Source organism: Variovorax sp., from assembly GCF_965279555.1.
Lineage (GTDB): Bacteria > Pseudomonadota > Gammaproteobacteria > Burkholderiales > Burkholderiaceae_C > Variovorax.
On record NZ_OZ257247.1, the window covers coordinates 4,145,742 to 4,202,529 of the forward strand.

Annotated in this window: 49 protein-coding genes (1 of these 49 running past the window's edge); 31 read left to right on the forward strand and 18 right to left on the reverse strand. The window is 67.5% G+C overall.

The genetic code is table 11. From position 1 onward, the window contains the following. Positions 1-75, forward strand: the 3' end of a protein-coding gene (locus ACQY8B_RS19530) for a dihydroneopterin aldolase (RefSeq protein WP_422088220.1). 324 nt of this gene lie to the left of the window's left edge; only the last 75 of its 399 coding nucleotides appear in the window; the start codon falls outside the window, past its left edge; its stop codon occupies positions 73-75. A 15-nt stretch (positions 76-90) separates the two neighbouring features. Here ACQY8B_RS19530 and ACQY8B_RS19535 read toward each other — a convergent pair whose 3' ends face one another. Further along, positions 91-1,314 (reverse strand): MFS transporter, encoded by a 1,224-nt coding sequence (locus ACQY8B_RS19535; protein ID WP_422088221.1) that lies wholly within the window; start codon positions 1,312-1,314, stop codon positions 91-93. Positions 1,315-1,413: 99 nt separating this feature from the next. Between ACQY8B_RS19535 and ACQY8B_RS19540 the strand changes: the two genes are divergently transcribed. The 4 genes from ACQY8B_RS19540 (at position 1,414) to ACQY8B_RS19555 (ending at position 4,672) form a co-directional block, all read left to right on the forward strand. Next, on the forward strand, positions 1,414-2,346 hold the full coding sequence (locus ACQY8B_RS19540) for a LysR family transcriptional regulator (protein WP_422088222.1): 933 nt from the start codon (positions 1,414-1,416) through the stop codon (positions 2,344-2,346). A gap of 61 nt (positions 2,347-2,407) precedes the next feature. Then, positions 2,408-3,340, forward strand: coding sequence for a tRNA 2-thiocytidine(32) synthetase TtcA (gene ttcA / locus ACQY8B_RS19545; RefSeq protein WP_422088223.1), 933 nt, complete (start codon positions 2,408-2,410; stop codon positions 3,338-3,340). A 46-nt stretch (positions 3,341-3,386) separates the two neighbouring features. Continuing rightward, a complete protein-coding gene (locus ACQY8B_RS19550) occupies positions 3,387-4,007 on the forward strand; it encodes a DUF4136 domain-containing protein (protein ID WP_422088224.1) in 621 nt (206 codons plus the stop codon). 20 nt (positions 4,008-4,027) lie between these two features. Beyond that, positions 4,028-4,672: a histidine phosphatase family protein gene (locus ACQY8B_RS19555; protein WP_422088225.1), complete on the forward strand. Its 645-nt coding sequence runs from the start codon at positions 4,028-4,030 to the stop codon at positions 4,670-4,672. 12 nt (positions 4,673-4,684) lie between these two features. On the opposite strand, the gene ACQY8B_RS19560 is transcribed toward ACQY8B_RS19555, so the two are convergent. Both ACQY8B_RS19560 and ACQY8B_RS19565 read right to left on the reverse strand, forming a co-directional pair. Further along, complete coding sequence (locus ACQY8B_RS19560) at positions 4,685-7,849, reverse strand: efflux RND transporter permease subunit (RefSeq protein ID WP_422088226.1); 3,165 nt, start codon at positions 7,847-7,849, stop codon at positions 4,685-4,687. Next, on the reverse strand, positions 7,846-9,024 hold the full coding sequence (locus ACQY8B_RS19565) for an efflux RND transporter periplasmic adaptor subunit (protein ID WP_422088227.1): 1,179 nt from the start codon (positions 9,022-9,024) through the stop codon (positions 7,846-7,848). Before ACQY8B_RS19565 ends, ACQY8B_RS19560 begins: the two co-directional genes overlap by 4 nt. Before the next feature lie 252 nt (positions 9,025-9,276). Between ACQY8B_RS19565 and ACQY8B_RS19570 the strand changes: the two genes are divergently transcribed. The 10 genes from ACQY8B_RS19570 (at position 9,277) to ACQY8B_RS19615 (ending at position 21,916) form a co-directional block, all read left to right on the forward strand. Further along, positions 9,277-9,735 (forward strand): hypothetical protein, encoded by a 459-nt coding sequence (locus ACQY8B_RS19570; protein WP_422088228.1) that lies wholly within the window; start codon positions 9,277-9,279, stop codon positions 9,733-9,735. A gap of 85 nt (positions 9,736-9,820) precedes the next feature. Beyond that, positions 9,821-11,179 carry a tRNA (N6-isopentenyl adenosine(37)-C2)-methylthiotransferase MiaB gene (gene miaB / locus ACQY8B_RS19575; protein ID WP_422088229.1) on the forward strand — a complete coding sequence of 453 codons (1,359 nt, stop codon included), beginning with the start codon at positions 9,821-9,823 and terminating at the stop codon, positions 11,177-11,179. Continuing rightward, the gene (locus tag ACQY8B_RS19580; RefSeq protein WP_422088230.1) at positions 11,179-12,606 is read left to right on the forward strand and encodes a sensor histidine kinase; all 1,428 of its coding nucleotides are present in this window, start codon (positions 11,179-11,181) and stop codon (positions 12,604-12,606) included. Before miaB ends, ACQY8B_RS19580 begins: the two co-directional genes overlap by 1 nt. Before the next feature lie 56 nt (positions 12,607-12,662). After that, positions 12,663-13,316, forward strand: coding sequence for a hypothetical protein (locus ACQY8B_RS19585; protein WP_422088231.1), 654 nt, complete (start codon positions 12,663-12,665; stop codon positions 13,314-13,316). Then, entirely contained in the window at positions 13,313-14,701 is a 1,389-nt protein-coding gene (locus ACQY8B_RS19590; protein ID WP_422088232.1) for a sigma 54-interacting transcriptional regulator, read from the forward strand. Before ACQY8B_RS19585 ends, ACQY8B_RS19590 begins: the two co-directional genes overlap by 4 nt. Positions 14,702-14,894: 193 nt before the next feature. Next, on the forward strand, positions 14,895-15,098 hold the full coding sequence (locus ACQY8B_RS19595) for a hypothetical protein (protein WP_081271440.1): 204 nt from the start codon (positions 14,895-14,897) through the stop codon (positions 15,096-15,098). 5 nt (positions 15,099-15,103) lie between these two features. Continuing rightward, positions 15,104-17,110 carry a glucans biosynthesis glucosyltransferase MdoH gene (gene mdoH / locus ACQY8B_RS19600; RefSeq protein ID WP_422088233.1) on the forward strand — a complete coding sequence of 669 codons (2,007 nt, stop codon included), beginning with the start codon at positions 15,104-15,106 and terminating at the stop codon, positions 17,108-17,110. 100 nt (positions 17,111-17,210) lie between these two features. Then, on the forward strand, positions 17,211-19,604 hold the full coding sequence (locus tag ACQY8B_RS19605) for a glucose/quinate/shikimate family membrane-bound PQQ-dependent dehydrogenase (RefSeq protein ID WP_422088234.1): 2,394 nt from the start codon (positions 17,211-17,213) through the stop codon (positions 19,602-19,604). A 279-nt stretch (positions 19,605-19,883) separates the two neighbouring features. Further along, entirely contained in the window at positions 19,884-20,780 is an 897-nt protein-coding gene (locus ACQY8B_RS19610) for an RNA ligase family protein (protein WP_422088235.1), read from the forward strand. After that, positions 20,777-21,916 carry an AAA family ATPase gene (locus ACQY8B_RS19615; RefSeq protein WP_422088236.1) on the forward strand — a complete coding sequence of 380 codons (1,140 nt, stop codon included), beginning with the start codon at positions 20,777-20,779 and terminating at the stop codon, positions 21,914-21,916. Before ACQY8B_RS19610 ends, ACQY8B_RS19615 begins: the two co-directional genes overlap by 4 nt. A gap of 81 nt (positions 21,917-21,997) precedes the next feature. On the opposite strand, the gene ffh is transcribed toward ACQY8B_RS19615, so the two are convergent. Beyond that, the gene (gene ffh, locus ACQY8B_RS19620) at positions 21,998-23,386 is read right to left on the reverse strand and encodes a signal recognition particle protein (protein ID WP_422088237.1); all 1,389 of its coding nucleotides are present in this window, start codon (positions 23,384-23,386) and stop codon (positions 21,998-22,000) included. 182 nt (positions 23,387-23,568) lie between these two features. On the opposite strand from ffh, the gene ACQY8B_RS19625 reads away from it, so the two are divergent. The 8 genes from ACQY8B_RS19625 to ACQY8B_RS19660 all read left to right on the forward strand — a co-directional run bounded on the left by ACQY8B_RS19625 (position 23,569) and on the right by ACQY8B_RS19660 (position 33,906). Continuing rightward, positions 23,569-24,384 (forward strand): cytochrome C assembly family protein, encoded by an 816-nt coding sequence (locus ACQY8B_RS19625; protein WP_422088238.1) that lies wholly within the window; start codon positions 23,569-23,571, stop codon positions 24,382-24,384. Then, positions 24,381-24,644: a PP0621 family protein gene (locus tag ACQY8B_RS19630; RefSeq protein WP_422088239.1), complete on the forward strand. Its 264-nt coding sequence runs from the start codon at positions 24,381-24,383 to the stop codon at positions 24,642-24,644. Before ACQY8B_RS19625 ends, ACQY8B_RS19630 begins: the two co-directional genes overlap by 4 nt. A gap of 21 nt (positions 24,645-24,665) precedes the next feature. Continuing rightward, positions 24,666-26,363: a two-component system sensor histidine kinase NtrB gene (locus ACQY8B_RS19635; RefSeq protein WP_422088240.1), complete on the forward strand. Its 1,698-nt coding sequence runs from the start codon at positions 24,666-24,668 to the stop codon at positions 26,361-26,363. A 4-nt stretch (positions 26,364-26,367) separates the two neighbouring features. Continuing rightward, positions 26,368-27,915 carry a sigma-54-dependent transcriptional regulator gene (locus ACQY8B_RS19640; RefSeq protein ID WP_422088241.1) on the forward strand — a complete coding sequence of 516 codons (1,548 nt, stop codon included), beginning with the start codon at positions 26,368-26,370 and terminating at the stop codon, positions 27,913-27,915. Then, the gene (gene ampD / locus ACQY8B_RS19645; RefSeq protein ID WP_422088242.1) at positions 27,902-28,516 is read left to right on the forward strand and encodes a 1,6-anhydro-N-acetylmuramyl-L-alanine amidase AmpD; all 615 of its coding nucleotides are present in this window, start codon (positions 27,902-27,904) and stop codon (positions 28,514-28,516) included. The genes ACQY8B_RS19640 and ampD overlap by 14 nt, the downstream gene beginning before the upstream one ends. Before the next feature lie 350 nt (positions 28,517-28,866). Beyond that, on the forward strand, positions 28,867-31,782 hold the full coding sequence (locus ACQY8B_RS19650; protein WP_422088243.1) for a ribonucleoside-diphosphate reductase subunit alpha: 2,916 nt from the start codon (positions 28,867-28,869) through the stop codon (positions 31,780-31,782). A gap of 203 nt (positions 31,783-31,985) precedes the next feature. Beyond that, the gene (locus ACQY8B_RS19655; protein WP_081270250.1) at positions 31,986-33,164 is read left to right on the forward strand and encodes a ribonucleotide-diphosphate reductase subunit beta; all 1,179 of its coding nucleotides are present in this window, start codon (positions 31,986-31,988) and stop codon (positions 33,162-33,164) included. 196 nt (positions 33,165-33,360) lie between these two features. Further along, complete coding sequence (locus ACQY8B_RS19660) at positions 33,361-33,906, forward strand: histone H1-like DNA-binding protein (protein WP_081270249.1); 546 nt, start codon at positions 33,361-33,363, stop codon at positions 33,904-33,906. A 91-nt stretch (positions 33,907-33,997) separates the two neighbouring features. Here the strand turns inward: ACQY8B_RS19660 and ACQY8B_RS19665 are convergent, their stop codons facing one another. The 7 genes from ACQY8B_RS19665 to ACQY8B_RS19695 all read right to left on the reverse strand — a co-directional run bounded on the left by ACQY8B_RS19665 (position 33,998) and on the right by ACQY8B_RS19695 (position 40,376). Continuing rightward, a complete protein-coding gene (locus ACQY8B_RS19665) occupies positions 33,998-34,900 on the reverse strand; it encodes a carbohydrate kinase family protein (RefSeq protein WP_422088244.1) in 903 nt (300 codons plus the stop codon). A gap of 57 nt (positions 34,901-34,957) precedes the next feature. Next, positions 34,958-36,349: a zinc-ribbon and DUF3426 domain-containing protein gene (locus ACQY8B_RS19670; protein ID WP_422088245.1), complete on the reverse strand. Its 1,392-nt coding sequence runs from the start codon at positions 36,347-36,349 to the stop codon at positions 34,958-34,960. A 55-nt stretch (positions 36,350-36,404) separates the two neighbouring features. Next, complete coding sequence (gene prmA / locus ACQY8B_RS19675; protein WP_422088246.1) at positions 36,405-37,292, reverse strand: 50S ribosomal protein L11 methyltransferase; 888 nt, start codon at positions 37,290-37,292, stop codon at positions 36,405-36,407. Between the two features lie 15 nt (positions 37,293-37,307). Next, entirely contained in the window at positions 37,308-38,657 is a 1,350-nt protein-coding gene (gene accC, locus ACQY8B_RS19680; protein WP_108135768.1) for an acetyl-CoA carboxylase biotin carboxylase subunit, read from the reverse strand. A 2-nt stretch (positions 38,658-38,659) separates the two neighbouring features. Beyond that, the gene (gene accB / locus ACQY8B_RS19685) at positions 38,660-39,130 is read right to left on the reverse strand and encodes an acetyl-CoA carboxylase biotin carboxyl carrier protein (protein ID WP_422088247.1); all 471 of its coding nucleotides are present in this window, start codon (positions 39,128-39,130) and stop codon (positions 38,660-38,662) included. A 100-nt stretch (positions 39,131-39,230) separates the two neighbouring features. Further along, a complete protein-coding gene (locus tag ACQY8B_RS19690) occupies positions 39,231-39,779 on the reverse strand; it encodes a TlpA family protein disulfide reductase (RefSeq protein ID WP_422088248.1) in 549 nt (182 codons plus the stop codon). Continuing rightward, a complete protein-coding gene (locus ACQY8B_RS19695) occupies positions 39,780-40,376 on the reverse strand; it encodes a hypothetical protein (RefSeq protein WP_081270205.1) in 597 nt (198 codons plus the stop codon). 111 nt (positions 40,377-40,487) lie between these two features. Between ACQY8B_RS19695 and mpl the strand changes: the two genes are divergently transcribed. Further along, entirely contained in the window at positions 40,488-41,891 is a 1,404-nt protein-coding gene (gene mpl / locus ACQY8B_RS19700) for a UDP-N-acetylmuramate:L-alanyl-gamma-D-glutamyl-meso-diaminopimelate ligase (protein ID WP_422088249.1), read from the forward strand. A gap of 4 nt (positions 41,892-41,895) precedes the next feature. Next, complete coding sequence (locus ACQY8B_RS19705) at positions 41,896-42,414, forward strand: cupin domain-containing protein (protein WP_422088250.1); 519 nt, start codon at positions 41,896-41,898, stop codon at positions 42,412-42,414. Between the two features lie 13 nt (positions 42,415-42,427). Here ACQY8B_RS19705 and ACQY8B_RS19710 read toward each other — a convergent pair whose 3' ends face one another. The 6 genes from ACQY8B_RS19710 to ACQY8B_RS19735 all read right to left on the reverse strand — a co-directional run bounded on the left by ACQY8B_RS19710 (position 42,428) and on the right by ACQY8B_RS19735 (position 49,760). Next, positions 42,428-43,546, reverse strand: coding sequence for a 3-deoxy-7-phosphoheptulonate synthase (locus ACQY8B_RS19710; RefSeq protein ID WP_422088251.1), 1,119 nt, complete (start codon positions 43,544-43,546; stop codon positions 42,428-42,430). Between the two features lie 229 nt (positions 43,547-43,775). Further along, positions 43,776-44,303 (reverse strand): hypothetical protein, encoded by a 528-nt coding sequence (locus tag ACQY8B_RS19715; RefSeq protein ID WP_422088252.1) that lies wholly within the window; start codon positions 44,301-44,303, stop codon positions 43,776-43,778. Between the two features lie 82 nt (positions 44,304-44,385). Then, positions 44,386-45,846 (reverse strand): metalloprotease TldD, encoded by a 1,461-nt coding sequence (gene tldD, locus ACQY8B_RS19720; protein ID WP_422088253.1) that lies wholly within the window; start codon positions 45,844-45,846, stop codon positions 44,386-44,388. A 117-nt stretch (positions 45,847-45,963) separates the two neighbouring features. Beyond that, positions 45,964-47,118 carry a rod shape-determining protein RodA gene (gene rodA / locus ACQY8B_RS19725; RefSeq protein WP_422088254.1) on the reverse strand — a complete coding sequence of 385 codons (1,155 nt, stop codon included), beginning with the start codon at positions 47,116-47,118 and terminating at the stop codon, positions 45,964-45,966. 32 nt (positions 47,119-47,150) lie between these two features. After that, entirely contained in the window at positions 47,151-48,995 is a 1,845-nt protein-coding gene (locus tag ACQY8B_RS19730) for a histidine kinase (protein ID WP_422088255.1), read from the reverse strand. Between the two features lie 6 nt (positions 48,996-49,001). Further along, the gene (locus tag ACQY8B_RS19735; RefSeq protein WP_422088256.1) at positions 49,002-49,760 is read right to left on the reverse strand and encodes a response regulator; all 759 of its coding nucleotides are present in this window, start codon (positions 49,758-49,760) and stop codon (positions 49,002-49,004) included. Positions 49,761-50,122: 362 nt separating this feature from the next. Between ACQY8B_RS19735 and ACQY8B_RS19740 the strand changes: the two genes are divergently transcribed. The 5 genes from ACQY8B_RS19740 to mtgA all read left to right on the forward strand — a co-directional run bounded on the left by ACQY8B_RS19740 (position 50,123) and on the right by mtgA (position 55,442). Further along, positions 50,123-50,716: a YqiA/YcfP family alpha/beta fold hydrolase gene (locus ACQY8B_RS19740; RefSeq protein ID WP_422088257.1), complete on the forward strand. Its 594-nt coding sequence runs from the start codon at positions 50,123-50,125 to the stop codon at positions 50,714-50,716. 140 nt (positions 50,717-50,856) lie between these two features. Further along, positions 50,857-52,911, forward strand: a complete 2,055-nt coding sequence (locus tag ACQY8B_RS19745) for a ribonuclease catalytic domain-containing protein (RefSeq protein ID WP_422088258.1) — start codon at positions 50,857-50,859, stop codon at positions 52,909-52,911. Between the two features lie 44 nt (positions 52,912-52,955). Continuing rightward, positions 52,956-53,810 (forward strand): energy transducer TonB, encoded by an 855-nt coding sequence (locus tag ACQY8B_RS19750; RefSeq protein WP_422088259.1) that lies wholly within the window; start codon positions 52,956-52,958, stop codon positions 53,808-53,810. 28 nt (positions 53,811-53,838) lie between these two features. Beyond that, positions 53,839-54,702 (forward strand): shikimate dehydrogenase, encoded by an 864-nt coding sequence (gene aroE, locus ACQY8B_RS19755; RefSeq protein ID WP_422088260.1) that lies wholly within the window; start codon positions 53,839-53,841, stop codon positions 54,700-54,702. Beyond that, positions 54,699-55,442, forward strand: a complete 744-nt coding sequence (gene mtgA / locus ACQY8B_RS19760) for a monofunctional biosynthetic peptidoglycan transglycosylase (protein ID WP_422088261.1) — start codon at positions 54,699-54,701, stop codon at positions 55,440-55,442. The genes aroE and mtgA overlap by 4 nt, the downstream gene beginning before the upstream one ends. Here the strand turns inward: mtgA and ACQY8B_RS19765 are convergent. Beyond that, on the reverse strand, positions 55,408-55,833 hold the full coding sequence (locus tag ACQY8B_RS19765) for a DUF2809 domain-containing protein (RefSeq protein WP_422088262.1): 426 nt from the start codon (positions 55,831-55,833) through the stop codon (positions 55,408-55,410). The two genes, mtgA and ACQY8B_RS19765, sit on opposite strands and share 35 nt — an antisense overlap. 9 nt (positions 55,834-55,842) lie before the next feature. Between ACQY8B_RS19765 and ACQY8B_RS19770 the strand changes: the two genes are divergently transcribed. Next, the gene (locus ACQY8B_RS19770) at positions 55,843-56,715 is read left to right on the forward strand and encodes a lysophospholipid acyltransferase family protein (protein WP_422088263.1); all 873 of its coding nucleotides are present in this window, start codon (positions 55,843-55,845) and stop codon (positions 56,713-56,715) included. The last annotated feature ends 73 nt before the right edge of the window (positions 56,716-56,788 follow it).

Here is a 56,788-nt window from a genome sequence, read left to right on the forward strand (position 1 = left end):
CGCGTGAAGATCGCCAAGCTCGAAATCTTCGACGATTGCGAGGTGGCGATCCGCATGGAAGCCGGCCAGTGGTAGCAGGAAGAAGCAGCCTCAGGCAGCCGGGCACGCCACCGCTGGCTTGACCGGAGCCGAGGGCCACATGCGCACGGCCAGCGCGCCGAGCGCCGACAGCGCAGCCATCAGCACAACACCCGGCCAGCCCCACTGGGCCAGCACCAGGGCGCCGAGCGCGGAACCCGCCGCCATGCCGATGAATACGCCGGTGAAGAACACCGCATTGAGCCGGCTGCGCGCACCGGGGTCGATGCCGTAGACGATGGTCTGGTGCGCGATCAGCGCAGCCTGCAGGCCGAAGTCGAACCCGATGGCGCTGGCCACGATGAGCCACAGCCGCGCGGCGGGCGCCATCAGCGGCGCGAACAGCATCGCCGCGAAAGAGACCACCACCAGCGCCGCGCCCATGCGAATCACCAGCTCGGGCCCGCGACGATCGGCAAGGCGTCCGGCGATGGGCGCGGCCAGCGCACCCGCCGCACCGGCCAGGCCGAAGGCGCCGGCCGCCGCGCTGCCCAGGTGGAAAGGCGCGCCGTGCAGCATGACCGCCAGGGTCGACCAGAAGGCGCTGAAGCCGATCGACAGCAGGGCCTGCGCGAAGGTGGCGCGGCGCAGCGCGCCGTGGCGCTTCCAGAGCTTTGCCAGCGAACCCAGCAGCGCGCCGTAGCCCAGTTGCGTGGTGGGGCGCAGGTGCGGCAGGCCGCGCGCGGCGGCCACGCCGATGAGTGCGATGCTGGCCGCCGCCACGAAGAACATCGCGCGCCAGCCGAAGTGCTCGGCCACGAAGCCGCTGAGCACCCGCGACAGCAGGATACCGAGCAGCAGCCCGGTCATCACCGTGCCGACGACCCTGCCGCGATGCGCCTCGGGCGCCAAGGTGGCGGCGGCGGGCACCACGTCCTGCGCCAGCGTGGCCGACAGGCCGATGGCCAGGCTCGCCGCCAGCAGCGGCCCGACCGAAGGCGAAAGCGCCGCGCCGAGCAGGGCCAGCACCAGCACCGTGGCCTTGGCCAGGATGATGCGGCGCCGGTCGAAGCGGTCGCCCAGCGGGGCCAGCAGCAGGATGCCCAGCGCATAGCCCAGTTGCGTGAGCGTGGGCACGAAGCCCACCGAGCGCGTCGAAGCGCCGATGTCGGGCCCGAGCACGCCCAGCATGGGCTGGCTGTAGTAAAGCGCCGCCACCGCCAGGCCCGCGCTGGCAGCAAGCAGCAGGATCATCGCGTTGGACGGTCCCTCATGCGTTCTTTGAATGGAAGACATGGTGTTAACCCTTGGATTTGAAAAGCAAGGTTGGAGTGTGCGCGGCGACGCCCCCTGAAGGTAGTACCTTGCCTCGAACAATTGATATACGCTTGGCGCATGACAAAGCCGCCTCCCAGCGCCGCATCGGCCGACCGCATCGAGCTGATGCAGACCTTCGTGCGCATCGTCGAGGCCGGTTCGCTGTCCGCCGCGGCCGCGCAGCTGGGCACCACCCAGCCCACGGTGAGCCGCCGCCTGCAGGCGCTCGAGCGCTCGCTGGGCGTGAGGCTGCTGCAGCGCTCCACCCACGCCATGAAGCTGACCGAAGACGGCGAGCGCTGCTTCGACCGCGCCCGGGAGCTCATCGTGAGCTGGAACGCCTTCGAGGCCGAGGTGCGCGGTGCCGGCGACCAGCCCGAGGGACGGCTGCGCGTGGTGGCGCCGCATGTGTTCGGGCAGCAGTTGCTGGTCGGGCCGCTGGCCGCCTACCTGCACCGCTATCCGCAGACGACCGTCGAATGGCTGCTGCACGACGGCCCGCAGGACCGCACGCCCGACTTCATCGCCGAGGGCGTGGACTGCGCCATCCGGGTCGGCGAGGTGACGGACCCGTCGGTTGTGGCGATCCGGCTGTCCGAAGTGCCGCGCATCGCGATCGGCGCGCCCGCTCTCCTGGGCAACGGCCCGCCGCCGGTGCACGCCCGCGACCTGGAGGCCCTGCCCTGGCTGGCCGCGCTCAATTTCTACCGCACCGAGGTCGTGCTGACCCACGAGACCACCGGCGAGGTGTACCGGGTGCAGATCCGCCCGCGCATGATCACCGACAGCCTCAACGCCCTGCGCAGCGCGGCCGTGCTGGGCGTGGGTGTGGGCGTGCTGTCGACCTGGATGCTGGCCGAGGAGCTTGCGGCCGGCCGGCTGGTGCACCTGGCGCCGCAATGGCAGGCCGCGCATGCGCCGGTGTACATGGTGTACCCGTACGCGCGCTTCTACCCGGCGAAGCTGAGGCTCTTCGTGGAGGCGATGCGCACCGCCTTTCCCGCCGCGTAGCGTGTGGAATGGGGATCGGGGACAATCACCCCCTCCCCCGACTCCCCGAAGTAGCCTGCCCATGAACGCCGTCTGGATCGACGAGGCGCCCGCCGCCGCCGACGCCACTGCCAATTCCCTCAAGATCGAACGCGAGACGCACAAGCTCGAGAAGCGCCTGTGCCGCCAGGTCGGGCAGGCCATCGTCGACTACAACATGATCGAGGAGGGCGACAAGGTCATGGTGTGCGTCTCGGGCGGAAAAGACAGCTACGCGCTGCTCGACATCCTGCTCAAGCTGAAGGCGCGCGCGCCCATTCACTTCGACATCGTGGCGGTCAACCTCGACCAGAAGCAGCCCGGCTTTCCCGAAGAGGTGCTGCCCAAGTACCTGAGCGAGCTGGGCGTGGACTTCCACATCGAGAACCAGGACACCTACAGCATCGTCAAGCGCGTCATTCCGGAGGGCAAGACCACCTGCGGCCTGTGCAGCCGGCTGCGCCGCGGCATCCTGTACCGCGTGGCCGACGAGCTGGGCGCCACCAAGGTCGCGCTGGGCCATCACCGCGACGACATGCTGCAGACCTTCTTCCTCAACATGTTCTTCGCCGGCAAGCTCAAGAGCATGCCGCCCAAGCTGGTGAGCGACGACGGCAAGCACATCGTGATCCGCCCGCTGGCCTACGTGGCCGAAAAAGACACCGTGCGCTGGGCCCAGCACCGCGAGTTCCCGATCATTCCGTGCACCCTGTGCGGCAGCCAGGAAAACCTGCAGCGCAAGCAGGTCGGCGAAATGCTGCGCGAGTGGGACAAGAAGTACCCCGGCCGCGTCGAGAACATGTTCACCGCGCTGCAGAACGTGGTGCCTTCGCACCTGCTCGACGGAACACGGCACGATTTCAAGGGTCTCAAGGCGACTGGCGTGGCGGATGACGACGGCGACAAGGCCTTCGACACGCCGTCCTTCGACTTGCTCTCCCAGGCACCCTCAGCACTGCGCATCGTCCAGGGCTGACCGGGCAACCCAGGGGAATTTTGGGCAGCCTTGCCCGGAGACCCTCATGAAACGCGCGCTCTCTGCTCTTCTTCTCATAGCAAGCCTGACCGGCTGCGCCACCTCCTGGGTGGTCGACAGCAACGTGAAGAGCTTCTCTTCCCTCGGCACGGTGCCGCCCGGTGCCACTTACCGCTTCGACCGCCTGCCCTCGCAGCAGGCCGACGGCGCCCGGCAGGATTCGCTCGAAGCCATGGCAGGCGCCGCGCTCGACAAGGTCGGCCTGCGCCGCGACGACGCCCATCCCCAGTACAACGCGCAGATCGGCGCCCGCGTGACGGCCGGCCTCTCGCCCTGGGCCGACCCTTGGCTCTACGACGGCCCCTGGGGCTACGGCTGGGGCGGTGGCTACGGCTACTACGGGCGCCGCTGGTACGGCGGCGGCTGGTATGGCGGGCCGGCGTTCGCACCGCCGGCCAACCCCTGGTATGAACGCGAGGTGAGCATCGTGCTGCGCGAGGCGGGCTCCAACCGCGTGGTCTACGAGACCCGCGCGCGCAACGACGGCCCCTACACCTCGAGCGCGGCCATCCTGCCTGTGATGTTCCAGGCCGCGCTGCAGGGCTTTCCGAACCCGCCGCAGGGCGAGCGCCGGGTGAACATCGAGCTGTCGACGGCCCGGAAGTAGCGCCTTCTAGAATCCCGCGGATGGAAGAAGCCACCCGTCTGATCGCCGTTCGCCACGGCGAAACCGCCTGGAATGTCGACACCCGCATCCAGGGCCACATCGACATCGGGCTCAACGCCACGGGGCTCTGGCAGGCGCAGCGTGCAGGCGCGGCGCTGGCCGACGAGCCCATCGGCGTCGTCTACGCCAGCGACCTGTCGCGCGCCTGGCAGACCGCCCAGGCCATCGCCGAGCCCCACGGCCTGGCCGTGCAACCCGAGCCGCGCCTGCGAGAACGGGCCTTCGGGAACATGGAAGGCCTGAGCTTTGCCGAGATCGAGGCCACGCTGCCCGCACAGGCCAAGCGCTGGCGCGAGCGCGACCCCGAGTTCGAGCCCGAAGGCGGAGAAAGCCTGCTGACTTTCCGCGACCGCGTGACCGGCGTGGCCGCCGAACTGGCGGCGCGCCATCCGGGCGAACTGGTCGTGCTGGTGGCGCACGGCGGCGTGATGGACGTGCTCTACCGCGCCGCCACCCGTCAGGAACTGCAGGCGCCACGCACCTGGCAGCTGGGCAACGCGGCCATCAACCGCATGCTGTGGACGCCCGAGGGCTTCAGCCTCGTGGGCTGGAGCGACACCGCCCACCTGGCGGTGGGCGGCACGCTGGACGAAACGACGACCTGAGCCGCGCGCGCCTCAGGCGTGCGAGGCGGCGTGACCGCCCGCTGCAGCTTCGACCTTGGCCTCTCCCGGCAGATCGACCATCGGCCCCGTGCCGCTGTAGCGGTCCAGCGCCAGGTAGATGGCCGGCGTGATGTACAGCGTGATCACCTGCGAGAAGATCAGCCCGCCCACCACCGCCACGCCCAGCGGCTGGCGCAGCTCGGCACCGGCGCCCAGGCCCAGCGCGAGCGGCAGCGCCCCCATCAGCGCAGCCAGCGTGGTCATCAGGATCGGGCGGAAGCGCAGCCGGCAGGCTTCGCGGATCGCCTCCACCGGGCTCAGGCCTTCGGTGCGCTGCGCGTCGAGCGCGAAGTCGATCAGCATGATCGCGTTCTTCTTCACGATGCCGATCAGCAGCAGGATGCCGATGGTGGCGATCAGCGTCAGGTCGAAGCCGAAGAGCTTCAGCGAAATGAGCGCGCCCACCGCCGCCGAGGGCAGCCCCGCCAGGATGGTGATCGGGTGGATGTAGCTCTCGTACAGCACGCCCAGCAGCACGTAGATGACCAGCACCGCCAGCACCAGCAGCACCGCCTGGCTCGACTGCGAGCTCTGGAACACCGCCGCGTCGCCGCCGTAGGTGGTGATGATCGACTGCGGCATCTTCAGCTCGTCCTTGAACTGGTCGATCTTCGCCGTCGCGTTGCCCAGCGGCACGTCGGGGCCGAGGTTGAACGACACCGTCACCGCCTGCAGCTGCCCCTGGTGGTTGACCGAGGTCGGCCCCACGGTGCGCTTCACGGTCGAGAAGGCCGACAGCGGCACCAGCTTGCCGGTGGTGCTGCGTACCGACAGCCGGGAGACGTCTTCCTCGAACTGTCGGTCATTGTCGGCAGCCGAAAGAATCACTTGGTAGGTGTTGCTGGCGCCGTAGATGCTGCCGATCTGGCGGTCGCCGTAGGCGTTGTAGAGCGCGGTGCGCAGGTCGCCCACCGCCACGCCCAGCACGCCGGCCTTGTCGCGGTCAATGTCGAGCGTGGCCTGCAGGCCGCGGTTCTGCGAGTCGCTGGTGACGTCGCGGAACGCCGGGTCGGCCCGCATGCGCTCCATGAGTTTCGTCGACCAGGGCACCATCTCGCCCGCGTTCACGCTCTGCAGCGTGTACTGGAAGCGCGCCTTGCTCTGGCGCCCGCCCAGGCGCAGGTTCTGCACCGGCTGCATGTAGACGGCAATGCCCGGGATCTCGCGGAAGCGCTGGCGCAGCGATTCGAGCACCTTGCCCATGGCCGGACGCTCGCCGCGGGCCTTGAGCACCGCGAACAGGCGGCCCGAATTCTGCGTGGCCGTGGGACCGCCCACGCCGACGAAGGAGCTGACGTAGTCGACGCTCGGGTCGGCCTGCAGCGCCTCGGCCACGCGGTCTTGCAGCGCCTTCATGGCGGTGAACGAAATGTCCTCGGCCGCCTCGGTCGTGATCTGGATCTGGCCGATGTCTTCTTCCGGGAAGAAGCCCTTGGGGATGGTCGCGAACAGCCAGCCGGTGACGACGAAGGTCAGCCCCGCCATCAGCAGCATCAGCTTGCGGTGGCCCAGCGTCCAGTCGAGCGAGCGCATGTAGCCGCCGTGCACCGAGCGGTAGCCGCGCTCGAAGGCACGGCCGATGGCGGTGCCGGGCTCGGGGTGCTCTTCTTCGTGGTCGATCGCGCCTTCCTTGCGCGGCACCTGCTTGAGAAGGCGGCTCGCGAGCATCGGCACCAGCGTGAGCGACACCACGGCAGACACCAGCACCGCCAGCGCCACCACGACCGCGAACTCGTGGAACAGCAGGCCGATCACGCCCGGCATGAAGAAGATCGGGATGAACACGGCCACCAGCGAGATCGAGATCGACACGATGGTGAAGCCCACCTCGCGCGCGCCGCGCAGCGCCGCCGCGAACGGGTCCATGCCCTTTTCGACGTAGCGCATGATGTTCTCGAGCACCACGATGGCGTCGTCCACCACCAGGCCCACGGCCAGCGTGATGCCCAGCAGCGAGATGTTGTCCAGGCTGTAGCCGAAGGCGTAGAGCAGCGCCACCGCGCCGATCAGCGAGATGGGAATGGTCGCGGCCGGAATGAGCGTGGCCACCAGCCGGTGCAGGAACAGGAAGATCACCAGCACCACCAGCGCGATGGTGCCCAGCAGCGTGAGCTGCACGTCGTGCACGGCTTCGCGGATCGACAGCGAGCGGTCGTTCACCATCTGGATCTCGACCGACTGCGGCAGCTCGGCCTTGAAGCGCGGAATGAGCGCGCGCACCGCGTCCACCACCTGCACGGTGTTGGCATTGGGCTGGCGCTGCACGGCGAGCGAGATGGAGTCTTGCCCGTTGAAGCTGCTGGCGGTCTTGACCGACTCGAAGCTGTCTTCGATGGTCGCCACTTCGTCGAGCCGCACCGGCGAGCCGTTGCGCTGGCCGACGATGAGCTTGGCGAAGTCGGCCGCCTTCATGAGCTGGCGGTTGGCCTGGATGGTGAGCGTCTGGCGCGGGCCGTCGAGCACGCCCACCGGCGTGTTGGCGTTGGCCGAGTTCACCGCCTTGGCGAGTTCGTCGAGCGTGATGTTGCGCGCATTGAGCAGGTCGGCGTTGGCCTTGATGCGCACCGCAAAAGCCTTGCGGCCGTACACGCCCACCTGCGCCACGCCGTCGATGGTCGAGAGCGTGGGCGAGATCAGGTTCTCGGCGTAGTCATTGAGCTCCGACGGGTTCATCGACGGCGAGATCAGCGCGATGAACAGCACCGGCGCATCGGCCGGGTTGACCTTTCGGTACGAGGGCAGCTGCGTCAGTTCCTGCGGCAACTGGCGCTGTGCGCGCAGCAGTGCGGCCTGCACGTCGACGGCGGCGGCATCGATGTCGCGGCTGCTGACGAACTCGAGCGTGAGCGAGGTCACGCCCTGCGTGTTCACCGAGCTGATGGTCTGCAGGCCCGGGATGGTCGAGAACTGCTTCTCGAGCGGCAGCGCCACCGACGACGCCATGGTGTCCGGGCTAGCGCCCGGCAGTTGCGCGTTGACGTTGATGACCGGCGTGTTGTAGCTGGGCAGCGCGGCAACGGGAATGCTGAAGTAGGCAAAGATGCCGATGACCACCACGGCGGCGGACAGCAGCACCGTCATTGCAGGACGACGGATGCAGAGCTCCGAAATGTTCATGCTCTTTCCTGCTTCGGCGGCTTGATGTCGGTGCCGTCCGAAGACGCGGCGCTGCCGGGCGTGACGCCCGTGGTGCCCTTGGCCGGGGACTCGGGAGCCCCGGGCGCCGCGGCCGGCGGCTTCGCATCGACGCGGACCTTGCCGCCCGGGCGCACGTTCTGGCTGCCCTCGATCACCACCTGCTCGCCGGGTTCCACGCCGCTGACAGCCACCTTCGTGCCGAAGGTGTACAGCGCCTTGACCTTGCGGCGCGTGGCGGTCTTGGCTTCATCGACCACATAGAGCGACGTGCCGTCGGCCAGCATCATCAGCGCCGCAGCGGGCACCACCGTGGCGCCGTTCAGCGTGCGCACCGTGATGCGGGTGCCGACGAACTGCCCCGGCCACAGGCCCTGGTCGGCATTGGCGAACACCGCCTTGGCGCGCACCGTGCCGATCAGCGGATCGACCGTGTTGTCGACGAAATCGAGCGTGCCGGCCAGCGGCTCCTTGCGGCCGGTGACGACCGCCTCGACCTTAGAGCGCGAACGCGCGGCCTCCAGCAGGTCCTGCAGATTGCCTTCGGGCACCGGGAAGCTCACCGCGATCGGGTCGAGCTGCGTCACCGTTACCAGCGACAGCGTCGGCTGCACCAGCGTGCCCGGATAGATGTTGACGGCGCCGATGCGCCCGGCAATGGGCGCGCGCAGGGTGGCGTAACCCAGCGCCACCTGGGCCGACTGCACGGCGGCGCGGTCGGCGGCCACGGCGGCGCGCTGCGCTTCGAGTTGCGACAGCGTGGCGTCGGCGGCGCTCTTGGCGATGAAGTTCTGCGCCACCAGGTCCTGGCTGCGCCTGTACTGGCGCTCGAGGTCGGCCAGCGTGGCCTCGTCCTTCTGCTGCTGGGCCCTGGCGCGCGCCAGGTTGGCCTGGTCGTTGCGGTCGTCGAGCGTGAAGAGCAGTTGCCCCGCCTTGACGAACTGGCCTTCCTTCACGTGCACCGCGCTCACCGTGTTCGTTACCTGCGGGCGCAGGTCGACGCTGTTGAGGGAGACCACGCTGCCGTTGACCTGCACGGTCACCGGCACGTCCTGCTTCTGGGCGGTGGCCAGCGTCACGAGCGCGGGTGCGCCGTTCGCGCCGGGCGCGCCACCGCCGGCCTTGGCACTTTTCGCGGCCGGCTTGTCTGCGGACATGCTCCACCAGCCGCCTGCGACAGCTACGATCAACACGCCCGCAAGGGCGACAGCGACATTTTTTTTCATGGGGTTCTTGTGCACTTTGGGCTGACAACGACTATTGGATCAGCGGTCGTGCCACGGTGGTCACGGGCACCGTAAAGAAATGTAAAGCAAGTCAACCCGAAGCCCGAACACCAACCTGCTGCCGACCGGCCCGAGGAACACCCCTCGTTAAAATCCCCGGTCCACAGCCTCTGGATAAACCCCATGAACCGCTGCAAGAACCCCACGAATGCTCTCACTTTCATAGCGCTCTGCGCACTCGTCGCAGGCGCTGCCGGCGGTTTCCCTCTCGCAGCCAGCGCCCAGGACGAAGTCCCCCGGCCGCAGACGCAAAACGAATCGCTGGTCGGCGGCCGCAACTTCCCCATCGGCACGCTGCGCGGCAAGTTCATGGTCACCAATGCGCCCGACGTCGAACTCGACGGCAGGCCCGACCGGCTGGGCGCCGGCGCGCGCATCCGCAGCGCGCAGAACATGCTGGTCATGCCCGGCGCCATCATTGGCCAGAAGTACCTGGTCAACTACACGCGCGACGCCGCCGGGCTGCTGCGCGAGGTCTGGATCCTCACGCCCGACGAAGCCTCGGCCAGCCGCGAATCGCTGAACAAGCCGTTCCTGAACATCTGGCCGTTCACCTCGAACGACACCGTCAACACGCAATAAGCCCAGGCGGCGCGACGCCTTCTTCGCGCGCCAGCACCGCCCCCGCCCTGCGCAAGAAGCGCGCAGGGCCACGAGAGATTTCCCCATGAAAAAAGTATTCATCAAGACCTTCGGCTGCCAGATGAACGAGTACGACTCGGACAAGATGGCCGACGTGCTGAACGCCGCGCAGGGCTACGAGCCCACGCAGAACGTGGACGAGGCCGACCTCATCCTGTTCAACACCTGCTCGGTGCGCGAGAAAGCCCAGGAGAAGGTGTTCTCCGACCTCGGCAGGGTGAAGCACCTGAAGGCCAAGGGCGTGAAGATCGGCGTGGGCGGCTGCGTGGCCAGCCAGGAGGGCCAGGCCATCATCGCGCGCGCGCCCTACGTCGACATCGTGTTCGGCCCGCAGACGCTGCACCGCCTGCCCGAGATGCTGAACGACCGCGAGCGCCTGGACCGCCCGCAGGTGGACATCAGCTTTCCCGAGATCGAGAAGTTCGACCACCTGCCGCCCGCGCGCGTGGAAGGCGCCACCGCCTTCGTGTCGATCATGGAAGGCTGCTCCAAGTACTGCAGCTACTGCGTGGTGCCCTACACCCGCGGCGAGGAAGTGAACCGCCCGCTCGACGACGTGCTGGTCGAGATCGCCGGCCTGGCCGACCAGGGCGTGCGCGAGATCACGCTGCTGGGCCAGAACGTGAATGCCTACCGCGGCAAGATGGGCGACACCGCCGAGATCGCCGACTTCGCGCTGCTGATCGAATACGTCGCCGAGATCCCCGGCATCGAGCGCATCCGCTACACCACCAGCCACCCCAACGAGTTCACGCCCCGCCTGATCGAGGCCTACGCCAAGGTGCCGCAGCTCGTGAGCCACCTGCACCTGCCGGTGCAGCACGGCAGCGACCGCATCCTGATGGCCATGAAGCGCGGCTACACCGCCATGGAATACAAGAGCACGGTGCGCAAGCTGCGCGCCATCCGGCCTGAACTCGCATTGAGCAGCGACTTCATCGTCGGCTTCCCCGGCGAGACCGACGACGACTTCAACAAGATGATGAAGCTGATCGACGACTGCCAGTTCGACGCCAGCTTCAGCTTCATCTTCAGCCCGCGCCCCGGAACGCCCGCCGCCGCGCTGCACGACGACACGCCGCATGAAGTGAAGCTCGCGCGCCTGCACACGCTGCAGGCCGTCATCGACACCAACGTCAAGCGCTTCGGCCAGGCGCTGGTCGGCAGCACGCAGCGCGTGCTGGTGGAAGGCGCCTCGCGCAAGGACGCGAACGAACTCATGGGCCGCACCGCCTGCAACCGCGTCGTCAACTTCGAAGGCGATGCACGCCTGGTCGGCCAGATGACCGACCTGCGCATTACCCGCTCGCTGGCCTACACGCTGCGCGGCGAGGTGGTGACGAGCGAGTCGCCCATGTCTCCCGCGACGGCGCCCGCCCACTGATGGCGAAGCGGCCATCCATCCGGGGTTCGTTCCAGCAGCTGCTGCTGTTCGCGTTCCTGCTGATCACCGCGCTGCTGGTCGGCGTGGCGTTGCGCTCGGTGCTGCAGTACGACGTGCTGATGACGCAAAGCCGAGACGCCGCTGCGCGCGCGCTGCGCCTGTCGGGCGCGTCGCAGTCGCTGGCGGAGCGCAGCGCGGCCATGGAGCGCGCCGGGCGCCAGTCGCTGGTGCTGAATGACGCGGTGCTGCGCCGCCGCTTCGACGACGCGGCGCGCGAAGCGCACCAGGTGCTCGAGCGGCTCGAGAAGAACGGCCTGCCGCCCGCCGGCATCGAGATGTGGCGCACCCAGCTCGGCGTGATAGAGGGCCTGATGAGCGGCAGCGCCGACAGCGCCCTCGCCCGCGAAAGCACGATGGCGATGCAGTTCCGCGAGCTCGACGCGCTCAACACCAACATCGCCCAGCAGGCGCAGTTCCTGATCGAAACGCAGAACGACGCGCTGGCCAAGCGCATCGAGAACGCGCGGCGCCGGCTGATGCGCGAAGTGGTGGCCGCGAGCGTGCTGGCGGTGTCGCTGGCGCTGGCCTTCGGCATCTGGCTGGCGCGGCCGTTCAAGCGGCTGGAGCACGCGATCGTCGGCCTCGGCCAGAACCGGCTCGACGAACCCATCGACATCCGCGGCCCGGCCGACATACGTCGCGTGTCGCAGCAGCTCGAATGGCTGCGGCTGCGCCTGACCGAACTGGACGCCGACAAGGCGCGCTTCCTGCGCCATGTATCGCACGAGCTGAAGACGCCGCTGGCGGCGCTGCGCGAAGGCGTGTCGCTGCTCGAGGACGGCGTGACCGGGCCGCTGAACCCGGCGCAGCTCGAGGTCGCGCAGATCCTGCAGCAGAACACGGTGGCGCTGCAGGGGCAGATCGAGGCGCTGCTGCGCTTCAACGCCGCCGCCTTCGAGGCGCGCGAACTGCGCCGCGAGCGCACCGAGCTGCTGCCGCTGATCGAGGAACAGATCGAAGCGCAGCGGCTGCAGTGGCAGTCGCACGGCCTGCGCGTGCGCGCCGAGGGCGAGCCGATCGCCATCACGGTGGATCGCACCAAGCTCGGCACGGCCATCGCCAACCTGCTGTCCAACGCCATCCGCTTCTCGCTGCCCGGCGGCGTGATCACGCTGGCGGTGTCTGGTACGCCGGAGGCGGTGCACATCGACGTGAACGACGCCGGCCCGGGCATCGCCGAGGGCGACCGCGACCGTATCTTCGAGCCCTTCTTCCGCGGCGAACGCCAGCCGGAGCACACGGTGAAAGGCACCGGCATCGGACTTTCCATCGTGCAGGAGTACATTGCAGCCCACGGGGGCCGCATCACCCTGCAGCCCGGCGGTCCCGGTGCTCGCTTTCGCATCGAACTGCCGCGCACGGCTTGACACCGCGGGCCCCACTCCAACACTGCCTGACCGCCCCGCGTCCTCTTTTTCGACCCATGTCTTTTTCGTTCGTCCGCAGTTCCATCTTCGCCGGGGCCATGGCCGTGCCATTCGCCCTGCTGCTGACCGCCTGCTCCACGCAACCCAAGCCGCCGCCGGAAGCCGATGCGCTGCCGCCGCCCGTGGTCCTGCCGCGCGTGATGCCGGTCGAGGCCGAACCCAAGGCGCCCGCCACGCAGCCGGCCTCGCTCTTCACGCTGATGACGCAGGGGCCCGTGGCCGCCATGCTGTCGTATGCCGACAAGGTGCGCCCGCTGAACGGCGCCGACCTGAGCGCTGAAATCGCGCGCATCGGCGACCCCGGCGATTCGCCCACCACCCAGATGCAGCTGGCGCTGCTGCTTTCGCAGACGCGCACGCCGGCCGACCTGGCGCGTGCCCTGGGCCTGCTGCAGCGCGTAAACGCCAACCCCTCGCCCGAGGCGCAGGCCCTGCAGCCGCTGTCGCGCGCGCTGGCAGCGCGCTACGTGGAACAGCGCCGCGTCGAGGACGACCGCGACAAGCAGGCTCAGCAGCTGCGCGACGCCCAGCGCCGCATCGACCAGTTGAACGACCGCATCGAGGCGCTGCGCGCCATCGAACGCAGCTTTGCCCGGCCCAACACCCTGCCGGCCACCCCACCTCCCAACGGAAACAGATCCAGCCAATGAGCACTACCGGCGCCCGCCTCCTCGTGGTCGACGACGACCCGGACATGCTGCGGCTGCTCTCGATGCGGCTGAGCTCGGCGGGTTACCAGGTCACGGCAGTGACCTCGGCCGAAACCGCGCTCACCCAGCTCGAGATCGAGCATCCGCAACTGGTGCTGAGCGACGTGCGCCTGCCCGGGCGCGACGGCCTCCAGCTGTTCGACGAGATCCGCAAGCGCCATCCGTCGCTGCCGGTGATCCTGCTGACCGCGCACGGCACCATCCCCGACGCGGTCGAGGCCACGGCTCGCGGCGTGTTCACCTACCTCACCAAGCCCTACGACGGCCGCGAGCTGCTCGACAAGATCGCCCAGGCGCTGGCCCTCGGTGCGCCGACCACCACGCCGAGCAAGACCGGCGACGACAGCTGGCGCTCCGAGATCGTGAGCCGCAGCAACCGCATGGCCGAACTGCTGGCCGAGGCGCGCATGGTCGCCAAGTCGGATGCTTCCGTGCTGCTGCGCGGCGACTCCGGCGCCGGCAAGGAACTGCTGGCGCGCGCCATCCACAAGGCCAGCGCGCGCGCCGACAAGCCTTTCGTGGCGGTCAATTGCGGCGCCATCCCCGAGGCGCTGCTCGAGTCGGAGCTGTTCGGCCACATGAAGGGCGCCTTCACCGACGCCCATGCCAACCACAAGGGCCTGTTCCAGCAGGCCGACGGCGGCACGCTGCTGCTCGACGAAATCGGGGACATGCCGCCCGCCCTGCAGGTCAAGCTGCTGCGCGTGCTGCAGGAGCGCGCGGTGCGCCCGCTGGGCGCGAGCCAGTCGATCCAGGTCGACGTGCGCATCGTCTCGGCCACCCACCGCGACCTCGACGCCGCGATGGAAGCCGGGCAGTTCCGCGAAGACTTGTACTACCGCCTGAACGTGGTGACGCTCACGCTGCCGCCGCTGTCGGCGCGGCGCGAAGACATCCCGCTGCTGGCCAACCACTTCCTGCAGCGCCTGTCGACCAAGTACGGCAAGCGGCTGTCGGGCTTCGCGCCCGAGGCGCTGAAGGCGCTGACCACAGCCGCATGGCCGGGCAACGTTCGCCAACTGTTCAACGTGGTGGAGCAGGTGTGCGCGCTGTCGAGTTCGCCGCTGATTCCGCTGGCGCTGGTGCAGCGCGCGCTGCGCGTGCCCAGCGTCGAGGTCCAGACCTATGCCGAGGCCAAGCAGCGCTTCGAGCGCGACTACCTCGTCGGCCTGCTCAAGCTGACGGACGGCAACGTGGCCGACGCAGCCCGCCTGGCCGACCGGAATCGCACGGAGTTCTACCGCCTGTTGCAGAAGCACGAACTCACGCCGGGGCACTTCAAGGCCGACGTTGTCGCTGGGGGCAGCGACCCTGTCGCCGAGTAGCGACGCAGCTAAGTCGTTGATTTGTATAGCCAAACCCCACGGGCCCTGCAGGCTTGTCGGGATTCGGCGACAAATCCGGGGGTTTTGGGGGCCGCCAGCCGCCCTTCCCCGCCAAAACGACATCAAGATCGGCCCAAGTCGTTGATCTGAAAGCGTTTTTCCAGCCTGGCACAGGGTTTGCCCCTGTACAGGCATGACAGCACTCACCAGCCCATCTTTCGCACTGCGCCAGCAGCGCGACGGCCTGCGTCAAAAGCAGTTTTCCCCCTCGCGGCCCCGCGCCGCGGGTCATTCGCTGGCCGCGCTCGCAAGCGCAGGCGGCGCCGCAACCGATTGCGTCTTCAAGCGGCTTCCGGCCATTGGCGACACCCCCTCCCTCGACAAGCAACGTTGGTAAATCACATGAAGCCAAACGACTTTTCGCAACTGAATGTTCTGGCGGAGACCGACTTCGCACACCGCAGCCCGGTGCGCGAGGAACGCCACCCCAACGCCGTCACCGCGCCCCCCGTCAACCGCGGCTCGATGGTGCCCCGCCCCTGGCGCGGTTTCTGGAACAGCCTCGGCACCGCCGCGCTCGTGAAGCTGGGCGCCGGCCGCGACGCCGAAGCCCAGGCCGCCACTGAAACCAAGCAACCCTGGCAACGTGCCGCCGCCCGGCGCCGCCTCGCCTTCATGATGCTCACGCTGCTGAGCACAGTGATCGCGTCGTCGCTGTTCGCCAGCGTGCAACCCGACTACGACAACGTCTGGCTCGAATACGGCCAGATCGGCCTCTACGGCCTGCTCTCCGGCTGGGTCGTCACCGGCTTCGTGACCGCCCTCATGGGCTTCTACGTTTCGGTGCGCGGTGACAAGCACGCGCTGTCGGCCAAGCAGGTCGCCAACCACCCCATGAACCCCGAGGCACGCACGGCAATCATCATGCCGATCTGCAACGAGGACGTGGCCACCGTGTTCGCCGGCCTGCGCGCCACCTGCGAATCGGTCGCGGCCACCGGCCACGCCAGGCAGTTCGACGTGTTCGTGCTGTCCGACAGCTACAACCCCGAGACCGCCGCCGCCGAGCGCGCCGCCTGGGAAGACTTGCGCGCCGCGCTGGCCGAAAGCCCGAACCAGCCGCAGGTCGAGGTGTACTACCGCCTGCGCACCCGCCGCACCCACCGCAAGGCCGGCAACGTGGCCGACTTCTGCCGCCGCTGGGGCAAGGACTACCGCTACATGGTCGTGCTCGACGCCGACTCGGTGATGAGCGGCGACTGCCTGACCTCGATGGTCAAGCTGATGGAAGCCAACCCGAACGCCGGCATCATCCAGACCGCGACGCAGGCCATCGGCCACGTCACGCTGCACGCCCGCGCACAGCAATTCGCTTCCCGCGTGACGGGCCGCCTGTTCACGCTGGGCATGCAGTTCTGGCAACTGGGCGAATCGCACTACTGGGGCCACAACGCCATCATCCGCGTCGAGCCCTTCATGAAGCATTGCGCGCTGGCCCCGATCAAGGGCACCGGCGGCATGTCGGGCGGCATCATGTCGCACGACTTCGTCGAAGCCGCGCTGATGCGCCGTGCGGGCTACAACGTGTGGCTGGTTTCCGACCTGGTCGGCAGCTACGAACAGCAACCGCCGGACCTGCTGGCCGAACTGCAGCGCGACCGCCGCTGGTGCCAGGGCAACCTGCAAAACGCCCGCCTGATGGCCGAACCCGGCATCCACTCGGTGCACCGCGCGATGTTCGTGACCGGCACCATGGCTTATGTCTCGGCGCCGCTGTGGCTTGCGTTCCTGACGCTGGGCACCGCCCTGTGGCTGAGCGGTTCGAGCCTCGTGTCGAGCTGGAACGTGCTGCCCGCCGAACTGGCCGGCCTGTGGGTCTGGACCCTGTGCCTGCTGTTCCTGCCGCGCGTGCTGGGCATCGCCGCCGTGCTGATGCGCGGCGAACAACGCCAGTACGGCGGTGTGTGGGGCTTGGTGAAGAGCTCCGCGCTCGAAAGCTTCCTGGCCATCGTGCAGGCTCCGGTCCGCATGCTGGCGCACTCGCTGTTCGTGGTCGTGGCCCTTACCGGCATCAAGCTCGACTGGAAGTCGCCCCCGCGCGAAGCCGCCGCCGTGCCGTGGAAGATCGCCGCCACGCAGCTGGCTCCCATGACGCTGGTGATCGCCATGCTCGCAGTCGGCGTCGCGATGATCGACCCGAGCGCGCTCATCTGGCTCATGCCGGTCGGCCTGCCGCTGCTGCTGGCGATTCCGCTGACCGTGCTGACCAGCCAGATCGCGCTGGGCACCACGCTGCGCGACCGCGGCTTCCTGCTGATTCCGGAGGAATCGCGTTCGCCGGCCGTGCTGCGCCGCGCCTGGATGCACGCGGTGCGCCTGGCCCGTCCGGCCGCACTGGCGACCGCCTGATGCGCTGAGGCATCCAGCCCACCCCAGGAAGCCGGCCATTGCGCCGGCTTTTTTCATGGCGCAGACTGGCGCGTCTGGCCAGCTAAAGGGGTTCGGGTCCATGGAACAAAGAAGAAGGCCGTTCGCCGTGTCGATCGGGCTGATCGCGCTCGGTGCGCTCACGATGCTGATGGGCGCCTTCCTCGCCGTCGGTGGCGCCTACCTCGCGGCCCTGGGCGGCAGTTGGTACTTCGTGCTGGCCGGCCTTGCTTTGCTGGTTTCGGGCCTGCTCATCGCCAGGCACCGGTCGAGCGGGGCCTGGCTCTTCGCATTGACGCTGGCGGGCACGGCGGTGTGGGCGGTGCGGGATGCGGGCTGGCATTTCTGGCCGCTGGTCTCGCGGCTGGTGGCGTTCGGCGTGCTGGGCGTGCTGGTTGCGCTGGCCTACCCGGCGCTGGTGCGCTCGCCGGGCGCCAGGGTCGTGCGCGGGGCGCGCGTCGTTGCGGCGCTGCTGGCTGTGGCCTTGGTGCTCGTCGGCGGCTATGCCTTCGTGCCGGCCGCGGTCGTCGTCGCGCAAGGCCCCGCGCCTGCCGTCGTGCCGGTCAAGCCCGAAGCCGCCCAGAAGGAGTGGCGCCACTGGGGCAACACCACGGCGGGTGACCGCTTCGCGGCGCTCGACCAGATCACCAAGGACAACGTCGACCAGTTGCAGGTCGCGTGGACCGCCCACACCGGCGACGTGCCGCAGAGCAACGGCTCGGGCGCGGAAGACCAGAACACGCCGCTGCAGGTCGGCACCACCGTGTACGTGTGCACGGCCTACAGCAAGATCGTCGCGCTCAACGCGGACACCGGCGCCGAGCTCTGGCGTTACGACCCCAAGGCCACCGCCCCCAACTGGCAGCGCTGCCGCGGGCTCGGCTATCACGACCAGGACGGGCTCGCGGCCGGCACCACACCCACGCCCGGCAGCACGCCGGGGGCCTGCCGCCAGCGCCTGCTGCTGCCCACCATCGACGCCCGCCTGATCGCCGTCGATGCCGCCACCGGCAAACCCTGCGCCGATTTCGGCAAGCAGGGCGTCGTCGATCTCAAGGCGGGCATGGGCGAAGTGAAGGACGGCTACTACCAGCAGACCTCCACACCGCTGGTCGCGGGCGACCTCGTGGTGGTGGGCGGCCGCGTGGCCGACAACTTCTCGACCGACGAGCCGCCCGGCGTGGTACGGGCCTACAACGCCGTCACGGGCGATCTCGCCTGGGCCTGGGACCCGGGCAATCCGGCGGTCACGCGCCTGCCGCCGCCGGGCCAGACCTACACGCGCGGCACTCCCAACGTGTGGTCGGCCATGTCGTACGACCCGAAGCTCGGGCTCATCTACCTGCCCACCGGCAACGCCACGCCCGACTTCTGGGCCGGCGAGCGCACGCCGTTCGACGACAAGTACAGCTCGTCGGTGGTCGCGCTCGACGCGAAGACCGGCAAGGTGCGCTGGAGCTTCCAGACCACGCACCACGACCTCTGGGATTTCGACCTGCCCGCGCAGCCGCTGCTCTACGACATTCCCGATGGCAAGGGCGGCACGCAGCCCGCGCTCGTGCAAGTCACCAAGCAGGGCGAGATCTTCATGCTCGACCGCGAGACCGGAAAGCCCATCGCCGAAGTGCAGGAGCGCCCCGTGCCGCAGGGCAACGTGCCCGGCGAGCGCTATTCGCCGACGCAGCCCTATTCGGTGGGCATGCCCTCGATCGGCAACAAGACGCTGACCGAATCCGACATGTGGGGCGCCACGCCCTTCGACCAGCTGCTGTGCCGCATCGCCTTCAAGGGCATGCGCCACGAAGGCGTCTACACGCCGCCGGGCCTCGACCACGCACTGCAGTTCCCGGGTTCGCTGGGCGGCATGAACTGGGGCAGCGTGTCGGTCGACCCGACCAGCAGCTACATGTTCGTGAACGACATGCGGCTCGGCCTTGCCAACTACCTGGTCCCGCGCGCGCAGATCCCGGCCGGCGCCAGCGGCATCGAGATGGGCGTGGTGCCGCAGGAAGGCACGCCCTTCGGCGCGATGCGCGAACGCTTCCTGTCGCAGCTCGGCATACCGTGCCAGGCACCGCCCTTCGGCACGATGTCGGCCATCGACCTGAAGACGCGCAAGCTCGTGTGGCAAGTGCCGGTGGGCACGGTGCGCGACACCGGCCCGCTCGGCATCCGCATGCACCTGCCGATTCCGATCGGCATGCCGACGCTGGGCGCGTCGCTGGCCACGCAGTCGGGCCTGCTGTTCTTCGCGGGCACGCAGGACTTCTACCTGCGCGCATTCGACACCGCGACCGGCAAGGAAATCTGGAAAGCACGGCTGCCGGTGGGCAGCCAGTCGGGGCCGATGACCTATGTGTCGCCGAAGACCGGGCGGCAGTATGTCGTGGTGGGCGCGGGCGGCGCGCGGCAGTCGCCGGACCGCGGCGACTACGTCATCGCCTATGCGCTGCCTGAAAAGAGCAAGGGCAAGTAAACAACAGCCGCTTCACCGGCGGCGCTGTGTGCTTATAGAATCCGCGCCTTCCTTCAACCTCAGCCTTCACTGGAGCGCCAAGTGCCCCGATTCGCCGTCATCACCCCCTGACGCCGACAACACCACTTCATTGCTGGTCATGTCGGGCGCCAAGCTGCGTACCCACTGACCAGACACGGCATCTTCACCGCCGTGGAAGTCGCTCCCGATCCCCCGGTCTCTTCCAGCTTCGCTCCCGCACGTTGTCGGTCCTTCCTGATTCGCATCTGGAGAACCAACGTGTTTCCTCTCTCTTCCCTTTCATCGATCCCGCTGCTCAAGTACCCGCGTACTGCGCACCTGGAAGGCTCCCGCCTGCAGGCGGGCGACACCGACGACGGCCAGACGCCGCTGTCCGAACTGCACGGCATGCACGTCGTCATCGAGGAAAAACTCGATGGCGCCAATGCCGCCGTGTCGTTCACCCCGGCGGGCGAACTGCTGCTGCAGTCGCGCGGCCACTACCTCGCGGGCGGCGCCGGCGAGCGCCAGTTCAACCTGTTCAAGCACTGGGCCGCGGCGCATGAAGCCGCACTGCTCGAGCGGCTCGAAGACCGCTATGTGATGTACGGCGAATGGTGCTTTGCCAAGCACAGTTGCTGGTACGACCGGCTGCCGGCGTTCTTCCTGGAGTTCGACCTCTACGACCGGCAGGCGCAGTGCTTTCTGTCGACGCCGGCACGCCATGCGCTGCTCGGCGGTGGTCCGGTACTGCCGGTTCCCGTGCTCTACGAAGGCGAGATGCCACGCCATGCAAAGGCACTGAAAGCGCTCGTGCGGCCTTCGCTGGCGCGCAGCGCGGACTGGAAGGCGGCATTCGAGCAGGCAGTGGCGCATGAAGGCCAGCCGCTCGATCTCGTGCGCCAGCAGACCGACCTGTCCGAGCTTGCAGAGGGCCTGTATCTCAAGACGGAATCGGGCGGCCGGGTGACGGGCCGCTACAAGTGGGTGCGTCCGGACTTCGTGCAGACCATCCTCAACTCGGGCTCGCACCACAGCCGCAGGCCGGTGCTGCCGAACCAGTTGGCGCCGGGCGTCGATCTCTACGCGCCGACGCCGCAAATGACGTGGCAAGACCTGGGGCTGCGCACCTTGCGCGACCCCGCCGAACTCGCAACCGCAAGGAGGACGCGATGACTCACGACGATCTACGCGCCCTGGTGCCGGCGCCCGGCAACGGCACCGACTGGGCGCAATGCTGCGAACTGCTGCCGGCCTTGCTGCGCCTCGAAGAGACGCCGCAAGACCCGTACTACCACGCCGAAGGCAACGTCGGCATCCACACGCGCATGGTGCTCGACGCCCTGATGCAGGACGCGCACTACACGCGCGCCGATGCCGACGGCCGCTTCGTGCTGTTCATGGCCTGCCTGCTGCACGACATTGCCAAGCCCGACACCACGGTGATCGACGAAGCCAGCGGCCGCATCGGCCAGCCGGGCCATTCGCGGCGCGGCTCGGTCGACGTGCGCGTGCTGATGTGGAAGGCCCGCGTGCCGTTCGCGTTGCGCGAAGCCGTCTGCCGGATCATCGCGGTGCACCAGGTGCCGTTCCATGCCTTCGCCTCGCGCAAGGGCGTGCGGCCTGAATGGCTGGTGCACAAGCTCTCGTGGGAGCTGAGCCTGCCCGACCTGTGCTGCGTGGCGCGCTGCGACATGCTGGGGCGCCACTATGAAAAGCGTGCCGACAGCATGGCCGACATCGCGCTGTTCGAAGAACTGGCGCGGGAAGAAGGCTGCTGGGAAGGCCCGCGCCAGATGGCCGACGCCCACACGCGCCTGGCCTACTTTCGCGGCGCCGACACCAGCCCCGACTACCCGCTGTTCCAGAACGCGGGCTCGCGCGTGACGGTGATGTGCGGCCTGCCGGCCAGCGGCAAGAACCACTGGGTGGCGCAGCACCGCAAGGGCTGGCCAGTCGTGTCCTTCGACGATGCGCGGACCGAACTGGGCCTCAGGCACGGCGAGAACGACGGCATGGCGGCGCATCATGCGGTCGACCAGGCCAAGGCGCTGCTGCGCAGGCAGGAGCACTTCGTCTGGAACGCCACGCACCTGAGCCAGCAGATGCGCACCAAGACACTCGACCTGCTCTGGGCCTACCACGCGCAGATCGAGTTGGTGTACCTGGAGGTTCCGCATGCGGAGCTGATGCGCCGCAACCGCGAGCGCGACACGACGCTGTCGAACGCGGGTATCGAGCGCATGCTGCACCGCTGGGAGCTGCCGGCGCCGGTGGAAGCGCACGAGACGGTCTACGGGGTACAGACCTGAAATGCGGACCTGAAAGACAGAAGGCCCGCCGGTGCGAACCGGCGGGCCCTCTTATATATATGCGTGCGTGGAGCGTGCCGCTCAGAACGGCAGCTTCGGCCCGCCGGGACCACCCATCCCGCCCATGCCCTTCATGCCGCCCATGCGCTTCATCATCTTCATGAGGCCGCCGCCCTTCATCCTCTTCATCATTCCCTGCATCTGCTCGAACTCGTTGAGCAGGCGGTTCACTTCCTGAACCTGCACGCCGGCACCGGCGGCGATGCGGCGCTTGCGCGTGGCCTTGAGCAGTTCGGGCTTGCGGCGCTCCAGCGGCGTCATGCTGTTGATGATGCCTTCCTTGCGGCGGATGTCGCGCTCGGCGCGGGTCATGTCGGCTTCGGTGGCCTTGGCGGCCATCTGCGCGGGCAGCTTGTCCATCAGGCTGGAGAGGCCGCCCATCTGCTTCATCTGCTGCAGCTGGCCGAGGAAGTCGTTCAGGTCGAAGCCCGCGCCGCTCTTGACCTTGGCAGCGAGCTTCTGCGCCGCCGCCACGTCGACTCCGGCCGTGACCTGCTCGACCAGCGCCACGATGTCGCCCATGCCCAGGATGCGGCCCGCATGGCGCTCGGCGTCGAACACTTCCAGGCCGTCGATCTTCTCGCTCACGCCGGCAAACTTGATCGGCACGCCCGTGACCTGGCGCACTGACAGCGCCGCACCGCCGCGCGAATCGCCGTCGGTCTTGGTCAGGATGATGCCGGTGAGCGGCAGCGCTTCCTTGAAGGCCTTGGCGGTGTTGATCGCGTCCTGGCCCTGCATGGCATCGACCACGAACAGGGTTTCGACCGGGTCGAGCGCCGCATGCAGCTGCTTGATTTCGGCCATCAGCACTTCGTCGATCGCCAGGCGGCCGGCCGTGTCGACCAGCAGCACGTCGAAATAGTGGCGCTTGGCGTGGTCGAGCGCGGCGCGCGCGATATCCAGCGGCTTCTGGTCGGGCGTGCTCGGGAACCACTCGGCGCCGGCCTGCCTGGTCACGGTCTTGAGCTGCTCGATGGCGGCGGGGCGATACACGTCGCCCGACACGGTGAGCACCTTCTTCTTGCGCTTCTCGATCAGGTGCTTGGCCAGCTTGGCGGTGGTGGTGGTCTTGCCGGCGCCCTGCAGGCCTGCCATGAGGATCACCGCCGGCGGCTGGGCCGCGAGGTTGATGTCCGAGACGCCCTCGCCCATGGTCGCGGCGAGTTCGCGGTTGACGATGCCGACCAGCGCCTGGCCAGGCTTGAGCGAACCCAGCACTTCCTGGCCGAGGGCCTTTTCCTTCACGCGGGCGACGAAGTCGCGCACCACGGGCAGCGCCACGTCGGCTTCCAGAAGCGCCATGCGCACTTCGCGCAGCATGTCCTGCACGTTGCTTTCGGTGATGCGCGCCTGGCCGCTCATCGTCTTGACGAGGCGGGAGAACTTTTCTGTGAGGGCGGTGGCCATGAAAGAAATACCTTGTTGTCCGCTAGCGCGAACCGATGAAAAGTCGGGAAACCTGAAGCCGGTCGCGGGCGCTGCCCATTCGCGAAACACCGCGGAACCGGCTTCGCCGGGCCGCTGGCGTTGCCCCCGGTAGGGCAGGCGCAGCAACGCGAAGCCTGGGGGCGAGCCATTACACTTCACCGATGATTTTAGCGATCCCCTCTCCACTCGGCGTGGCGCTGGGCATCGCCACCGCCGTGGCCTACGGATTTGTCGCCGCGACCGGGGCCCGGATGAGCCGCCAGGCGACCCAATGGGCCCTCGGCATTGCATGGCTTTTGCACGCCCTGGCACTGGCCCACGGCCTCATGGGCAGCGAGCCGCGCTTCGGTTTCGCGCCCGCGCTGTCGGTCACGGCGTGGCTGGTGCTCACCGTCTATGCGATCGAAAGCCGCATGTATCCCCAGCTCAAGGTGAGGCGCGCGCTTGCCTGGCTGGGCGCGGCTGCGGTGCTGCTGGCCATCCTGTTCGCGGGCACGCCGCTGCACGTCTCTGCCTCGCCCTGGCTGCCGCTGCACCTGGCGCTGGGCATCGCCTCCTACGGCCTGTTCGGCGCAGCGGTCGTGCATGCCTGGCTGATCACCCGCGCCGAAAAGCAGATCCGCCTGGCCACCGCCGAACCTCACCAGGGTGGTGTGCCGCTGCTCACGCTCGAACGCCTCACCTTCCGTTTCGTCACCGCCGGTTTCGTGCTGCTCTCGGCCACGCTGCTGGCCGGCCTGCTGTTCAGCGAGCAGCTCTACGGCACCGCCGGCCGCTTCTGGAAATGGGACCACAAGACCACCTTCTCGGTGCTCGCCTGGCTCACCTTCGCCGTCCTGCTGATCGGCCGGGTCCGCTTCGGCTGGCGTGGCCGCACCGCACGCCGCGTGCTGTATGCCGGCTCCGCACTTTTGCTGCTGGCCTACGTGGGCTCGCGCTTCGTGCTCGAAGTGGTGCTGGCTCGTCCCCCTGTATGAAATACCTCCTCGTCCTCGCGGTGCTCTGGGTCGCGATCTGGCTCTGGCGCAAGAACCGGCGCGAAGAAATGCGCGACGCGATGCGCGAGCGCGCGGCCAAGGCGCAGCAGCGCTCGCCCACCCCGGTCGGACCGCCGCAAGCCATGGTGCGCTGCGCCCATTGCGGCCTGCACCTGCCCGCGACCGACGCCATCGCCGGCCCCGGCGGCGCCGTCTATTGCAGCACCGCGCATCGCGACGCCGCCACGGCGAATCGCTGAACACGCGCGGCGCCTTCGCCAATGAGTTCTCCCCTCTGGTCGCGCGGCGAGCCTGTCACGGACTGGGACGTGCTCGAGCTCGGCGGCAGCGAAAGCACCGCACTCATCCGGCTGTGGCGCGGCTTCATGGCCGCGCGCTGCTTTGTCGCGCTGGTGCTGGTGCTGCTTCAGGGCGTGGCCTTTGCGCTCGGGCAGACGATGCAGCCGCTGGCCATCGGAATTTCCGCGGTCTACCTGGTCACTGCCTGGCTGACCATGCGCTACACGCGCCTGCAGCCGCCGATCCGGGGCTTCACCGCGCCGTGGCTGCTCACCGTCGGCGTCGACCTGGCCGCTTTCACCACGCTGCAGGTCATGCAGGGCGGCAACGTCAACTACACGCCATTGTTCGCGCTGCCTGTGCTCATGAGCGCGGTGCTCGGCACGGTGGTGGTGGGCCTGGGCACCACGTCCACCGTCACGCTGCTGCTGCTGGCCGACGCGGGCTGGCACTGGCTGCAGCAGCCTGTCGACTCGTCGGGCCGCTTCGTGCAGGCGGCGCTCACCGGCACCGGGCTTTTCGTGGTGGCCCTGCTGGCGCACGAACTGGCCCGCCGGCTCGCGCGCGAAGAAGCGGTGGCGCAGCGCAACCGCAGCAGCGCGCAGATGCAGGCGCAGGTCAACGACCTGGTGATCGAGACACTGAGCGAAGGCGTGCTGGTGATCGACGCCGAAGGGCTGGTGCATGCAGCCAACCCGGCGGCCGACGCGATCCTCGGGCAGGGGCTGGCAAAGCTGACGCTGCCTTTCCCCCTGCACGCACAGCCCGCCTGGCACGCGCTGGCCGCGTTGGCGCGCCAGACCTTCGCGCGCCGGGCGCCGCAGTCGGAAGAAATCCCGGTCGCGCAGGCACGCGGCGCGGCGCGCGAGGTGCGCGTGCGCACCCGGCTCACACCCGCCGGCGACAGGCGGCTCGACAGCATGTGCGTGATGTTCCTGCAGGACCTGCGCGAACTCGAGGCACGCATCCGCACCGAAAAGCTGGCGGCGATGGGCCGCATGTCCGCCGCCGTCGCGCATGAAATCCGCAATCCGCTGGCCGCCATCACGCAGGCCAGCGCGCTGCTCAACGAAGACCTGACCGACCCCGCGCACCGCAAGCTCACGAGCATGGTGCAGCACAACGCGCAGCGGCTCGCGCGCATCGTGGACGATGTGCTCGATGTTTCCCGGGCGCGCCAGCAGCGCGTGCTGTCGCTGGGCGAGCAGGTCGTGCTCGACCCTGCGGTGCATGTGCTGGCCGAGGAGTGGATCCGCCAGACGCAGCGCAAGGGCGTGCAGGTGTCGCTCGATGCGGCCGGCAGCGACGTGCGTTTCGACGCCGAGCACCTGCGCCGGCTGCTGGTGAACCTGCTCGACAACGCGTCGCGCTACGCCGGCAAGCGCGAAGGCTCTATCCAGGTGCTGACCAGCCTTCAGCGCGGCACCCCGGGCCGCCCCGCCCTGATGGTATGGAGCGACGGCGCGCCACTGGAGCCTGCGGTGCAGCGGCACCTGTTCGAACCATTCTTCTCGTCGGAAAGCCGCTCCAGCGGACTCGGCCTGTTCCTGTGCCGCGAGCTGTGCCGGCGCCACGGCGCCACCATCGGCTACGAGCGGCGCGCGCTGGTCCAGGGCGGTCCGGAGGGCAACGAATTCTTCGTGAGCTTCGCCGCCAGCGAAAACCGGCTGACACAATAGCGCCGTGAGCATTCCCACCCCTTCCACCCAGCGGCCGGCGCAGATCCTGGTCATCGACGACGAACCCGACCTGCGCACGCTGTACGAGCTGACGCTGCTGCGCGAGGGCTATCGCGTCGAGGCCGCGGGCAGCGTGTCCGAGGCGTGGCAGCACCTGGAGGCGGGCCGCTTCGACGCGGTCATCACCGACATGCGGCTGCCCGACGGCCAGGGCATGGAAATCATCCATCGCATCCAGAAAGACCAGCGCAGCGAGCGCTGCGTGGTGATGACGGCCTACGGCTCGGCCGAAAACGCTGTGGAGGCGCTGAAGGCCGGTGCCTTCGACTACCTCACGAAGCCGGTCGATCTCAAGCAGTTCCGCGCCGTGGTGGCGTCCGCGGTGCAGGCGCGCAACGCGGCGCAGCAGCCGGCCAAGTCGGCGCCGGTCGTGGCCGCGGGCAACGATGCGCCGGTGGTGGCCATGTCGGACAGCGGTGCCGCCGCGCTCGAGCGGCTCGTCGGCGATTCGGAGCCCATGCGCCTCGTCAAGTCGCGCATCGCGAAGGTGGCGCGCGGCATGGCGCCGGTGCTGGTGCGCGGCGAGTCCGGCACCGGCAAGGAACTGGTGGCGCGCGCGGTGCACGCCTGCAGCCAGCGCAGCGACGGCCCGTTCGTCGCGGTCAATTGCGGCGCGATTCCCGAGAACCTGCTCGAGGCCGAATTCTTCGGCGCGCGCAAGGGCTCCTACACGGGCTCGGCGCAAGACCGCGACGGCTACTTCCAGGCCGCACGCGGCGGCACGCTGTTCCTGGACGAAATCGGCGACCTGCCGCTGGCCATGCAGTCGAAGCTGCTGCGCGCGATCCAGGAGCGCAGCGTGCGCTCGATCGGCTCCACGCAGGAAGATGCGGTCGACGTGCGCATCGTGAGCGCCACCCACAAGGACCTGCATTCCGAAGTGCAGGCCGGCCGCTTCCGGCAAGACCTGTTCTACCGGCTCAACGTCATCGAAATCGCGGTGCCCGCACTGCGCGACCGCCGCGAAGACCTGCCCGCGCTGTGCGCCGCGCTGCTCTCGCGCATCGCGCACGACGCCGGAATGCCGGTGCCGCACCTGTCGGACGACCTGCTGCGCCGCCTCGGCCTGCATCCGCTCGACGGCAACGTGCGCGAACTCGAGAACCTGTTGCATCGCGCGGTCGCGCTGAACGACGGCGACGAACTGCACCTCGACCTGATGGGCGGCTTCACCGCCTCCGCCGAAGCCGCCGCGTCCGCGCCGGCGCCGCTGATGCAGGAGATCACGACGCCCGCCATGCTCATGCCAGCTCCCGCGCCGGTCGCGCCGCCCAAGCCCGCGCCGCCGCCGCTGCCGTCAGACCTGCAGGCCTACCTCGACCAGCAGGAGCGCGAGATTCTGGTGCGCGCGCTGCATGACAGCGGCTTCAACCGCACAGCCGCCGCCGCGCGGCTCGGCATGAGCCTGCGCCAGATCCGCTACCGCATCGCGCGCCTGGGCATCACCACACCCAACGGCGACGATGGCGCGAGCAGCCATGCCGACGATTGAAGACAACGCAGGCGGCAACGGCGACGGCGCACTCTGGCAGGCCGGCTGGTACCGCTTCGCGAAGGCGCTGCCCTCGCCGAACTTCGGCCCCCGCCCCGCCGGCGCGCAGACCGACCTCGTCGTGATCCATTCGATCAGCCTGCCGCCCGGGGAGTACGGCGGCGACGCGGTGCAGCGGCTCTTCACCAACCGGCTCGACTGGGACGCGCACCCTTACTTCCAGTCGATCCGCGGGCTCGAGGTGTCCTCGCATTTCTACGTGCGCCGCAACGGCGAGCTCTGGCAGTTCGTGAGCTGCGACGACCGAGCCTGGCATGCCGGCGTGTCGTCGTGGCGCGGCCGCGGCAACTGCAACGACGACTCGGTCGGCATCGAGCTCGAGGGCCTCGAGGGCCAGCTGTTCGACGAGCCGCAATACGAGACGCTCGCGAGCCTGTGCGCCGCGATCGCGCAGCACTATCCCATCGCCCACATCGCCGGCCACGAGCACATCGCGCCGGGCCGCAAGCAAGACCCCGGCGCCGGTTTCGACTGGCGCCTGCTGCGCGAGCAATTGGGCTGGAGTCCACAGATGTTTCCTGCACAGGTGGTGCAGCGCTAATTTTTTCAATCGCGCGACGGCTCGCGATGCGCGGATCATGCGCCGCAGCAATGCGAAAATGTCGGCCGCTCGATCAAGCAACCATGCGCCTTGCAGGCCCAAATCGGCTCGCAAGCCACGCCCCATGCGGCTTGCGCAACCATAGGCCAGTATTCATGCGGCATCTCTGGTGGTGTCCTACGCCGAAAGAGATGCCAGCAAGGCTTGTATCGAGAAGAAAACGCTACATCTAGTGGGTTGTACACCCCCGACACCCTAGATATAGTGTCCAACGTCCGGTCATCAACACCGGCGCGGCGCCCCGCCCCGGCGTCGCCATCCAACAAGAATTGCCAACCGAGAGGAAGCGAATGCAAACTGCCCTGACCCCCCAATCGACCCCGCGTGCCGTTCCCTCGACGCCACTGCAGCAGCAGCGAGACACTGCCGGCTCCCCCAACATCCAGAACCTGGCCCACTACCAGATCATCCGCCGCAACGGCGCCGTGGTGCCCTTCGAGCCGAACAAGATCGCCATCGCGATGATGAAGGCCTTCCTCGCCGTGCACGGCACGCAGGGCGCGGCTTCGGCCAGCGTTCGCGAGACGGTGGACGTGCTCACGCAAGGCGTGATCCGCGCGCTGGTGCGCTCGCGTCCGGGCGGCGGCACCTTCCACATCGAAGACGTGCAGGACCAGGTCGAACTCGGCCTGATGCGCGGCGGCCATCATGAAATCGCGCGCGCCTACGTGCTGTACCGCGAACGCCGCACGCAGGAGCGTTCGAAGCAGGGCGAGCAACAAGCGCCGGCCACGCCCGCGCTGCACGTGCTGGACAACGGCGAGCTGGTCGCGCTCGACATCAACGAACTCAAGGGCCTGATCGAGTCCGCCTGCGAGAACCTGGGCGAGAGCATCACCGCCGCGCCGATCGTCGCCGAGACGATGCGCAACCTGTACGACGGCGTGCCGCTCGACGAGGTCTACAAGGCTTCGATCCTGGCCGCCCGCACGCTGATCGAGAAGGATCCCGACTACACCTTCGCCACCGCGCGCCTGCTGCTGCACACGATCTTCAAGGAAATCATCGGCCGCGAAGTGATGCCGGCCGAGCGTGCCACCGCCTACGCCGACTACTTCCCGCAGTTCATCAAGAAGGGCGTGGACAACGACCTGCTCGACGAAAAGCTGCTGCAGTACGACCTGCCCCGCCTGGGCGCGGCGCTGAAGGCCGAGCGTGACAACCAGTTCGACTACCTCGGCCTGCAGACCCTGTACGACCGCTACTTCCTGCACGTGCGCAAGACCCGCATCGAGCTGCCGCAGGCTTTCTTCATGCGCGTGGCCATGGGCCTGTCGCTGAACGAAATCGACCGCGAAGCCCGTGCCATCGAGTTCTATGAAGTGCTGTCGTCGTTCGACTTCATGTCGAGCACGCCCACGCTGTTCAACGCCGGCACGCTGCGCTCGCAGCTGTCGAGCTGCTACCTGACCACCGTGCCCGACGACCTGGACGGCATCTACGAGTCGATCAAGGAAAACGCGCTGCTGTCGAAGTTCGCCGGCGGCCTGGGCAACGACTGGACCCGCGTTCGCGCGCTCGGCAGCCACATCAAGGGCACCAACGGCGAATCGCAGGGCGTTGTGCCGTTCCTGAAGGTGGTGAACGACACGGCCGTGGCCGTGAACCAGGGCGGCAAGCGCAAGGGCGCCGTCTGCACGTACCTGGAAACCTGGCACCTCGACATCGAGGAGTTCCTGGAGCTGCGCAAGAACACCGGCGACGACCGCCGCCGCACGCACGACATGAACACCGCCAACTGGATCCCCGACCTGTTCATGCGCCGCGTGATGGAAAAGGGCACCTGGACGCTGTTCTCGCCCTCGAACGTGCCCGACCTGCACGACCTGTTCGGCGCCGAATTCGAAAAGGCCTACGTGGCCTACGAAGAGAAGGCTGCCCGCGGCGACATCAAGCCCGCGCGCACCATCCAGGCGACCGACCTGTGGCGCAAGATGCTCACGATGCTGTTCGAGACCGGCCATCCCTGGATCACGTTCAAGGACGCCTGCAACGTGCGCTCGCCACAGCAGCACGCCGGCGTGGTTCACTCGTCGAACCTGTGCACCGAGATCACGCTGAACACCAGCGACACCGAAACCGCCGTGTGCAACCTGGGTTCGGTGAACCTGCTGCAGCATCTGAAGGACGGCAAGGTCGACCAGGAAAAGCTGAAGAAGACGATCTCCACGGCGATGCGCATGCTCGACAACGTGATCGACATCAACTACTACGCCGTGAAGAAGGCGCGTGACTCCAACCTGCGCCACCGTCCGGTCGGCCTGGGCCTGATGGGCTTCCAGGACGCGCTGTACGAACTGCGCATTCCCTACGCCTCGCAAGAGGCCGTGCAGTTCGCCGACGAGTCGATGGAAGCCATCTGCTACCACGCCTACTGGGCCTCCACCGACCTGGCGCGCGAACGCGGCAAGTACTCGAGCTACAAGGGCTCGCTGTGGGACAAGGGCATCCTGCCGATCGACTCGCTCGACCTGCTGGAAAAGGCACGCGGCGGCTACGTCGAGGTCGACCGCTCGGCCACCCTCGACTGGGACGCGCTGCGCTCGAAGATCAAGGCCGACGGCATGCGCAATTCGAACTGCGTGGCCATCGCTCCGACCGCGACCATCTCGAACATCATCGGCGTGGACGCCTCGATCGAACCCTGCTTCGGCAACCTGTCGGTCAAGTCGAACCTGTCGGGCGAGTTCACCGTGATCAACCACTACCTGGTGCGCGACCTGAAGCGCCTGGGCCTGTGGGACGACGTGATGGTCATGGACCTGAAGCACTTCGACGGCTCGCTGCGTCCGATCGACCGCGTGCCGCAAGACGTGAAGGCGCTCTACGCCACCGCGTTCGAAGTGGAGACCACGTGGCTGGTGGAAGCCGCCGCGCGTCGCCAGAAGTGGATCGACCAGGCGCAGTCGCTGAACATCTACATGGCCGGCGCATCGGGCAAGAAGCTCGACGACACGTACAAGCTCGCATGGCTGCGCGGCCTGAAGACGACCTACTACCTGCGCACGCAGAGCGCGACGCACGCCGAGAAGTCGACGGTGCAATCGGGCCGGCTCAACGCGGTGTCGTCGGGCAGCGATGCACCTTCGGGCATGAGCGCGCTCGAAGCCGCTGCTGCAGCAGCAAAGGCACAGATGAACGCGATCCCCGCTACCGACATCGCGTTCTGCGGCGTGGACGATCCGACCTGCGAAGCCTGCCAGTGATGAGTGAATCGAAGCGTCTTCCGGCGCTTCGTTGAATCAGCGAGGTGCATGCGAAAGTCGCGCGACGGTCACTCGATGAAGCCATTGACTGACATCGCACGATGCATGCGAGCAACATAACAACCACATAAATGGCGTGCGATGTGAACGAGCACTTTGCAACTCACATCGTTACTCCGATAATTTGAGCATTGGATTTTTCTATGTTGACCTGGGACGAAGAAGTCAAGCCCTCCTTGCCAAAGGATATGCAACAAGGATTGCAGCAGCACCACGCATCGACCGGCGGTTTTTCCGCAGGCCGTTCGGTGGATGCTCCGACTTCGTCGATTGCACAGCCTGCAGCAGCAACGCCTGCGGCCACCCAGCGCGTCAAGGCATCCGACAAGCGCATCATCAACGGTCAGACCGACGTCAACCAGCTGGTGCCCTTCAAGTACAAGTGGGCGTGGGAAAAGTACCTCGCCACCTGCGCCAACCACTGGATGCCGCAGGAAGTGAACATGACGCGCGACATCGCGCTCTGGAAAGACCCGAACGGCCTGACTGAAGACGAGCGCCGCATCGTCAAGCGCAACCTCGGCTTCTTCGTGACCGCCGACTCGCTGGCCGCCAACAACATCGTGCTGGGCACCTATCGCCACATCACGGCTCCCGAGTGCCGCCAGTTCCTGCTGCGCCAGGCCTTCGAGGAAGCGATCCACACGCACGCGTACCAGTACATCGTCGAGTCGCTCGGCCTGGACGAGAGCGAGATCTTCAACGCCTACAACGAAGTGCCGTCGATCCGCGAGAAGGACCAGTTCCTGATCCCGTTCATCGACGCCATCAGCGACCCCAACTTCAAGACCGGCACCCACGAGACCGACCAGACGCTGCTCAAGTCGCTCATCGTGTTCGCCTGCCTGATGGAAGGGCTGTTCTTCTACGTCGGCTTCACGCAGATCCTCGCGCTGGGCCGCCAGAACAAGATGACCGGCGCCGCCGAGCAGTACCAGTACATCCTGCGCGACGAGTCGATGCACTGCAATTTCGGCATCGACCTGATCAACCAGCTCAAGCTCGAAAACCCCGGCCTCTGGACCCCCGAGTTCAAGGCAGAGATCAAGGCCCTCTTCATGAAGGCCGTCGAGCTCGAATACAAATACGCCGAAGACACCATGCCTCGCGGCGTGCTCGGCATGAATGCCTCCATGTTCAAGGGCTACCTGCGCTACATCGCCAATCGGCGTGCACAGCAGATCGGCCTCGAAACGCTCTTCCCGAACGAGGAAAATCCGTTCCCCTGGATGAGCGAAATGATTGACCTGAAGAAAGAGCGCAACTTTTTCGAAACCCGCGTGATCGAGTACCAGTCGGGTGGTGCGCTCTCCTGGGATTGAATCTTTCGACAAGAATTAATGAATTCAAGAATTGCCCTTGCCACCGATCGCGTCATAGAGCGCGGCATGGACGAGGGCTCAGGTGTTCATGGTGCTGGGGCTCAGATTCCAACGCCATGAATCGCTTCACGCTACCCAACGTGCGTGGAGTGCTTCAATAGGTTGATTTTTTCAACTTGATCAAGGAGAAATAGAAATGGCAACTGCAAAGAAAGCGCCGGCTAAGAAAGCCGCTGCAAAGAAGGCTCCGGCAAAGAAGGTCGTGGCTGCAAAGAAGGCACCGGCAAAGAAGGTAGCCGCCAAGAAGGCACCGGCCAAGAAGGTCGCTGCCAAGAAGGTAGCCGCCAAGAAGGCGCCGGCGAAGAAGGTAGCGGCCAAGAAGGCAGCACCGGCCAAGAAGGCCGCCGCCAAGAAGGCTCCTGCCAAGAAGGCCGTAGCGAAGAAGGCCCCGGCCAAGAAGGCTGCTGCGAAGAAGGCTCCTGCCAAGAAGGCCGCCGCCAAGAAGGCGCCTGCGAAGAAGGCTGCTGCCAAGAAGGCGCCTGCGAAAAAGGCCGCGGCCAAGAAAGCCGCGAAAAAGCCCGCTGCCAAGCCTGCCGCTGCTGCCAAGAAGCCTGCTGCGAAGAAGGCTGCCAAGGCAGCAGCGCCGGCCAAGGCTGCCGTAGCACCTGCTGCTGCTCCTGCTGCGCAAACGACGCTGAATCCTCAAGCTGCCTGGCCGTTTCCCACGGCCAGCAAGCCCTGAGTCTTTTCAGCGGCCCTGAAGGCGCAAAAGCCCGACACCTCACGGTGTCGGGCTTTTTTATTGGGTGTCGGGGGGCGGCGTACCGCGACGATCAGAGGCCCAGCGCCTTGCGATCGACCTGGTAGTTCTGCGGGCCACGCTGCGCGATCTTGAGCGCGCCGATGCGATTGCCCAGCGCCGCGCACTGCGCCAGTGGCCATTCCTTTTCCAGGCCGAACAGCAGCGCACCGCGCCATGCATCGCCGCAGCCGGTGGGCTCGACCACCTCCGTCGGCACCACACCCGGCACGTGTTCGCGAACACCGTCGGTCCACACTTCGCAGCCGTCAGCCGCCAGCGTGACCACCAGGCCGCGCACGCGCTGCGAGATCTCGGCCAGGCTCCAGCCGGTGCGTTGCGACAGCATCTTGCCTTCGTAGTCGTTCACCACCACCCAGCTCGCAAGCTCGACGAAGTGGCGCAGCGCCTCGCCGTCGAACATCGGCAGGCCCTGGCCCGGGTCGAACACGAACGGAATGCCGGCTGCGGCAAACTGCTCCGCGTGCTGCAGCATGGCGTCACGCCCATCAGGCGCGATGATGCCGAGCTTGATGTCTTCGCGCGCGGCCACCTTGGTGACGTGCGCCTGCTGCATCGCGCCGGGGTGGAAAGCGGTGATCTGGTTGTTGTCGATGTCGCTCATGATCATCGCCTGCGCGGTGAAGGTGTCGTCGAGCTCGCGCACGAACTCGGTGCTGATGCCCAGCGAGCGCATGCGCTCGAGGTACGAAGCACCGTCGCTGCCCAGCGTGGCCATCGGCAGGGCCGAGCCGCCGAGCGCATTGAGGCTGTAGGCGATGTTGCCGGCACAGCCGCCGAAGTCGCGCCGCAGGGTCGGCACCAGGAACGACACATTCAAGATGTGCAACTGGTCGGGAAGAATCTGGTCGGCGAACCGCCCCTCGAAGGTCATGATCGTGTCGAACGCGAGGGAACCGCAAATTACTGCTGCCATGGGTGAGCCGTTGGTTGAAGGAATGAAAAAAGCAAAGGACGCGTGCGAGCGCCCCGCTCAAGGATAGAAGGCCTCGACGCGGTAGCCCGCGATGGGCGGCAGGACCGCGGCTTCCGAGGCCGACAGCGTCAGCGGCAGCGAAGCCGCCCTGTCCGCCCGCGCAGCCAGCACGGAAGGGGCACCGTAGTCGGCAGGCATGAGCACGCGGCGCACCACGGCACGCTCCTGCGTATCGAGCAGCGACAGCTCCACGGCAGGCATCGCTAGCGGCACGGTCGCGCCGTTGCGCAAGGTGAAGCTCAGGCGGTAGTCGTTGCTGCCGCTCTTCTCGCGCGCGAAGGCGGCGCCATCGATCACGATGTCGCCGATCTGGCGCAGCGCCGCGAGCTCGCAGCCGGTGTACTGGCATAACGCCGCCAGCGCGGGACGCAGATTGGGTTGACGCGCGGCGATACCGTCACGCTCATGGCGGATGACCTGCACGACGAGCAGCAACACCGCGAGCACCGCCAGCAGCACAAGCACTGCACGCACACCCTTGCGCTGCCAGAAGTCCGGCGATGCGTCGGCCGGATCGTCTTCTTCGGACAGCGGATGCCCCGGCGGTGGCTCGAAGGTGGACGATAAAGAGAAGTCGGGCTCGCTCTCGGTCTCCACGGCCTGCACCACGGAAGCCGAGCTCGCCGCCTTTGCGGCCGCGCGCTCCTCACGAGCCTTGGCGCTCGCGATCTTGGCCGACTTGATGCGGGCGCGGCGCAGCGCCTTCTGCATCTGCACCTGGTCGTGGTCTTTTTCTTCCTGCTCTCGCTCGCCCTCCCCGTCGTCGCTGGCGCGCTCGACGAGCGTGCGCATCCTGGCGGCTTGCGGCTTGACGGGCAGCGGCGGCGCCGGCGGAGGTGGTGAAGGCGGCGGAGATGCCAGGTTGAGGTCGATGCTCGGAAACGGGGGCAGCGAGCTCTGCGGCGGCTTCCACGCGGGCTCGGTGTTGTCGAGATCGGACCAGGGCTCGTCCGCGGCAATGCCGTGCTCTGGCAAGGCCAGGGAAAAGTCGAGCGGCGATGGCAGCGGAGGCATGACGACCGGCGGCAGCGATGGCGATGGCGTCTTGGGGGACGAATCTTGCCGATGCTGGTGTTCGGGCTCGTCGTCGAAGAAATCGGCGTCTTCCGCCGCCTGGACGGGCGCCGCGGCCGGAGGCGGAGGCACAGGCACCGGTGACGGCGCAGTCTTCGGCTCGCTCGACGATTCGACCAAGCCAGGCATGTACCCACCCTGCATCGCAGGCGACGCACCCGCGGTTGCGCCATCAGGCGCTTCATGCAGGTCGAGCGTGGCGTCGAACACGTGGCTGCAGCGCCCGCAACGCACCCAGCCGTCAGAGATGCGAAGCTGGTCGCGCACCACCTTGAAGGTGGTGGTGCAGGCGGGGCAGCGCGTGACGAGGCTCATGACGGGGCGATTGTAGGGTCGGGCCCTCGCCGCGTGAGGGGCGCGAAGCGGCGGCTCAGCAGCGCGCGGTCATGAGGATCCAGCCATCCTCGGTGTCGCTGACTTCGAGCGCGGCGTACGGTGCGTAGGCCTCTTTCAATTCGTCCGCCTGGCGCTCAAGGATGCCGGCCAGCACCAGCGATCCGCCGGCCTTCACGTGGCTGCGCAGCAGTGGCGCAAGCACCTTGAGCGGCGTGGCCAGGATGTTCGCGAGCACGGTGTCGTAGTGGCCCTTGGCCGCCTCGGGCAGTCCGGCCTTCAGCTGGACGCCATTGGCCTCCGCATTGAGCTTGGTCGACGAGACCGCGGCTTCGTCGATGTCGACGGCGTCGATGTCGGCCGCGCCGAACTTCGCCGCGCCGATGGCCAGGATGCCGGAGCCGCAGCCGTAGTCGAGCACGCGCTGGCCGCCCAGGCCGCCTTGCCGTGCGGCGATCCAGCGCAGGCACATGCGGGTGGTGGGATGCGTGCCGGTACCGAAGGCGAGCCCCGGGTCCAGCCGGATCACTTCCCTGGCCTGTTCGGGCGGCTCGTGCCAGGTGGGCACGATCCAGAACTCGGGCGTGATCTCGACCGGCGCGAACTGCGATTGCGTGAGCCGCACCCAGTCCTGCTCGGGTACCACGCCGATGCCGAGCACCTCGCAGCCCTCGAAGAAGTCCTGCAGCGCGAGCACCGACGCGGCATCCTTCGCGGCCGCCTCGTCGGGGAACAACGCGATCACGCGCGAACGCTGCCAGCCATCCTTGGGCGGCGGCATGCCGGGTTCGCCGAACAGCGCCTGCTCGGCGTCGGTTTGCGCGTCGGCATCTTCCACCGACACGCTCAGTGCATCGAGTGCATCGAGCGCATCGCTGAGCGTTTCGACCCGGTCTTCCGGCGCCATCAGGCGGAGTTCAAACATCGCAGTCTTTCCAGGTCAGCGCTTGTGTGCAGCCAGCCACTCTTCGAGATAGTGGATGTTGGTGCCACCGGTCATGAACTTGGAATCGACCATCAGCTCGCGGTGCAGCGGGATGTTGGTCTGGATGCCTTCGATCACGGTTTCGTTGAGCGCCGTGCGCATGCGGGCCATGGCCTGCTCGCGCGTGTCGCCGTACACGATGATCTTGCCGATCATGGAGTCGTAGTTCGGCGGCACGAAGTAGTTGGTGTACGCATGCGAGTCGACGCGCACGCCAGGGCCGCCCGGCGGATGCCACATGGTGATGCGGCCCGGCGACGGCGTGAACTTCCAGGCGTCTTCGGCGTTGATGCGCACCTCGATGGCGTGGCCGTGCATCTGGATCTGGCGCTGCGTGAACGGCAGCTTCTCGCCGGCCGCGACCATGATCTGCGTCTTGACGATGTCGATGCCCGTGGTGAATTCCGTCACCGGATGCTCCACCTGCACGCGCGTGTTCATCTCGATGAAGTAGAACTCGCCGTTCTCGTAGAGGAACTCGAAGGTGCCGGCGCCGCGGTAGCCGATCTTCTTGCAGGCGGCCGCGCAGCGCTCGCCGATCTTCTCGATCAGCTTGCGCGGAATGCCCGGCGCGGGCGATTCCTCGATCACCTTCTGGTGGCGGCGCTGCATGGAGCAGTCGCGCTCGCCCAGGTAGACGGCGTTCTTGTGCTTGTCCGCAAGGATCTGGATCTCGATGTGGCGCGGGTTCTGGAGAAACTTCTCCATGTACACGGCCGCATTGTTGAAGGCCGCGCCGGCTTCCGCCTTGGTCATCTGGATCGCGTTGACCAGCGCCGCCTCGGTGTGCACCACGCGCATGCCGCGGCCACCGCCGCCGCCTGCCGCCTTGATGATGACCGGGTAGCCGATCGCGCGGGCGATGCGCTTGTTGGTGGCCGCGTCGTCCGAGAGCTCACCCTCGGAGCCGGGCACGCAAGGCACGCCGGCCTTGATCATGGCCTGCTTGGCCGAGACCTTGTCGCCCATCGTGCGGATGTTGTCGGGCGTCGGGCCGATGAACTGGAAACCGCTCTGCTCCACGCGTTCGGCGAAGTTCGCGTTCTCACTCAGGAAGCCGTAGCCGGGGTGGATGGCTTCGGCATCGGTCACTTCGGCGGCCGAAATGATCGCCGGCATGTTGAGATAGCTCTGCGCCGACGGGGCCGGGCCGATGCACACCGCTTCTTCGGCGAGCTTGATGTACTTGGCGTCGCGGTCGGCCTCGGAATACACCATCACGGCCTTGATGCCGAGTTCGCTGCAGGCGCGCTGGATCCGGAGGGCAATCTCCCCCCGGTTTGCAACCAGGATCTTCTTGAACATGGTCACTCGATGATGAACAGCGGCTGGCCGTATTCGACCGCCTGCCCGTTTTCGCCGAGGATCTGGGTGATCGTGCCGGACTTGTCGGCCTCGATTTCGTTGAGGATCTTCATCGCTTCGATGATGCAGACCGTGTCACCCTCGTTCACCTTGCTGCCGACCTCGACGAACGCAGCAGCGCCCGGGCTGGACGAACGGTAGAAGGTGCCGACCATCGGCGACTTCACGGCATGGCCGGCAGGCGCGGCTTCGGCCACCGGTGCGCTGGCCGCGGCAGGTGCCGCAGCAGGAGCGCCGGCTGCGGCCGGTGCTGCAGCAGCCTGAGGCGCTGCCAGCGTTTGCACATACTGCACCGGGGCGGCGCCGCCGCCCTTGACGATGCGAACCTTGCCTTCGGTCTCGGTGATTTCCAGTTCGGAAATATTCGATTCGGACACCAGATCGATCAGTGTCTTGAGTTTGCGCAGATCCATGAGACTCCAGTGCCGGCTTTGCCGGTCTTTGGGATATAACTTGTCCGAAAATCGGCGATTTTCGGCGTTTGGCGGCTAACGCCAGCGGAAGGACGGGATTCTAACCACGAACCAGTTCGCGCCGCCAAGTGTCCAGATCGGTGGTTTCCAGCTTGCCCATTTTACGAGCGGCCACCGACCCGTTCGCATTCAGCACCAGCGTGAAGGGCAGCCCGCCGCCTGTGTTGCCCAGGTTTTTGACCAGTTCTGTGCCCTGCAGACCCGCCAGGCCGGTGGGATAGGTGACCGGCGTGCGCTGCAGGAATTTGCGCACCGCGCTGGGCTGGTCGATGGCCAATCCGACAACTTGCCAGCCGTTGGAACCATGTTCGCGGAAAAAGGCGTCGATCATGGGCATTTCCTCGACACAGGGAGGACACCAGGTCGCCCAGAAGTTCAGCAGCAGCGGCTTGCCGCGCAGGCTCGACAGGACCAGGTCACCGCCCTCGGGCCGCTCGAAGCTCTGACCCCAGAACGCTGTATCCAGTTGCTCGCCGCCGGCCGAACTGCTTCCGCGCTCCTTCCACCAGGCACCACCGAGTCCGGCGGCCGCCGCGGCAGCCGCCACGCCGGCATAGAGCATGCCGCGTCGGGTGGGCGAAGAAGTCATTCACTTGTCCTTTTCTCGTTCAATCAGTCGGCGCAATGCGGGCAGGTCGCCGCGCGGCGTGCGCCCCTGGGCGTCGGGCTTCAGGGCTCCGCGCAGGTCGTCGAGGTCATAGACCAGCAGGTGCACGCCGATTTCCTCGCCGAGCGCCCGGCTCGGGGCATGCACGCTCAGGGCCTCGACCTGCTCGCCATGAAAGCCGGTCACCATGCGGGGTTCGTAATCCACGTGGTGATCGATCAGCGCGATTTCGGCCGACTTGGAATCATCGCAGAACAATTGAATATAAATGTCTGACAGCCGGGTGGCCGTTCCGTGCCACACGGCGCCTCCGACATGCGGGCGGAAAGCGGCCATGCGCTCCATCCACTCGAGCGCCAGAAGGCGCAGCGCGTGCAGCTCCTGCGGCTGGGTGTCGGCGCAGAACAGCTCGATGTACTCGCGCACCTCGGCCTCGACTTCGTCGTTGTTCGGCAGCGGGGTACGCGCCGACAGGCCGAGGTCACGCAGTGCACGGCGCTTGGCCGGGCCGTACTCAAGCCCCTCCTCGACGACGAGACGGGCTGCGGAAGCGGCGATTTCACGCTTGGACGTGTCCATTCGGGCATTTTGCCCCCAGTGGGCTTCCCTTAGATGAACATCAGTACGAAGCGCAGGCCAAAGGCCCTGCGGCCGGGCAGGCACCGCACGTCGCTTCCCTAGAATCGACCGATGCACATTCATATCCTGGGTATCTGCGGCACGTTCATGGGCGGACTCGCCGCCCTGGCGCGCGAGGCAGGCCACCGGGTCACGGGCTGCGACGCCGGCGTGTACCCGCCCATGAGCGACCAGTTGCGCTCGCTCGGCATCGACCTGATCGAAGGCTTCGGCGCCGACCAGCTTGAACTTTCGCCCGACATGTTCGTGGTCGGCAACGTGGTGTCCCGCGCCCGGCTGCCCGACGGGAGCCCCAAGTTCCCGCTGATGGAAGCGATCCTCGACGCCGGCAAGCCCTATACCAGCGGCCCGCAATGGCTGGCCGAGCATGTGCTTCAGGGCCGCCATGTGCTGGCCGTCGCCGGCACCCACGGCAAGACGACGACCACCTCGATGCTGGCCTGGGTGCTGGAAAAAGGCGGCAAGGCGCCGGGCTTCCTGGTGGGCGGCGTGCCGCTGGACTTTGGCGTGTCGGCCCGGCTGGGCGACGGCTCGGCCTTCGTGATCGAGGCCGATGAATACGACACGGCCTTCTTCGACAAGCGCAGCAAGTTCGTGCACTACAGGCCGCGTACCGCGGTGTTGAACAACCTGGAGTTCGATCACGCGGACATCTTCGATGATCTCGCCGCCATCGAACGGCAATTCCATCACCTCGTGCGCACCGTGCCCAGCACTGGGCGGCTGGTGGTGAACGCCACCGAAGAAAACCTGGGGCGCGTGCTGACCCAAGGCTGCTGGAGCGAGCTCGCACGCTTCGGCGCCGGCGGTGAATGGCAGGCGCGAGGCTCGCACGACGCCTTCGACGTGCTGCGCCAGGGCGAGGTGGTCGGACGGGTCGAGTGGGAACTCTCCGGACTGCACAACCAGATGAACGCGCTCGCCGCCATTGCCGCTGCCGATCATGTGGGCGTGCCGCCCGCCGAAGCGGCCCGCGCGCTCGGCAGCTTCCGCAACGTGCGCCGGCGCATGGAGCTGCGGGGCGCCGTGGAGAGCGGCGGCGGCGCCATCACCGTCTACGACGACTTCGCCCACCACCCCACGGCCATCCGCACGACGCTCGACGGCCTGCGCAACAAGCTCGATGCCGCCGGCAAGAAAAGCGAGCGCATCCTCGCGGCCTTCGAGCCGCGCAGCAACACGATGAAGCTGGGCGTCATGGCGGCGCAGTTGCCCTGGAGCCTGGAGTCGGCCGATCTGTCTTTCTGCCATACGGCCGGGCTCGACTGGGACGTCGCCGCTGCGCTGGCACCGATGGGCGAGCGCGCCCAGCTGGCAGGAGCCATCGAACCGCTGGTGGAGCAGATCGTGGCCGCGGCACGGCCGGGCGATCACATCGTCTGCATGAGCAACGGCGGTTTCGGCGGCGTGCACGACAAACTGCTTGCCGCGCTGAAGGCCGCGGCGGCATCATGAGCCCATGGCCCTCACCCCACTGTCCCGCGCGCAGGAACTGATCGAAATCCTGAAGCTGCAGCCCCACCCGGAAGGCGGCTGGTACAAGGAAGTGTTCCGCTCGGCGGCGACCGTCTTGCCTGCCGACGGCCGTGCAAGCCGCAATGCGATGACCAGCATCTACTTCCTGCTGGAAGCCGACCAGCAGTCACGCTGGCACCGGGTGCTGTCGGACGAGGCCTGGGTGTATCTGGAAGGCGTGCCGCTGGCGCTCTGGACCTGCGACGCCGCGATGCGGACCGCGCCGGCCCACGTGAAGCTGGGCCCGGTCGACGCCCACGGCACGCGGCCGCAGCATGTGGTGCTCGCCGGCCAGTGGCAGGCCGCGCGCCCGATCCAGAGCCACTCGGCTGGCGACTACACGCTGGTTGCGTGCATGGTCGGGCCTGGCTTCGACTTTGCCGATTTCTCGATGGTGCCGCCCAACAGCGACGAGGCTGCATCGATGCGGCACCACTGGCCCGACCTGGCCGGCATGCTCTAGCAGAGTCAGGCGCTCAGCCCCGGCGCCGCTTGACCGCTTGCGACAGCGTGTCGAGCACCTGCACCGAATCTTCCCAGCCCAGGCACGCATCGGTGATGCTCTTGCCGTACTCGAGGCCCGACAGCTCGTCCTTGCCCGGCGTGAACTTCTGGGCACCGGCCTGCAGATGGCTTTCGACCATTACGCCGAACACGCGATTCGAACCGCCGGCGATCTGCGCGGCAACGTCCTTCGCCACGTCGATCTGCTTCTGGTGCTGCTTCGAGCTGTTGGCGTGGCTGCAGTCGACCATCAGCGTGGGCGGCAGCTTGGCGGCCTGGAGGTCCTTGCAGGCCGCCTCGGCGCTGGCGGCGTCATAGTTCGGTGCCTTGCCGCCGCGCAGGATCACGTGGCAGTCGGGGTTGCCGTTGGTCTGCACGATCGCGACCTGGCCGTTCTTGTGCACCGACAGGAAGTGGTGGCCGCGCGCCGCAGCCTGAATGGCGTCGGTGGCGATGCGGATGTTGCCGTCCGTGCCATTCTTGAAGCCGATCGGCGCCGACAGGCCGGAAGCCAGTTCGCGGTGCACCTGGCTTTCGGTCGTGCGCGCGCCGATGGCGCCCCAGGCGATCAGGTCGCCGATGTACTGGGGCGAGATCACGTCGAGGAATTCGCTGCCCGCCGGCAGGCCGATGCGGTTGATGTCGATCAGCAGCTGGCGCGCGATGCGCAGGCCTTCGTCGATGCGGAAGCTCTCGTCGAGGTACGGGTCGTTGATCAGGCCCTTCCAGCCGACCGTGGTGCGCGGCTTCTCGAAGTACACGCGCATCACGATTTCCAGCGTGCCGGCGTATTTTTCGCGCTCGACCTTCAGGCGGCGGGCGTATTCGAGCGCCGCGGCCGGGTCGTGGATGGAGCACGGCCCCATGATCACCAGCAGCCGATCGTCCTTGCCCGCCATTATGTTGTGGATGCTGCGGCGGGTGCCTTCGATCAGGGTTTCGACAGGCGTGCCGCGGATCGGGAAGAAGCGGATCAGATGTTCGGGAGGGGGCAGCACGTTGATGTCCTTGATGCGTTCGTCGTCGGTCTTGCTGGTTTTTTCGACGTTCGCATACCAGCTGTCGCTGGCGGGGGCAGTGTTCGTGCTCATGGGTGCTTCCTTGTTGGAGTGGGTTTCGTCAGGCCATAAAAAAAACCGCCGGGGGCTTGAGGCCACCGGCGGTTTTGGGAGGGTGTTCGTTTGCTTTACGCGCTCGCCTCTCGTCCGCCGGAAACCGGGAACCAAAAGTAGGCAAAGAAATAAGCGCGGAGGGCGGACATGTGGGCGAAATGTAGCACGGAAAGCAAAAACCGGGTCAAGCAGGCGTGCGCGGCTTTGCTTAGCGGTAGCCCGATTCGTTGGGGTTGTGGATGATCCAGATCAGGTTGCCGCTGGAGAAATCGCCCATGCCGCCACCCGCGAAGATCAGCCGGCCCTGACCCTTGTAGGTCATCTCGAAGCGGTGGCGGTCACTGCCGAAATAGAACGGAATGAAGGCCTTGCCGGTCACGTAGGCACCTTGGTCGGTCGGCTGGCCGGCAAGGTCGGTGACCTGCCGCGCGCTCATGCCGATCTGCAGCCGAGCGAACTTGCTGTTGCGCGCCGGGTTGCCGGTGATCTCGCCTTCGTAGCCGTTCAGACCCTTGACCGTCTTGCCGCTGCCGGCTTCGACCTTCGACGAGTCGACGACATTGCCCTGGGCGTTCATGCCGGCCTTGGCGCCGCCGCGTGCCGGAGCGGCTGCAGCCGCAGGCGCCGCCTCGGGCTGGCTGCCCGAACCACCGCGCGACGCGCAACCGGCGGAGGCCAGCGCCACCACGGCGGTCACGGCCCACAGCACAGCGGATGAATTGATCCTGCTCCCCATCGAGTTGCTCCTTGAGTTCTGTCGTTCGCAAAAGGGACGCAGCTTAGCAACTGGAGGAAACAATCCGCAAGTGACGAAAGGCCTAAGCCGTTCCACCTACTGTCAGGCCGTCGATGCGCAGGGTGGGCTGGCCCACGCCCACGGGCACGCTCTGGCCTTCCTTGCCGCAGGTGCCCACGCCGGAGTCGAGCGCCATGTCGTTGCCGATCATGGTCACGCGGGTGAGCGCGTCGGGGCCGTTGCCCACGATGGTCGCGCCCTTCACCGGGTATTGGATCTTGCCGTTCTCGACCCAGTAGGCCTCGCTGGCCGAAAAAACGAACTTGCCGCTCGTGATGTCGACCTGCCCGCCGCCGAAATTGGTGGCATACAGGCCCTTCTTGATGCTCGCGACGATTTCCTTGGGGTCCTTGTCGCCGCCGAGCATGTAGGTGTTGGTCATGCGCGGCATCGGCACGTGGGCGTAGCTCTCGCGGCGGCCGTTGCCGGTGGGCTTGACCTTCATGAGGCGCGCGTTGAGCGAGTCCTGGATGTAGCCCTTGAGGATGCCGTCCTCGATCAGCACGTTGCGCTGGCTGGCGTTGCCCTCGTCGTCGACGTTGAGCGAGCCGCGGCGGTCGGCGATGGTGCCGTCGTCGAGCACCGTCACGCCCTTGGCGGCCACGCGCTGGCCGATGCGGCCGGAGAACGCGCTGGAACCCTTGCGGTTGAAGTCGCCCTCGAGGCCGTGGCCGATGGCTTCGTGCAGCAGGATGCCGGGCCAGCCGGAGCCGAGCACCACGGTCATCTCGCCGGCGGGTGCCGGACGTGCATCGAGGTTGGTCAGGGCGGCCTTCACGGCGTGGTCGACGTATTCGGCGATCTGCTCGTCGGTGAAGTAGGCCAGGCCGAAGCGCCCGCCGCCGCCGCCGGAGCCGATTTCGCGGCGGCCGTTCTGCTCGGCGATCACCGTGACCGAAAGACGCACCAGCGGGCGCACGTCGGCGGCCAGCGTGCCGTCTGCGCGTGCCACCAGGACCACGTCGTATTCGCTCGCGAGGCCGGCCATGACCTGCGCCACGCGCGGGTCGCGCGAACGCGCCAGTTTCTCGACCTTCTCGAGCAGCTTGACCTTGGCGGTGCTGTCGAGCGTGGAAATGGGGTCGATGCCGTCGTAGAGCGAACGGCTCGAAGCGATCTTGCGGGTTGCCGTCTTCACGCGGCCGGTGCGGCCCGCGGAAGAGATCGAGCGCACCGTGCGCGCCGCGTCGAGCAGCGAGGCTTCGGAAATGTCGTCGGAATAGGCAAAGGCGGTTTTCTCGCCGCTGACCGCGCGCACGCCGACGCCCTGGTCGATGCTGAAGCTGCCGGTCTTGACGATGCCCTCTTCGAGGCTCCAGCCTTCGCTACGGGTGTACTGGAAGTACAGGTCGGCGTCGTCCACCCGGTGCGCGGTGATCTCGGCCAAGGCCTTGCTCAGGTGCGATTCGTCGAGTCCGAACGGCGTGAGAAGGAGCTGTTGCGCCGTGGCGAGGCGCTCGATGGTGGGTTCGCGAGAGATCATCGTCGGATTCTATGGCTCGCCCCCAGGCTGCGCGCACTTCGTGTCGCTTCGCCTTCCCCCTGCCGGGGGCAACACCAGCGGCCCGGCAAAGCCGGTTCCGCGGTGTTCCTGGCATCCTCAGTTCTGCGCCAGCTTCCTGGCCCGGGCGATCGACATCAGGATCCCCAGCCCCAGCCCCAGTGTCACCATCGCGGTGCCGCCATAGCTGATGAACGGCAGCGGCACGCCCACCACCGGCAGGATGCCGCTGACCATGCCCATGTTCACGAAGGCGTAGGTGAAGAAGATCATCGTCACCGCCCCCGCCAGCAGGCGCGAGAACAGCGTGGTGGCGTTGGTCGCGATGACCAGCCCCCGGAAGATCAGCAGGATGAAGGCCGAGATCAGCATCAGGTTGCCCATGAGCCCGAATTCCTCGGAATAGGCCGCGAAGATGAAGTCGGTGGTGCGCTCGGGAATGAACTCCAGGTGCGTCTGCGTGCCCTGCATGAAGCCCTTGCCGCCCACGCCGCCCGAGCCGATGGCGATCATGCCCTGGATGATGTGGAAGCCCTTGCCCAGCGGGTCCTTGCTGGGGTCGAGCAGCGTGCATACGCGCTGCTTCTGGTAGTCGTGCAGCACGCGCCAGTCGACGCCGTCGGCGCACAGCCGCGACTCGAAGCTCACGATCAGCGTGATGGCCACGGCGCCGATCACCACCGGCGGCACGATCAGCTTCCAGGGCAGCCCCGCGAAGAAGATCACCGCCAGGCCCGCCGCCAGCACCAGCAGCGAGGTGCCCAGGTCGGGCTGCTTCATGATGAGCCCGACAGGCACCGCCAGCAGCACCGTCGCCACCACGAAATCGAGCGGCCGCAGCTGGCCTTCGCGGCGCTGGAACCACCATGCCAGCATCAGCGGCATCGCGATCTTCAGGATTTCGCTGGGCTGGATCACCATGCCCAGGTTGATCCAGCGCTGGGCGCCCTTCTTGGTGATGCCGAAGAGCGCCACGGCCACCAGCAGCGCCACCCCCGTCACATAGAGCGGCACGGCAGCGAGCATGAGCTTCTGCGGCGGCACCTGCGCCACCACGAACATGATGAAGCCGGCCAGCAGCATGTTGCGGCCATGGTCGACGAAACGGGAGCCATGGTCGTAACCGGACGAATACATGGTCAGCAATCCGGCGAACGCGAGCAGCAGCACTGCGAAGGCCAGAAAGCCGTCGAAGCCCTGGAAGATGGGCGCGATGCGACGCGCCAGGGAGGGCTGGTTGAACACGGCAGACATGGGGGCGGATTATCCCCGCCCCGGCGCCCGCTTCAATCGAAGGCCAGCTGAACGACCGTGCGGCCCGGTCGGCTTTCGACCGCCAGGCGAGCGCCGATGGCCCCGGCGCGCTCCGCCAGCGCCCTCGGCACCTGCGAGGCGTCGTAGCCCTTGCCGTTGTCGATCACCCGCACCTGCACCGTCTTGCCGCGCATGTCGGCCTCGAGCCGCAGCACCGTGGCTTGGGCGTGCTGCAACACGTTCGATATGGCCTCGAACAGCAGGAACTGCAGTTGCCGCATGGTCTGGGCGTCGAGCCGCGCCACCGCGTCGATCTCTTCCACCGCCCATTCGAACTCGATGCCGGCCGCCGCCAGCCGGGGCTCCAGCCGGTAGCGCAGCGCCGCGAGCAAGGCGCCGACATCGCCCGGCGGCAGGTGGATGGAGTCGATCGACAGCTTGAGCTGGTCCAGCGAATCGCGCAGCGTGCGCAGCAGGTCGCCCGGGCTGGTCTGGCCCGACTGCAGCTGCCGGATCGCCGAGCTGATGTGCGAGCCCACGCCGTCGTGCATGTCGCGCAGGATGCGCTCGCGCTCGTGGGTGCGCGCCTGGTCGCGCGCCGCGGCCTCGAGCTCCGCATAGGTGGCGGCCAATTCGCGTTCGCGCTGGGCCACCTGCTCGGCCAGCGCCGCCACCGAACCGCGCGCCTGCGCCGTTGCCACATGAAAGCGCCGCAGCACGATCAGCAACAGGGCCACGCCGAAGAACACCGACGAATAGCGCACCCAGGTGGTCTCGCCGTAGGCGTCGCTCAGCCGTATGACCAGCCAGTCGCGCGCGGCGAATGCCACCGTCACCAGCGCGGCGCCGGCCACCAGCAGCTGTTCGGTGTTCGGCCGGCGCACGGTCGCGACGGCGAAGGCGCCCACCAGCGCGACGACCAGTACGATTTCCACCGCGAGCCAGCCGGTGAGCCACATCGGCTCCTCGCGCTGCAGGGCCACCGTGGTGAAGATTGCCGTGCCGGCCACGATGGCGGCCATCGGCCAGCGCACCCAGCGGAAGCGGCGGTCGTTGCCCCATCCGGCGATGTGGCAGCCGAACATCATCACCGAGACCACCCAGCCCGCGTAGCAGACGGCCATCAGCACGCCCCAGACGCCCCAGGTCAGCGGCGGCTCGGCGATCACGCCGTCGGCCACCCGGATGGCCCAGCAGAACTCGGCCAGCGCGGCCCAGAAATAAATGCCTTCCCGCCGCGGCCGGCCGTCGGCACCGGTTTCTACCTGCGTCAGCCAGAGCGCCAGGGCGATGCCGCCGACGATCAGGCTGAACGCGGCCAGCAGCACCGAGCCGGTGAAGCGCCAGGCGTAGGCGCTCTCGAACAGTTCAGTGCGCACCTGTGCAGCCGGGCCGATGGTCACGTGCGAGAGGCCCGCGCGCCGGCCGCTGTCGGCGCGAAGGCGGATCTGCAGGTGGTTCTCGCCCGGCTTCAGCAGGCGGCCCGGCACGGGCACGTAGATCGGGGCCTTTGCGTAGTCGGCGTCGTTGCCGCGGTCCAGGTCGCCGTAGACCTGCAGCAGCGCGTCGTTGAGCTGCACTTCGAACACGTTGCCCACGCGCGGAATGAAGATGCCCCACGGGGTCTGGGGCGCGGCATCGAGCGTGAACGGCAGGTCGAAGGTCGCGAAGCCCGGGTGTCCGGCGTGCTGCCGGTCCCAGTGATAGGAAAGCGCGACCGGCCCGGTGCGCGTGACGCCGTCTACCGAGGTCGTGACCGAGCCTTGCGTGAGTTCGAGCGGCTGCTCCGGCGCGCTCGCGGCCGCCGTCGTGGCGATGCCCGACAGCAGCAGCGCCAACAGGAACGAAATCAGCGACGACACCAGCTTCGGCACCATCCGCGCTCAGCCCGGATGAGACAGCAGGCCGAGGCGCGTCGCTTCGAAGACGGCCTCGCTCTTGGAATGCACCGCGAGCTTTCCGTAGAGGTTCTTGATATGAGTCTGCACCGTATGGACGCTCAGCCCCTTGAGCCGGGCGATCTCCGCGTAAGAGAAGCCGCGCGCGATCAGCGTCAGCACCTCGTGTTCACGTCCCGACAGCAAGCCGCGATCGGACTCCTCGGCGGGCGCCTCGGGCGCGCCGCCCGGCACTTCGGCGCCGCCGACCGCGCTCGCCGCCGACGATTGCAGGCTGCGGTATTTGGCCAGCACGCGCCGCGCGATCATGGGCGAGATCGGCGATGCGCCGGCCTTCATCTCGACGATGGTCTGGGCGATGTCCTCGGGCGCGGCGTCTTTGTGGATGTAGCCCACCGCGCCGGCCTCGATGCTGGCGAGCACGTTCTCCTCGTCGCCGAAGACCGACACCACCAGCGGCTCGCAGCCGGGAAAGCGCGCGACCGCGTCGCGGATCACGTCCAGCCCGGTGCCGTCGGGCATGCCGAGGTCGACCAGCAGCACGTCGGGAATTGTCGCCGTGCGCGCCAGCCAGGCCCGCGCCTCCTGCACACTGCCTGCGCTGCCGAGCCAGAAAAGGCGTGAGCTGCGCTGCACGCTGGCCTCGAAAAAAGCGCGCGCGCGGCTGTCGTCTTCGACGACGAGCACGCCCCACCGGCGTAGCGCCCCGTCGTCCTGAGCCTCGATGTTCATAGGTATGAGCATAAGGCTCGGCGCAAATTGTTAATTCGGCAACGCCTACCCAGTTCATGGGATGCATCCTGGCAGGCACCCCACGACACTTGCGCCGCTTTTTTGCCGTATGTGCCGCACGTCGAGGTAACCCGAACGTAGGCCACTCGCACCACGGCAAAGAGCAACATGAATACTTTAAGTCTCGATTCGTGCAAGCCCTTGTGAACAGGGGCCTCCAAAGGGTTCGCGCACGCCCGGGCATGACAGGCCGAAGGACCCCGCTCGCGGGTTTTTTGTATGTTGGAAGCGGTCTCGCAAGAACAGACCTCATGCAAAATTACCCGGTCCTGGCAAGCGTGGCGCGACGCACGCTCCTCCCGAATCTTCATCGCATGGATCCGCAAACCACTCACCTGTTGTACCTGCACGGCTTCCGCTCCTCGCCTCAGTCCACGAAGGCCCGGATCATGGCGGACCGCGTGGCGCGGCGCCATCCGAACCTGCAGTGGTGGTGCCCGCAGCTGCCGCCTTCTCCGCACGATGCGATCGACATGGTGATGAAGGGCATCGCGCATTGGCCGCGCAAGTCGATGGCGGTGGTGGGCTCTTCGCTCGGCGGCTTCTATGCCACCTACGTGGCAGGCATGACGCGCTGCCGCGCCGTGCTGCTCAACCCGGCGGTGCATCCAGCGCGCGACCTCACGCGCTACATCGGCGACCAGACCGTCTGGCACGATCCGGCCGAGCACTTCTACTTCCGGCCCGAATACATCCACGAGCTGCGCGCCATGGAAGTCGGCCAGCTCACGCGGCCCGAGCGCGTGTTCGCCATCATCGCGAAAGGCGACGAAGCCCTCGACTGGCACGAGATGTCCGCGCGCTATCCGGACAGCAACATCAAGCTGCTCGAAGGCGGCGACCATGCGCTGTCGGACTTCGACAAGGCGCACCTGGACGACGTCATGGCTTTCATCAATCCGGTCTAGGCACACCCCCAGGCTTCGCGCACTTCGTGTCGCTTCGCCAACCCCCTTGCAGGGGGCGATGCCTGCGGCCCGGCGAAGCCGGTTCCGCGGCATCCTGGTATTGGATCGCATCGGTTTTCCGCGTGGGAGAATCGGAGACTATGTTTGTATTGTTTGAAGAAGCCGGCAAGTACCTCGGCGGCCGCGTGCTGTCGGAGGCCGAAGCATCGGCACAGGTCGAGCTCGACACCGGCAAGCGCGTCAAGGTCAAGGGCGCCAACATCGTGCTGCGTTTCGAGAAGCCCGCGCCCGCCGAGCTGATCGCCGAGGCGCGCACGCTCGCCGCCACCATCGACCTCGACCTCGCCTGGGAGTTCGCGGCAGAAGGCGAATTCGGCTTTGCCGAACTCGCAGCCGACTATTTCAGCGACAAGCCCTCGCTCGCGCAGCAGGCCGCGGCGCTGTTGGCGCTGTTCGAGGCACCGCACTACTTCCGCCGCGCCGGCAAGGGCCGCTTCAAGAAAGCGCCCGCCGAAATCGTGCAGCAGGCGCTGGCCGCCATCGAGAAGAAGAAAGCCGTCCAGGCGCAGATCACCGAGTGGGCCGGGCAGCTGGCCGAGGGCGTGTGCCCCGCGCCGGTGCGCGAGCAGCTCTACAAGATCCTGTTCAGGCCCGACAAGAACGCGCCCGAATACAAGGCCGTGGTCGATGCAGCGCGCGCCACGCAGCGCCCGCCCCTCGACCTGCTGGAACGCGCCGGCGCCATCGACTCGCCCTACCAGTTCCACTGGCGGCGCTTCCTGTTCGAGAACTTCCCCAAGGGCACCGGCTTCCCCGCGCTCGCGGCGCCCGCCATCGTGGACGACCTGCCCGTGGCGTCCGGCGTGCAGGCCTTCTCGATCGACGACTCGCAGACCACCGAAATCGACGATGCGCTCTCGGTGCAGGGCCTGAGCAGCGGCACCGTCACCGTCGGCATCCACATCGCGGCGCCGGCACTCGCACTGACGCCCGGCAGCGCCATCGACAACGTGGCGCGCGCGCGCATGTCGACGGTCTACATGCCGGGCTACAAGATCACGATGCTGCCCGACGACGTGGTCAACACCTACACGCTGCTCGAAGGCGGCGACCGCCCGGCGGTGTCGCTCTATGCGCGCTTCGACGAAGCCACGCTGGAGCTGCAAGGCACCGAGACCAAGCTGGAGCGCGTGCCCATCGTCGCCAACCTGCGCCACGACCAGCTCGACACCGTCGTCACCCAGCCCTGGCTCGAAGACGCTTCGTTCCAGAGCGACAACACGCCCGAAGCCGCAGCCCGACTGCGCGCCCCGCTCTCCTTCCTGTTCCGCCTCGCGAAACAGCTGAAGGCACAGCGCGAAGTGGTGCGCGGCAAGCCCGAGAACTTCAACCGGCCCGACTACAACTTCCGCCTCGTCGGCAACGACGGCGAGCCCACCGGCAGCGAGCAGGTGCAGATCAGCACGCGCCAGCGCGGCGCGCCGCTCGACCTGATCGTGTCCGAGGCCATGATCCTGGCCAACAGTAGCTGGGGCGGCTGGCTCGGCGAACTCGGCGTGCCCGGGCTGTACCGCAGCCAGGCCAGCCTCGCGCCCGGCATCAAGGTGCGCATGGGTACGCGCGCGCTGCCGCACGCGGGCCTGGGCGTGAAGAGCTATGCGTGGAGCACCTCGCCGCTGCGCCGCTACACCGACCTGGTGAACCAGTGGCAGATCATTGCAGCCGCGCGCCACGGCAAGACCGCCGCGCTGGCCGCGCCATTCAAGCCGAAGGACGCCGACCTGTTCTCCATCCTCTCGGGCTTCGACGCGGCCTACGCCACGTACAACGCCTACCAGGGCGGCATGGAGCGCTTCTGGACGCTGAAGTACCTGCAGCAGCAGGGCATCACCGAGCTCGAGGCCACCGTCATCAAGGACCTGCCCAACGGCGCGCTGGTGCGTGCCGAGACGCTGCCATTGGTGTTCCCCGTGGCCGGCCAGCAGGAGCGCGGGGCGCGCCTGCGCGTGAAGCTCGGCGAAATCGACGAGATCGCGCTCGACGTGACGGGCACCGTGCTAGAACGCCTCGACACGCCGAAGGCAGGTGCGGCCGCCGACGAGGAAAGCGACGAAGAAGAAGTGGTTGCAGGTCCGATCGCCATCGCGGTCGACCTGACGGACAGCGAGGCCGCGCCCGAGAACACGCCCGCATGAGCCACCGGGCCGGTCACATGCGCCCCTCTGGAGGAGTTTAGAGAATGAACTTCAAGGACCTCAGCACGCTGCAGATCGCCCTGGGCGTGTCGGTCATCGCGCATGCCGCGCTGCTCGCGGTGCGCTTCGTCGACCCCGAGTCGTTCAACAAGGTCTTCAGCGAAACGCCGCTCGAAGTGATCCTGGTCAACAGCAAGACGCAGGACAAGCCAGACCCGAAGGCCAAGGTCATGGCGCAGACCTCGCTCGCGGGCGGCGGCGACCTCGAGCAGGGCCGCGCCACCAGCCCGCTGCCGCCGTCGAGCTTCACCTCGGTGGGCGACTCCTTCGAGGATTCGCGGCGCCAGGTCGAAGCCATGCAGGCCCAGCAGATGCAGATGCTCGCGCAGCTCAAGCGCGAACTGGCCGCGATGCCGGTGCCGGACCCGCGCAATCCGGGCGACCCGACCGAAGCGGCCGCGCAAGAGGAAAAGCGGCGCCAGATGGTCGAGATACTCGCCCAGATCGAGCGCCGCGTGAACGAAGAAAACGCGCGCCCCAAGAAGCGCTACATCAGCCCGACCACGCGCGAGGCCTCCTTCGCCGTCTACGTCGACAAGATGCTTCGCCGCATCGAGGCGCGCGCCGCAGAGAACTTTCCCCAGATCGCCGGCCAGAAGCTGTACGGCGAACTCAAGATGACCATGACCGTCAACTTCGACGGCAAGGTGCTCGCCGTCGACGTCGACCAGAGCTCGGGCAACATCGCGCTCGACCGCCGGGCGCAGGCCATCGTTCGCAGCGTCGGCAGCTTCGGCAAGTTCACCGACGCGATGCGCCGCGAACAGGCCGACCAGATGGTGATCCAGGGGCTGTTCCGCTTCGCGCGCGACGGCACGATGGAAATCACCTCCCAATAGCCCAGAGACGGCCGCGCCGCCCAACACCATGGACCTGTACTGCGTCATAGGCAACCCCGTCGAGCACAGCCGCTCGCCGCACATCCACGCCCGCTTCGCCGAACTCTGCGGCCAGCAGATGGACTATGGCCGCCGGCTCGTTCCCATCGGCGCTTTCGCCGAAGGCATCGCGGCCTTTCGCGCCGAGGCGGCAGAACGCGGCGACACCGCGCGCGGCTGCAACATCACCGTGCCCTTCAAGTTCGAAGCCGCCGCGCTGGCGCATCACACAAGCGAACGCGCCAGGCTCGCGCAGGCCGTGAACACGCTGCGCTTCGAGGCCGACGGCGGCATCCACGCCGACAACACCGACGGCATCGGCCTGGTCAACGACATCGTGCGCAACGCGGGCGTGCCGCTGCAGGGCAAGGCGCTGCTGCTGATCGGCGCGGGCGGTGCGGCGGCCGGCGTGCTGGGCCCGCTGCTCGACGCGGGCGCCGCGCGCGTCGTGGTGGCCAACCGCACCGTCGACAAGGCCATCGAACTGGTGCGCCGCCATGCCGCGGTTGCGCTGCGCCACGGCGCCTCGCTCGAAGCCTGGGCGCTCGACAAGGTGCCGGGCGCGTTCGACGTGGTGGTCAACGCCACGGCCTCCAGCCTCGCGGGCGATGCGGTGCCGGTGAGCGCCGAGGTGCTGCGCCCCGGCGGCCTCGCGGTCGACATGATGTACGGCCCCGCCGCCGCCGGCTTCATGGCCTGGGCCGAGGCGCACGGCGCGGTCGCGCGCGACGGGCTGGGCATGCTGGTCGAACAGGCGGCGGAAGCGTTCGAGATCTGGCGCGGCGTGCGTCCGCCCTCGGCCCAGGTGCTGGCCGAACTCCGAAGCTCACTCGCCGCCGCCTCGAAAGCATGAAAGCCGTGCTGCGCCTGATCGCCTGCCTCGTGGTGGCGGGCGTGGCACTCGAGCTGTTCTTCGTGGCGCGCATCGCGGCCATGGCCGTGATCAACCCCGAGAGCACGGCGTTCCAGCGCTCCGAAGCCTTCCAGATCGCCATCCACAAGGGCAGCGGTGGCGGCTGGCGGCAGCAGTGGGTGTCGTATGCGCAGATCAGCGACAACCTCAAGCGCGCCGTCATCGCGAGCGAGGACGCGGGTTTCGTCGACCACAACGGCGTGGAGTGGGAAGCCATCGAACGCGCGCGCCAGCGCAACGCCAAGGCCGAGGAGCTGGCGGCCAAGCGCTCCGCCCGTGCGGTGGCGCGCGGCAAGCCAATGCAGCCTGTGCGGCTGCGCGGCGGCTCGACCATCACGCAGCAGCTCGCGAAGAACCTGCTGCTCTCAGGCGAGCGCACCATGCTGCGCAAGGGCCAGGAGCTGGTGCTCGCCACGCTGCTGGAGCTGCTGCTCGACAAGCAGCGCATCCTCGAGATCTACCTCAACAACGTCGAGTGGGGCGAAGGCGTGTTCGGCGCGGAAGCAGCGTCGCAGTACTACTTCCGCAAACCGGCTTCACGCCTGAGCGCCAACGAGGCAGCGCGCCTGGCCGTGATGCTGCCGAGCCCCAAGTTCTTCGAACGCCGTCCCGGCTCGCCTTACCTGAGCGGCCGGGCCTCGACGGTCATGGCGCGGATGCCGGCGGCCGAGCTGCCCTGACGGACCTGAAACCGCCGCGCAGGCGCTCGATGCCAAGCACGCCGAAGAAGCCGAGCACGTAGGCCACCACGTCCCACCAGTCGGCCGTGCTGCCGAGCACGATGCGCAGGGCCCGGTTCGAGATGCGCAGGTGCCATGCCGACGCGAGGTACTGCCCCAGCTCCACCGCGCAACCCACCGCCAGCGCGGCCAGCGCCAGCGGCAGCACGCGCGCGCCGATGGCCGTCCTGAACACGAAGTACACCCAGACCACGGCCAGCACGTCGCCGAAGAAACTGCGCACCCAGCCCCATCGCGCGCCGACGGTGGCCAGCAGCACGAGAATGAAAAACAGGGCCACCGCCCACGCCAGAGAAAGAGGATCGAAACGCCATCGCATGGCCCGTATCATCGCGCCCATATGCTGGCAAAGCTCACGGGTTGGTTGTTGTTGGGAATCGTCCGGTTGCTCACTGGCGCGCAGGCGCGCTGGTACGGCTGTCCACCGAAGGCCGAGCAGCGCATCTATTTCGCCAATCACCAGAGCCACGCCGACCTCGTGATGATCTGGGCCGCGCTGCCGGAGGAACTGCGCAGCATCACCCGGCCGATCGCGGCGCGCGACTACTGGGCCAACACGCCGGTCAAGCGCTGGATCACGACGGAAGTGTTCAACGCGGTGTACGTGGAGCGCGCGGCAACGACACCTCCCGCCCCCGCGCCTTCCGTGGAGGTACCGCCGCCCATGGCCGCTGAACCGGCGCCGCCGGCCGGGCGCATCGAGCCTTCGATGGAACCGCTGCTGCCGATGTCCCTGCCCTTCGTCGATACGTCGGCAGAGGTCATGAACGAAGTGCAGGGCCAGCTGGATCTTCCGCCACCGCCACCGCCACCGCCACCGCCGCCACCTGCGCCTCCCCCTGCCACACCCGCCCCGGAACCCGAGGCCGCTGCGGCCGCGCCCGCAGCAGCAGATCCGCTGGCCCCGCTCATCGAAGCCCTGCGCAGCGGCGACTCGATCATCATCTTCCCCGAGGGCACGCGCGGCCACACCGGCGAGCCGCAGAAGTTCAAGTCGGGCCTCTACGCGCTCGCCACGATGTTCCCCGAGGTGGTGCTGGTGCCGGCCTGGATCGACAACGTGCAGCGCGTCATGCCCAAGGGCGAGATCGTGCCCGTACCCATCCTTTGCTCCGTCACCTTCGGCGCGCCGATACGCGTCGAGGAAGGCGAGGAGCGCCGTCCCTTCCTCGACCGTGCACGCGCTGCGGTGATCGCTTTGCGCGATGTCTGACATGAAGCACTTCTTGATCGACCTGCACAACAGCCGCGTCCATTGTGTGAAGGGCGCCGGGTGGCTCCCGCAG

Bases quoted from the DNA above. Each gene is read 5' to 3' on its own strand.
- ACQY8B_RS19655 (WP_081270250.1), top strand. From the start codon at position 31,986: ATGTTGACCTGGGACGAAGAAGTCAAGCCCTCCTTGCCAAAGGATATG.
- mpl (WP_422088249.1), top strand. From the start codon at position 40,488: ATGCACATTCATATCCTGGGTATCTGCGGCACGTTCATGGGCGGACTC.
- ACQY8B_RS19595 (WP_081271440.1), top strand. From the start codon at position 14,895: ATGACAGCACTCACCAGCCCATCTTTCGCACTGCGCCAGCAGCGCGAC.
- prmA (WP_422088246.1), bottom strand. From the start codon at position 37,292: ATGTTTGAACTCCGCCTGATGGCGCCGGAAGACCGGGTCGAAACGCTC.
- ACQY8B_RS19580 (WP_422088230.1), top strand. From the start codon at position 11,179: ATGGCGAAGCGGCCATCCATCCGGGGTTCGTTCCAGCAGCTGCTGCTG.
- ACQY8B_RS19690 (WP_422088248.1), bottom strand. From the start codon at position 39,779: ATGACTTCTTCGCCCACCCGACGCGGCATGCTCTATGCCGGCGTGGCG.
- ACQY8B_RS19540 (WP_422088222.1), top strand. From the start codon at position 1,414: ATGACAAAGCCGCCTCCCAGCGCCGCATCGGCCGACCGCATCGAGCTG.
- ACQY8B_RS19670 (WP_422088245.1), bottom strand. From the start codon at position 36,349: ATGAGCCTCGTCACGCGCTGCCCCGCCTGCACCACCACCTTCAAGGTG.
- ACQY8B_RS19750 (WP_422088259.1), top strand. From the start codon at position 52,956: ATGAACTTCAAGGACCTCAGCACGCTGCAGATCGCCCTGGGCGTGTCG.
- ACQY8B_RS19590 (WP_422088232.1), top strand. From the start codon at position 13,313: ATGAGCACTACCGGCGCCCGCCTCCTCGTGGTCGACGACGACCCGGAC.
- aroE (WP_422088260.1), top strand. From the start codon at position 53,839: ATGGACCTGTACTGCGTCATAGGCAACCCCGTCGAGCACAGCCGCTCG.
- ACQY8B_RS19560 (WP_422088226.1), bottom strand. From the start codon at position 7,849: ATGAACATTTCGGAGCTCTGCATCCGTCGTCCTGCAATGACGGTGCTG.
- ACQY8B_RS19715 (WP_422088252.1), bottom strand. From the start codon at position 44,303: ATGGGGAGCAGGATCAATTCATCCGCTGTGCTGTGGGCCGTGACCGCC.
- accC (WP_108135768.1), bottom strand. From the start codon at position 38,657: ATGTTCAAGAAGATCCTGGTTGCAAACCGGGGGGAGATTGCCCTCCGG.
- ACQY8B_RS19605 (WP_422088234.1), top strand. From the start codon at position 17,211: ATGGAACAAAGAAGAAGGCCGTTCGCCGTGTCGATCGGGCTGATCGCG.
- ACQY8B_RS19665 (WP_422088244.1), bottom strand. From the start codon at position 34,900: ATGGCAGCAGTAATTTGCGGTTCCCTCGCGTTCGACACGATCATGACC.
- tldD (WP_422088253.1), bottom strand. From the start codon at position 45,846: ATGATCTCTCGCGAACCCACCATCGAGCGCCTCGCCACGGCGCAACAG.
- ttcA (WP_422088223.1), top strand. From the start codon at position 2,408: ATGAACGCCGTCTGGATCGACGAGGCGCCCGCCGCCGCCGACGCCACT.
- accB (WP_422088247.1), bottom strand. From the start codon at position 39,130: ATGGATCTGCGCAAACTCAAGACACTGATCGATCTGGTGTCCGAATCG.
- miaB (WP_422088229.1), top strand. From the start codon at position 9,821: ATGAAAAAAGTATTCATCAAGACCTTCGGCTGCCAGATGAACGAGTAC.
- ACQY8B_RS19765 (WP_422088262.1), bottom strand. From the start codon at position 55,833: ATGATACGGGCCATGCGATGGCGTTTCGATCCTCTTTCTCTGGCGTGG.
- ACQY8B_RS19710 (WP_422088251.1), bottom strand. From the start codon at position 43,546: ATGAGCACGAACACTGCCCCCGCCAGCGACAGCTGGTATGCGAACGTC.
- ACQY8B_RS19650 (WP_422088243.1), top strand. From the start codon at position 28,867: ATGCAAACTGCCCTGACCCCCCAATCGACCCCGCGTGCCGTTCCCTCG.
- ACQY8B_RS19660 (WP_081270249.1), top strand. From the start codon at position 33,361: ATGGCAACTGCAAAGAAAGCGCCGGCTAAGAAAGCCGCTGCAAAGAAG.
- ACQY8B_RS19695 (WP_081270205.1), bottom strand. From the start codon at position 40,376: ATGGACACGTCCAAGCGTGAAATCGCCGCTTCCGCAGCCCGTCTCGTC.
- ACQY8B_RS19740 (WP_422088257.1), top strand. From the start codon at position 50,123: ATGGATCCGCAAACCACTCACCTGTTGTACCTGCACGGCTTCCGCTCC.
- ACQY8B_RS19555 (WP_422088225.1), top strand. From the start codon at position 4,028: ATGGAAGAAGCCACCCGTCTGATCGCCGTTCGCCACGGCGAAACCGCC.
- ACQY8B_RS19550 (WP_422088224.1), top strand. From the start codon at position 3,387: ATGAAACGCGCGCTCTCTGCTCTTCTTCTCATAGCAAGCCTGACCGGC.
- ACQY8B_RS19570 (WP_422088228.1), top strand. From the start codon at position 9,277: ATGAACCGCTGCAAGAACCCCACGAATGCTCTCACTTTCATAGCGCTC.
- ACQY8B_RS19630 (WP_422088239.1), top strand. From the start codon at position 24,381: ATGAAATACCTCCTCGTCCTCGCGGTGCTCTGGGTCGCGATCTGGCTC.
- ampD (WP_422088242.1), top strand. From the start codon at position 27,902: ATGCCGACGATTGAAGACAACGCAGGCGGCAACGGCGACGGCGCACTC.
- rodA (WP_422088254.1), bottom strand. From the start codon at position 47,118: ATGTCTGCCGTGTTCAACCAGCCCTCCCTGGCGCGTCGCATCGCGCCC.
- ACQY8B_RS19635 (WP_422088240.1), top strand. From the start codon at position 24,666: ATGAGTTCTCCCCTCTGGTCGCGCGGCGAGCCTGTCACGGACTGGGAC.
- ffh (WP_422088237.1), bottom strand. From the start codon at position 23,386: ATGGCCACCGCCCTCACAGAAAAGTTCTCCCGCCTCGTCAAGACGATG.
- ACQY8B_RS19585 (WP_422088231.1), top strand. From the start codon at position 12,663: ATGTCTTTTTCGTTCGTCCGCAGTTCCATCTTCGCCGGGGCCATGGCC.
- ACQY8B_RS19770 (WP_422088263.1), top strand. From the start codon at position 55,843: ATGCTGGCAAAGCTCACGGGTTGGTTGTTGTTGGGAATCGTCCGGTTG.
- ACQY8B_RS19535 (WP_422088221.1), bottom strand. From the start codon at position 1,314: ATGTCTTCCATTCAAAGAACGCATGAGGGACCGTCCAACGCGATGATC.
- ACQY8B_RS19625 (WP_422088238.1), top strand. From the start codon at position 23,569: ATGATTTTAGCGATCCCCTCTCCACTCGGCGTGGCGCTGGGCATCGCC.
- ACQY8B_RS19565 (WP_422088227.1), bottom strand. From the start codon at position 9,024: ATGTCCGCAGACAAGCCGGCCGCGAAAAGTGCCAAGGCCGGCGGTGGC.
- ACQY8B_RS19615 (WP_422088236.1), top strand. From the start codon at position 20,777: ATGACTCACGACGATCTACGCGCCCTGGTGCCGGCGCCCGGCAACGGC.
- ACQY8B_RS19705 (WP_422088250.1), top strand. From the start codon at position 41,896: ATGGCCCTCACCCCACTGTCCCGCGCGCAGGAACTGATCGAAATCCTG.
- ACQY8B_RS19735 (WP_422088256.1), bottom strand. From the start codon at position 49,760: ATGCTCATACCTATGAACATCGAGGCTCAGGACGACGGGGCGCTACGC.
- mdoH (WP_422088233.1), top strand. From the start codon at position 15,104: ATGAAGCCAAACGACTTTTCGCAACTGAATGTTCTGGCGGAGACCGAC.
- mtgA (WP_422088261.1), top strand. From the start codon at position 54,699: ATGAAAGCCGTGCTGCGCCTGATCGCCTGCCTCGTGGTGGCGGGCGTG.
- ACQY8B_RS19730 (WP_422088255.1), bottom strand. From the start codon at position 48,995: ATGGTGCCGAAGCTGGTGTCGTCGCTGATTTCGTTCCTGTTGGCGCTG.
- ACQY8B_RS19745 (WP_422088258.1), top strand. From the start codon at position 50,857: ATGTTTGTATTGTTTGAAGAAGCCGGCAAGTACCTCGGCGGCCGCGTG.